The sequence below is a fragment of the Polynucleobacter sp. genome, from assembly GCF_044342855.1.
GTDB lineage: Bacteria > Pseudomonadota > Gammaproteobacteria > Burkholderiales > Burkholderiaceae > Polynucleobacter.
In genome coordinates, this window is the sequence record NZ_JBIIPA010000008.1 from 1 (window position 1) to 57,671 (window position 57,671).

General features: G+C 45.3%; 59 protein-coding genes, 1 tRNA gene and 1 pseudogene (1 of these 61 running past the window's edge). 28 read left to right on the top strand and 33 right to left on the bottom strand.

The annotated features are described in order from the left end of the window. Positions 1 to 542 precede the first annotated feature (542 nt). The 17 genes from ACIQZ3_RS04070 to ACIQZ3_RS04150 all read left to right on the top strand — a co-directional run bounded on the left by ACIQZ3_RS04070 (position 543) and on the right by ACIQZ3_RS04150 (position 14,391). Complete coding sequence (locus ACIQZ3_RS04070) at positions 543 to 1,262, top strand: beta-ketoacyl synthase chain length factor (protein ID WP_397390588.1); 720 nt, start codon at positions 543 to 545, stop codon at positions 1,260 to 1,262. Positions 1,263 to 1,331: 69 nt separating this feature from the next. Then, positions 1,332 to 2,030, top strand: a complete 699-nt coding sequence (locus tag ACIQZ3_RS04075) for a lysophospholipid acyltransferase family protein (RefSeq protein ID WP_397390590.1) — start codon at positions 1,332 to 1,334, stop codon at positions 2,028 to 2,030. Beyond that, positions 2,017 to 2,277, top strand: a complete 261-nt coding sequence (locus ACIQZ3_RS04080; protein ID WP_397390592.1) for a phosphopantetheine-binding protein — start codon at positions 2,017 to 2,019, stop codon at positions 2,275 to 2,277. The genes ACIQZ3_RS04075 and ACIQZ3_RS04080 overlap by 14 nt, the downstream gene beginning before the upstream one ends. A 7-nt stretch (positions 2,278 to 2,284) precedes the next feature. Further along, a complete protein-coding gene (locus ACIQZ3_RS04085) occupies positions 2,285 to 2,527 on the top strand; it encodes an acyl carrier protein (protein ID WP_397390594.1) in 243 nt (80 codons plus the stop codon). A 5-nt stretch (positions 2,528 to 2,532) separates the two neighbouring features. Continuing rightward, complete coding sequence (locus ACIQZ3_RS04090) at positions 2,533 to 3,051, top strand: hypothetical protein (protein ID WP_397390596.1); 519 nt, start codon at positions 2,533 to 2,535, stop codon at positions 3,049 to 3,051. Then, positions 3,041 to 4,711, top strand: coding sequence for an AMP-binding protein (locus tag ACIQZ3_RS04095; RefSeq protein WP_397390598.1), 1,671 nt, complete (start codon positions 3,041 to 3,043; stop codon positions 4,709 to 4,711). The genes ACIQZ3_RS04090 and ACIQZ3_RS04095 overlap by 11 nt, the downstream gene beginning before the upstream one ends. 1 nt (position 4,712) lies before the next feature. Continuing rightward, positions 4,713 to 5,450, top strand: coding sequence for a glycosyltransferase family 2 protein (locus ACIQZ3_RS04100; RefSeq protein WP_397390600.1), 738 nt, complete (start codon positions 4,713 to 4,715; stop codon positions 5,448 to 5,450). Beyond that, positions 5,450 to 6,367, top strand: coding sequence for a hypothetical protein (locus ACIQZ3_RS04105; RefSeq protein ID WP_397390602.1), 918 nt, complete (start codon positions 5,450 to 5,452; stop codon positions 6,365 to 6,367). The genes ACIQZ3_RS04100 and ACIQZ3_RS04105 overlap by 1 nt, the downstream gene beginning before the upstream one ends. A 4-nt stretch (positions 6,368 to 6,371) precedes the next feature. Beyond that, positions 6,372 to 6,794 carry an acyl-CoA thioesterase gene (locus tag ACIQZ3_RS04110; protein ID WP_397390604.1) on the top strand — a complete coding sequence of 141 codons (423 nt, stop codon included), beginning with the start codon at positions 6,372 to 6,374 and terminating at the stop codon, positions 6,792 to 6,794. Beyond that, entirely contained in the window at positions 6,791 to 7,387 is a 597-nt protein-coding gene (locus ACIQZ3_RS04115) for an outer membrane lipoprotein carrier protein LolA (protein ID WP_397390606.1), read from the top strand. Before ACIQZ3_RS04110 ends, ACIQZ3_RS04115 begins: the two co-directional genes overlap by 4 nt. Before the next feature lie 604 nt (positions 7,388 to 7,991). Next, positions 7,992 to 9,650: an MMPL family transporter gene (locus tag ACIQZ3_RS04120; protein ID WP_397390608.1), complete on the top strand. Its 1,659-nt coding sequence runs from the start codon at positions 7,992 to 7,994 to the stop codon at positions 9,648 to 9,650. Positions 9,651 to 9,685: 35 nt separating this feature from the next. After that, positions 9,686 to 10,195 carry a DUF3261 domain-containing protein gene (locus tag ACIQZ3_RS04125; protein WP_397390610.1) on the top strand — a complete coding sequence of 170 codons (510 nt, stop codon included), beginning with the start codon at positions 9,686 to 9,688 and terminating at the stop codon, positions 10,193 to 10,195. Further along, positions 10,192 to 11,349: a beta-ketoacyl-ACP synthase gene (locus ACIQZ3_RS04130; protein ID WP_397390612.1), complete on the top strand. Its 1,158-nt coding sequence runs from the start codon at positions 10,192 to 10,194 to the stop codon at positions 11,347 to 11,349. Before ACIQZ3_RS04125 ends, ACIQZ3_RS04130 begins: the two co-directional genes overlap by 4 nt. Further along, on the top strand, positions 11,346 to 11,792 hold the full coding sequence (locus ACIQZ3_RS04135; protein WP_397390614.1) for a hypothetical protein: 447 nt from the start codon (positions 11,346 to 11,348) through the stop codon (positions 11,790 to 11,792). Before ACIQZ3_RS04130 ends, ACIQZ3_RS04135 begins: the two co-directional genes overlap by 4 nt. Next, entirely contained in the window at positions 11,782 to 12,516 is a 735-nt protein-coding gene (fabG, locus tag ACIQZ3_RS04140; protein ID WP_397390616.1) for a 3-oxoacyl-ACP reductase FabG, read from the top strand. Before ACIQZ3_RS04135 ends, fabG begins: the two co-directional genes overlap by 11 nt. Then, entirely contained in the window at positions 12,513 to 13,757 is a 1,245-nt protein-coding gene (locus ACIQZ3_RS04145) for a beta-ketoacyl-ACP synthase (protein WP_397390618.1), read from the top strand. The genes fabG and ACIQZ3_RS04145 overlap by 4 nt, the downstream gene beginning before the upstream one ends. Positions 13,758 to 13,818: 61 nt before the next feature. Continuing rightward, positions 13,819 to 14,391: a 4'-phosphopantetheinyl transferase family protein gene (locus tag ACIQZ3_RS04150; RefSeq protein ID WP_397390620.1), complete on the top strand. Its 573-nt coding sequence runs from the start codon at positions 13,819 to 13,821 to the stop codon at positions 14,389 to 14,391. Positions 14,392 to 14,394: 3 nt separating this feature from the next. Here ACIQZ3_RS04150 and ACIQZ3_RS04155 read toward each other — a convergent pair whose 3' ends face one another. Continuing rightward, positions 14,395 to 14,715, bottom strand: coding sequence for a hypothetical protein (locus tag ACIQZ3_RS04155; RefSeq protein WP_397390622.1), 321 nt, complete (start codon positions 14,713 to 14,715; stop codon positions 14,395 to 14,397). Between the two features lie 370 nt (positions 14,716 to 15,085). Here ACIQZ3_RS04155 and ACIQZ3_RS04160 point away from each other — a divergent pair, with 370 nt between their 5' ends. Genes ACIQZ3_RS04160 through ACIQZ3_RS04175 form a run of 4 tightly spaced genes read left to right on the top strand, consistent with a single transcriptional unit; the run spans position 15,086 to position 17,682 of the window. Continuing rightward, positions 15,086 to 15,355, top strand: a complete 270-nt coding sequence (locus ACIQZ3_RS04160; protein ID WP_397390624.1) for a hypothetical protein — start codon at positions 15,086 to 15,088, stop codon at positions 15,353 to 15,355. Positions 15,356 to 15,376: 21 nt separating this feature from the next. Continuing rightward, on the top strand, positions 15,377 to 16,060 hold the full coding sequence (locus ACIQZ3_RS04165) for a class I SAM-dependent methyltransferase (protein ID WP_397390626.1): 684 nt from the start codon (positions 15,377 to 15,379) through the stop codon (positions 16,058 to 16,060). After that, on the top strand, positions 16,060 to 17,004 hold the full coding sequence (gene galE / locus ACIQZ3_RS04170; RefSeq protein WP_397390628.1) for a UDP-glucose 4-epimerase GalE: 945 nt from the start codon (positions 16,060 to 16,062) through the stop codon (positions 17,002 to 17,004). The genes ACIQZ3_RS04165 and galE overlap by 1 nt, the downstream gene beginning before the upstream one ends. A gap of 33 nt (positions 17,005 to 17,037) precedes the next feature. Further along, complete coding sequence (locus ACIQZ3_RS04175; RefSeq protein ID WP_397390630.1) at positions 17,038 to 17,682, top strand: flagellar biosynthesis protein; 645 nt, start codon at positions 17,038 to 17,040, stop codon at positions 17,680 to 17,682. A gap of 149 nt (positions 17,683 to 17,831) precedes the next feature. On the opposite strand, the gene ACIQZ3_RS04180 is transcribed toward ACIQZ3_RS04175, so the two are convergent. The 5 genes from ACIQZ3_RS04180 to ACIQZ3_RS04200 all read right to left on the bottom strand — a co-directional run bounded on the left by ACIQZ3_RS04180 (position 17,832) and on the right by ACIQZ3_RS04200 (position 22,711). Then, positions 17,832 to 17,921: transfer RNA gene (locus ACIQZ3_RS04180), tRNA-Ser, on the bottom strand. A 54-nt stretch (positions 17,922 to 17,975) separates the two neighbouring features. After that, on the bottom strand, positions 17,976 to 18,380 hold the full coding sequence (locus ACIQZ3_RS04185) for a hypothetical protein (RefSeq protein WP_397390632.1): 405 nt from the start codon (positions 18,378 to 18,380) through the stop codon (positions 17,976 to 17,978). Positions 18,381 to 18,411: 31 nt separating this feature from the next. Further along, entirely contained in the window at positions 18,412 to 19,722 is a 1,311-nt protein-coding gene (gene serS, locus ACIQZ3_RS04190) for a serine--tRNA ligase (protein ID WP_397390634.1), read from the bottom strand. Between the two features lie 57 nt (positions 19,723 to 19,779). Next, complete coding sequence (locus ACIQZ3_RS04195; protein WP_397390636.1) at positions 19,780 to 20,514, bottom strand: outer membrane lipoprotein carrier protein LolA; 735 nt, start codon at positions 20,512 to 20,514, stop codon at positions 19,780 to 19,782. Next, complete coding sequence (locus tag ACIQZ3_RS04200) at positions 20,474 to 22,711, bottom strand: DNA translocase FtsK (protein WP_397390638.1); 2,238 nt, start codon at positions 22,709 to 22,711, stop codon at positions 20,474 to 20,476. Before ACIQZ3_RS04200 ends, ACIQZ3_RS04195 begins: the two co-directional genes overlap by 41 nt. A 114-nt stretch (positions 22,712 to 22,825) precedes the next feature. On the opposite strand from ACIQZ3_RS04200, the gene trxB reads away from it, so the two are divergent. After that, positions 22,826 to 23,782, top strand: coding sequence for a thioredoxin-disulfide reductase (gene trxB, locus ACIQZ3_RS04205; RefSeq protein ID WP_397390640.1), 957 nt, complete (start codon positions 22,826 to 22,828; stop codon positions 23,780 to 23,782). Between the two features lie 71 nt (positions 23,783 to 23,853). Here trxB and ACIQZ3_RS04210 read toward each other — a convergent pair whose 3' ends face one another. Beyond that, positions 23,854 to 24,195, bottom strand: a complete 342-nt coding sequence (locus ACIQZ3_RS04210) for a helix-turn-helix domain-containing protein (RefSeq protein ID WP_397390642.1) — start codon at positions 24,193 to 24,195, stop codon at positions 23,854 to 23,856. Next, entirely contained in the window at positions 24,173 to 24,451 is a 279-nt protein-coding gene (locus ACIQZ3_RS04215) for a BrnT family toxin (protein ID WP_397390644.1), read from the bottom strand. Before ACIQZ3_RS04215 ends, ACIQZ3_RS04210 begins: the two co-directional genes overlap by 23 nt. 200 nt (positions 24,452 to 24,651) lie before the next feature. Here ACIQZ3_RS04215 and ppa point away from each other — a divergent pair, with 200 nt between their 5' ends. The 3 genes from ppa to glnK are packed head-to-tail and all read left to right on the top strand — an operon-like array spanning position 24,652 to position 27,216. Next, on the top strand, positions 24,652 to 25,188 hold the full coding sequence (ppa, locus tag ACIQZ3_RS04220; RefSeq protein ID WP_397390646.1) for an inorganic diphosphatase: 537 nt from the start codon (positions 24,652 to 24,654) through the stop codon (positions 25,186 to 25,188). A gap of 17 nt (positions 25,189 to 25,205) precedes the next feature. Next, complete coding sequence (locus ACIQZ3_RS04225; RefSeq protein WP_397390648.1) at positions 25,206 to 26,825, top strand: NAD+ synthase; 1,620 nt, start codon at positions 25,206 to 25,208, stop codon at positions 26,823 to 26,825. A 52-nt stretch (positions 26,826 to 26,877) separates the two neighbouring features. Continuing rightward, the gene (glnK, locus tag ACIQZ3_RS04230; protein ID WP_015420723.1) at positions 26,878 to 27,216 is read left to right on the top strand and encodes a P-II family nitrogen regulator; all 339 of its coding nucleotides are present in this window, start codon (positions 26,878 to 26,880) and stop codon (positions 27,214 to 27,216) included. 34 nt (positions 27,217 to 27,250) lie between these two features. Here glnK and ACIQZ3_RS04235 read toward each other — a convergent pair whose 3' ends face one another. Next, positions 27,251 to 28,279 (bottom strand): hypothetical protein, encoded by a 1,029-nt coding sequence (locus ACIQZ3_RS04235; protein ID WP_397390650.1) that lies wholly within the window; start codon positions 28,277 to 28,279, stop codon positions 27,251 to 27,253. Between the two features lie 82 nt (positions 28,280 to 28,361). Further along, positions 28,362 to 28,988, bottom strand: coding sequence for a response regulator transcription factor (locus ACIQZ3_RS04240; RefSeq protein ID WP_397390652.1), 627 nt, complete (start codon positions 28,986 to 28,988; stop codon positions 28,362 to 28,364). A gap of 229 nt (positions 28,989 to 29,217) precedes the next feature. Between ACIQZ3_RS04240 and ilvD the strand changes: the two genes are divergently transcribed. After that, on the top strand, positions 29,218 to 30,906 hold the full coding sequence (ilvD, locus tag ACIQZ3_RS04245) for a dihydroxy-acid dehydratase (protein ID WP_397390654.1): 1,689 nt from the start codon (positions 29,218 to 29,220) through the stop codon (positions 30,904 to 30,906). Positions 30,907 to 30,991: 85 nt separating this feature from the next. On the opposite strand, the gene ACIQZ3_RS04250 is transcribed toward ilvD, so the two are convergent. The 18 genes and pseudogenes from ACIQZ3_RS04250 to ACIQZ3_RS04335 form a co-directional block, all read right to left on the bottom strand. Beyond that, on the bottom strand, positions 30,992 to 31,480 hold the full coding sequence (locus ACIQZ3_RS04250) for a copper chaperone PCu(A)C (protein WP_397390656.1): 489 nt from the start codon (positions 31,478 to 31,480) through the stop codon (positions 30,992 to 30,994). A 107-nt stretch (positions 31,481 to 31,587) separates the two neighbouring features. Beyond that, entirely contained in the window at positions 31,588 to 31,902 is a 315-nt protein-coding gene (locus tag ACIQZ3_RS04255) for a hypothetical protein (RefSeq protein WP_397390658.1), read from the bottom strand. Further along, the gene (locus ACIQZ3_RS04260) at positions 31,899 to 32,552 is read right to left on the bottom strand and encodes a hypothetical protein (protein WP_397390660.1); all 654 of its coding nucleotides are present in this window, start codon (positions 32,550 to 32,552) and stop codon (positions 31,899 to 31,901) included. Before ACIQZ3_RS04260 ends, ACIQZ3_RS04255 begins: the two co-directional genes overlap by 4 nt. Before the next feature lie 14 nt (positions 32,553 to 32,566). After that, on the bottom strand, positions 32,567 to 32,944 hold the full coding sequence (locus ACIQZ3_RS04265; RefSeq protein ID WP_397390662.1) for a DUF2946 family protein: 378 nt from the start codon (positions 32,942 to 32,944) through the stop codon (positions 32,567 to 32,569). 23 nt (positions 32,945 to 32,967) lie between these two features. Further along, on the bottom strand, positions 32,968 to 33,378 hold the full coding sequence (locus ACIQZ3_RS04270) for a DsrE family protein (protein ID WP_397390664.1): 411 nt from the start codon (positions 33,376 to 33,378) through the stop codon (positions 32,968 to 32,970). 106 nt (positions 33,379 to 33,484) lie between these two features. Next, the gene (locus ACIQZ3_RS04275) at positions 33,485 to 35,272 is read right to left on the bottom strand and encodes a TonB-dependent receptor (protein WP_397390666.1); all 1,788 of its coding nucleotides are present in this window, start codon (positions 35,270 to 35,272) and stop codon (positions 33,485 to 33,487) included. After that, positions 35,223 to 35,429, bottom strand: a complete 207-nt coding sequence (locus ACIQZ3_RS04280; RefSeq protein ID WP_397390668.1) for a hypothetical protein — start codon at positions 35,427 to 35,429, stop codon at positions 35,223 to 35,225. The genes ACIQZ3_RS04275 and ACIQZ3_RS04280 overlap by 50 nt, the downstream gene beginning before the upstream one ends. Before the next feature lie 13 nt (positions 35,430 to 35,442). Next, positions 35,443 to 35,925: a copper uptake system-associated protein gene (locus tag ACIQZ3_RS04285; RefSeq protein ID WP_397390670.1), complete on the bottom strand. Its 483-nt coding sequence runs from the start codon at positions 35,923 to 35,925 to the stop codon at positions 35,443 to 35,445. A gap of 69 nt (positions 35,926 to 35,994) precedes the next feature. Next, positions 35,995 to 36,369 carry a DUF2946 family protein gene (locus tag ACIQZ3_RS04290; RefSeq protein ID WP_397390672.1) on the bottom strand — a complete coding sequence of 125 codons (375 nt, stop codon included), beginning with the start codon at positions 36,367 to 36,369 and terminating at the stop codon, positions 35,995 to 35,997. Positions 36,370 to 36,381: 12 nt separating this feature from the next. Next, the gene (locus ACIQZ3_RS04295) at positions 36,382 to 36,759 is read right to left on the bottom strand and encodes a DsrE family protein (protein ID WP_397390674.1); all 378 of its coding nucleotides are present in this window, start codon (positions 36,757 to 36,759) and stop codon (positions 36,382 to 36,384) included. A gap of 36 nt (positions 36,760 to 36,795) precedes the next feature. Next, complete coding sequence (locus ACIQZ3_RS04300) at positions 36,796 to 38,943, bottom strand: TonB-dependent receptor (RefSeq protein ID WP_397390676.1); 2,148 nt, start codon at positions 38,941 to 38,943, stop codon at positions 36,796 to 36,798. 46 nt (positions 38,944 to 38,989) lie between these two features. Then, positions 38,990 to 39,169 carry a hypothetical protein gene (locus tag ACIQZ3_RS04305; protein WP_397390678.1) on the bottom strand — a complete coding sequence of 60 codons (180 nt, stop codon included), beginning with the start codon at positions 39,167 to 39,169 and terminating at the stop codon, positions 38,990 to 38,992. A 69-nt stretch (positions 39,170 to 39,238) separates the two neighbouring features. After that, the gene (locus tag ACIQZ3_RS04310; protein WP_397390680.1) at positions 39,239 to 39,610 is read right to left on the bottom strand and encodes a DUF2946 family protein; all 372 of its coding nucleotides are present in this window, start codon (positions 39,608 to 39,610) and stop codon (positions 39,239 to 39,241) included. Between the two features lie 97 nt (positions 39,611 to 39,707). Continuing rightward, on the bottom strand, positions 39,708 to 41,207 hold the full coding sequence (locus tag ACIQZ3_RS04315) for a tripartite tricarboxylate transporter permease (protein WP_216228635.1): 1,500 nt from the start codon (positions 41,205 to 41,207) through the stop codon (positions 39,708 to 39,710). Between the two features lie 40 nt (positions 41,208 to 41,247). Next, entirely contained in the window at positions 41,248 to 41,775 is a 528-nt protein-coding gene (locus ACIQZ3_RS04320) for a tripartite tricarboxylate transporter TctB family protein (protein ID WP_397390681.1), read from the bottom strand. Positions 41,776 to 41,863: 88 nt separating this feature from the next. Beyond that, positions 41,864 to 42,861 (bottom strand): annotated as a pseudogene (locus tag ACIQZ3_RS04325) (Bug family tripartite tricarboxylate transporter substrate binding protein). A gap of 186 nt (positions 42,862 to 43,047) precedes the next feature. Then, entirely contained in the window at positions 43,048 to 43,524 is a 477-nt protein-coding gene (locus tag ACIQZ3_RS04330) for a DUF1854 domain-containing protein (RefSeq protein ID WP_397390683.1), read from the bottom strand. Continuing rightward, positions 43,521 to 45,869, bottom strand: a complete 2,349-nt coding sequence (locus tag ACIQZ3_RS04335) for an ABC transporter ATP-binding protein (RefSeq protein WP_397390685.1) — start codon at positions 45,867 to 45,869, stop codon at positions 43,521 to 43,523. Before ACIQZ3_RS04335 ends, ACIQZ3_RS04330 begins: the two co-directional genes overlap by 4 nt. 228 nt (positions 45,870 to 46,097) lie before the next feature. Between ACIQZ3_RS04335 and cphA (ACIQZ3_RS04340) the strand changes: the two genes are divergently transcribed. Beyond that, entirely contained in the window at positions 46,098 to 48,290 is a 2,193-nt protein-coding gene (gene cphA, locus ACIQZ3_RS04340; protein WP_397390687.1) for a cyanophycin synthetase, read from the top strand. Continuing rightward, on the top strand, positions 48,291 to 50,861 hold the full coding sequence (cphA, locus tag ACIQZ3_RS04345; RefSeq protein WP_397390689.1) for a cyanophycin synthetase: 2,571 nt from the start codon (positions 48,291 to 48,293) through the stop codon (positions 50,859 to 50,861). It abuts the gene before it with no gap. A 100-nt stretch (positions 50,862 to 50,961) separates the two neighbouring features. Here the strand turns inward: cphA (ACIQZ3_RS04345) and ACIQZ3_RS04350 are convergent, their stop codons facing one another. From ACIQZ3_RS04350 to ACIQZ3_RS04370, 5 genes are all read right to left on the bottom strand, one after another. Continuing rightward, positions 50,962 to 51,972, bottom strand: a complete 1,011-nt coding sequence (locus ACIQZ3_RS04350) for a class 1 fructose-bisphosphatase (protein WP_397390691.1) — start codon at positions 51,970 to 51,972, stop codon at positions 50,962 to 50,964. A 54-nt stretch (positions 51,973 to 52,026) separates the two neighbouring features. Then, positions 52,027 to 54,645: an aminopeptidase N gene (pepN, locus tag ACIQZ3_RS04355; RefSeq protein WP_397390693.1), complete on the bottom strand. Its 2,619-nt coding sequence runs from the start codon at positions 54,643 to 54,645 to the stop codon at positions 52,027 to 52,029. Positions 54,646 to 54,678: 33 nt separating this feature from the next. Beyond that, complete coding sequence (locus tag ACIQZ3_RS04360; RefSeq protein ID WP_397390695.1) at positions 54,679 to 55,254, bottom strand: TMEM165/GDT1 family protein; 576 nt, start codon at positions 55,252 to 55,254, stop codon at positions 54,679 to 54,681. A gap of 74 nt (positions 55,255 to 55,328) precedes the next feature. Beyond that, on the bottom strand, positions 55,329 to 56,447 hold the full coding sequence (ald, locus tag ACIQZ3_RS04365) for an alanine dehydrogenase (protein ID WP_397390697.1): 1,119 nt from the start codon (positions 56,445 to 56,447) through the stop codon (positions 55,329 to 55,331). A gap of 10 nt (positions 56,448 to 56,457) precedes the next feature. Further along, positions 56,458 to 57,671, bottom strand: partial view of an amino acid permease gene (locus ACIQZ3_RS04370; RefSeq protein ID WP_397390721.1) — the 3' portion only. The gene runs 112 nt beyond the window's last position; 1,214 of the gene's 1,326 nt are visible here — the last part of the coding sequence; its start codon lies off the right edge, out of view; it ends in the stop codon at positions 56,458 to 56,460.

Below are 57,671 nucleotides of genomic sequence, written 5' to 3' on the forward strand. Positions count from 1 at the left end.
GATGGTTCAAAAAGGCGAGTTTCCCAAGCCGATCAAGATAGGACGATCCTCGTTTTGGACGATTGAGCAGGTGCAGGCTTATTTAAGAGAAAGGATGGGTCAATCCACCAGTTGATGTATGGCTATCTCCTGAGATTAATCTACTGCCCTAGGCAATCAATTTCAGGAGACCACCATGCAACCCAATCAATATTCAGTTGAAGTATTTAATGACAACCTAGCCCGGAATGAAAGTCCATGGATTAGGTTGGGCATATTTAATAGGCTGGACCAAGCCATTTCAGCATGTAGGAAAGTTATTGATGACTATCTAAACCAACATAGGCATTTGACGCTAACCGCTGATCAGCTGGCCACAAACTATCTAATGTATGGGCCAGCGCCCTGCATCAATGGCACGGAAAATCTCAAATCATTCGATCTATATGAATACCTTAATAGGCGGTGCGCTGAAGTTTCTTAAAGAGCGAAAATGCGCCAAACTGGTGCCTGGAAGTAAGAACTCTGTATATTTAAGCTATTTACAAGACTCTTGAATCCCAATGGAAAATTGGTCGACCCCATTTGAAGTAACGCACTGGCATGCATGGAGTCCGGCCGTCCAAACTAGGGATGCCTGGCTTGAATGGGCGAAAGCGCCCTACTCTACAAATGGCGAAGGCTCGCCTGCGGTCGAGGGAATGCAGCCAATGAATAGGCGCCGCCTAAAGCAGCTTGGCAAAATGGCCCTTGATCCGACCTATCGCCTACCCCCTACAGATAGCCCCATTATCTTTAGCACTCAATACGGCGATCTCACTAGATGCTATGAGCTACTCAAGGAGCTCACTGAAACGGGAGCCATATCACCCCAATCTTTTGGCTTAAGTGTGCATAACGCCATACCCGGGCTTTACACTATCGATAGGAAGTTGCATTCAAATGTAACGGCGCTCGCCTCAACGGATGGAGTTATGTCAGCGCTAATTGAGGCTCTAGGATTTTTTGCCCAGGGTGAGTCAAGCGCTCGAATTATTGTTGTTGAAAATGCAGTTCAGCAAGAATACAAAAATTACTGCGACTTTGTTGACGAATCATACGGCTTCGCAATGGATGTATCTCCGGGCGGAAACCTACAATTCACCTTAAGCAGCGCAACAACCAACAATCAGACAAATCCAGCATTACCAAGCAATCTCAATATATTTAGATTTTTAATTGGGGAAGACAAGGCATTTTCAGAGGTTATTAATAACACCCTCTGGAAAATGAGGAGAGTCTAGTTGAGCAATAGAGCTTGGCGAATCATTGGGACTGGCCTGTCCTTCTCCATCTTTGGAGTCGTTGGCGCAATGCTATCCATCGGCTTGATACCAATTATTCTAATTACGCCTGCAAGCGAGTTAAGACAAAGAATTGGAAAGCGCCTAGTAAAAATCTGTTTTCAGACATTTCTGAAAATCATGCAGCTTCTGGGTGTAATGTCATTAAAAACAGAGCATTTAGAGCGCCTAAAGACTGGCGGCCGCCTGGTATTAGCTAATCATCCGAGCCTAATAGATGTTGTTATTTTGATTGCCCTCGTCAATAACCCTGATGGCGTAATTAAAACACCCCTGCTCTTTAACCCCTTTACCCTCGGTTTGTTGAGATTTGCTGGGTTTATTCGAAATGAGGAGGGCCCAGAACTCATTGTAAAATCTATAAGATCTGTGAAAAGTGGTAACAATTTGATTATTTTTCCAGAGGGCACTAGAACAAGAGATATAAACGCATTAACGTTTAAGCGTGGGGCTTCAAATATTGCCGTCAGAGGAAAGCTAAATATCACGCCAATTTTGATATTTACCTCCGAACCAGTTCTGCAAAAAGGAACTAAATGGTACAAAGTCCCGCAGCAAAAACCTGTGTTTACGATCTCAGTTTGTGAAGAAATTGAAACGGGTAAGGTAGTTAATTGCGATGGGGATTTATCCATCGAATCCAGAGTATTAACCAGGTATTTAGAAGACTATTTCAGACATAAGCTTAGAAGCCATGCAAGAACTTGAATTAGAAATTAAACAGCTCATCATTGAATGCCTCAACCTTGAGGATTACAAGCCTGCAGATATTGAATCCGGAGCGCCCCTTTTTGGCGAAGGCTTGGGATTAGATTCTATTGATGCACTAGAGCTGGGCGTCGCCCTACAAAGAAAATATGGCCTTAGTTTTTCTGGTGGCACCAAAGAGAATAAAGAGCATTTCTTCTCCGTGGAAACATTGGCTAAATTCGTAACAGCAAATAAGATTAAATAGTACGAATATGGAAAAGTCCGCAATCTTTGATGTACTAAAACAAAACTTAGTTGAATTCTTTGAGGTTCCTGCGGATAAAATTGTGCCTACAGCAAAGTTATATGAAGATTTGGACATCGATAGCATCGATGCCGTTGATCTTATTGTTCGCCTAAAAAAATATACAAATAAAACGATGACGCCAGAAATGTTTAAATCTGTACGCACCGTTCAAGATGTTGTAGATGCCATTCATAAATTGAGCAATTAAACCCAATGGGGTATTTGTTTGCTCTACTCATCCCCCTGTCTTTCTGGATTTGCCTTTGGTTTGGTATTCCGCTCTGGTGGATTGGCGCACTATTACTGCCAGCAATCTTTTTAAAAGGTAATCTCTATTGGGGTAAGTTGCTTGCTTGGCCAGGTGCAGCATTAGGACTCATGGCTCTGACACTCCAATCAAGCCAGGCAATCTTCTTTTATCCAGTCGCCATTAATTTAAGCCTATTGATTGCCTTTGCCTTGAGCCTACATAAAGGTCAGCCAGTTATAGAGAAGTTTGCGCGTCTTCAATACCCAAATCTTCCCGACTCCGAAATCCCCTATACAAGGAAATGCACGCAAGCATGGTGCCTATTTTTCGCCATCAATGGAACAATCGCACTGATTACTGCCTTACTTGAAGATAAGGAATACTGGACTATCTACAACGGTGGAATAGCCTATTTACTGATGGGATGTATGTTTGCGGGTGAATGGATGATTCGCCAAAAGAGATTGAAGCATGCTAAGTAATACCTTAGCCAACCTACTGGTATCCGATCGGGCCGACTCAATAGTCGTAACAGATGACGGCCTCACCTTTGGCCAATTCAAGACTGATGTTGGCAATGCAGTCGCAACACTATCAATCCAAGATAAGACTCGGGTGGCATTATTTGAGCCCGATACCTATAGCTTTATGGTTTGGCTTTTTGCAGCATGGCAATTAAAGCGCTCAGTTCTACTTCCACCTGAAATGGAAACTTTTAATCAGGCTAATTTTTCCAACTACATTCTTATTGGCTCATTTGAAGGAGCTGATATGAGCGCATGGGGGGAGCCCAAATCCCCCGCACAATTTGAAGCGCTAGATCTAGATGCGGAAGTTTTAGAAGTCTATACATCTGGCTCAACTGGCGAGCCCACAAAAATTACCAAAAAATTATGGCAGCTTGAAAATGAAATTAAAGCTGCTGAATTTACATTTGGGCCAAGCATTTCTGTAGATCGATTATTTACAGGATCAGCAAGTCATCAACATTTTTTTGGACTGCCTTTTAGAGTATTGTGGCCGCTAGCCCGAGGATCACGTATTGCTCGCTCCCTCATTGCCTACCCACATGAATGGGATACAAGCATCCCGCAGGTATTCGTAACAAGCCCATCCTTCTTGAAGCGAGTTGCACAAACCTCCAATATTCAAAAACAATCCAATCCAGACTTCATCAGTTGCTTTGCTGCTGGCGGCATATTGAGCGCTGAAATTTCAAAAGAAATACGTGACTTAACAGCTAACTATCCATATGAAATTTATGGCAGTTCCGAGACTGGGCATATTTCATATAGACAGCTACCAGGGGATGTTTGGAAAATGCAGCAAGGGGTTGAATTTAAAAAGCCAATAGCTGAAACCCTCGAAATCAAGTCGCAATTTTTGCCCGACGATAGCTGGTTTAAAACTGCTGATACAGCAACGGAGAGCAATGGATCATTTGAAATTCATGGTCGCACCGACACCATACTAAAGATTGAAGATAAAAGAATATCGACCCCCCAAATTAACAAAGCAATCCTCAGCTCTTGCCTTGTTGCCGAATGTCATATCCTAGACCTGGGAAATGGCTCCAGAGATCAATTGAGCGCGATTGTGGTTCTTGATGATGCCGGACTAAACCTAATCAAGAGGCAAGGGAAGTTAGCAGCAATAACTGCCATTAAACAAGCTATGGCATCACAGGTAGACCCTGTGTGCATCCCCAGAAAATGGAGATTTATATCATCCTTACCAAGGAATTCATTTGGAAAGATTACAAAAGCCCAATGCCTGAGGCTGTTCTCAACACCAATTAAATCTCCTGCAATTATTGCTGCCACTACGGCAAGTGGTGTCTCCAGCTTCTGCCTCGACATATCAGACAACCTGGAGTGCCTCAAGGGCCACTTTGATAAATTCCCCCTAGTGCCGGGCGTGGCCCAGCTGCAATGGGCAATTGATATCGGACTTAACCACTTTGGAATTACACAACGAAAATTCTCCTCAATGGAGCAAGTCAAGTTCAGAGATTTTTTAAAGCCCAACCAGATCATTGAACTTGAAATCACCCTAAATTCTGAAAATAACTCTCTTAAATTCAAGTACCTTAAGGGTGACTCAATCTTTTCAACCGGAACTATCAAGTTTCACAAGGATTAATTTGAAGCTTTGCGCAATCATTCCCTTTTATAACCATCCAGAACCAATAGCTGGGGTTGTTGATAGCCTGTTAGAGAAACAGATTCCATGCTTCATTGTTGATGATGGAAGCGATATCTATTCGAAGGGAGAGCTGGCAAAGCTTGCAGGAGATCCCTTGGTTACAGTTGTAACCAGAGTTATTAATGGCGGCAAAGGTGCTGCTGTTATTGATGGGTTACGAGCTGCCTTAGCTGAGGGCTATACACACGCCCTTCAGATAGATGCTGACGGTCAACATGACGCCAATGAAATTCCCGCCTTAATGAAAGAGGCGCAGGATTATCCAGACGCAATCATCTCTGGTATGCCCGTGTATGGCAAAGATGTTCCAAAGTCACGCCTAATTGGTAGGTATGCCACCCATATTTGGGTGTGGATTAACACCCTCTCCCTTGACATCAAAGACTCCATGTGTGGATTTCGCATCTACCCAATAGCCCCAACATTGAATGTAATCAATAAAACACCTGGTCTTGGCCTTCGCATGGATTTTGATATCGAAGTGCTTGTACGGGCCTATTGGAGCGGGTTAAAAGTAAGACAGATTCCTGTTGGCGTTCACTACCCACTCGATGGCATATCGCATTTTGATGTAATAAAAGACAATATCGCGATCTCCAAGATGCACACCAAACTATTCTTTGGCATGATCCCAATTGCTCCGAGGTTGATATTTAGAAAGCTTAGAGGGCGTTAATGCATTGGGCAAAAATTAATGAGGTAACCACCTCCTCTGGAATTAAATTTGCATTTGGTATTTACAAACTATTCGGGCACCTTCCAGTTAGGCTCATTCTGTACCCAACTATTTTTTGGTACTTGCTTACGCACTCAATCGCGAGAGGCGCCTCAAGAGAGTATCTCGGGCATCTTTATAAGTACACCAAAGGTAAATCTCCCAAACCATCCATCATCAATATCTTCAAGCATTTCTTTGCATTTGGGGAGTGCATCCTTGATAAGCTCATTATTTGGAGCGGCAATATTCAAGATATTGCGTACTCGTTCAAGTCTGACGATAGCTTCGTAAGCACAGTTAATAACGGTCAAGGTGCCATCATCGTGGTCTCTCATATTGGGAATCTTGATCTTAGTCGCGCCATTGCCAATGACTTCCCTAACCTAAAGCTAACTGTCCTGGTTCACACTTCTCATGCGGTTAAATTTAACGAATTACTCAGGGAAATAAATCCTGAAAGTGCAATCAACACTCTCCAGGTTTCCGAGTTTGATGTTGAGGATGCAATTTCATTTTCAGAAAAAATTGATAATGGAGAAGTGATTGCAATAGCAGGAGATCGCATTCCGTTATCAGGCCACGGAACAATTAATATTGATTTTTTAGGGGGTCAAGCTCCGCTACCAATTGGCCCCTATGCTTTAGCTCGAGTCCTGAAGTGCCCACTCTACTCACTAACTTCGGTTAAGGTGAATGGTCAATACATTATTCAAATCAATGAAATAGCCTCATCCGATGCCCTCAGTACAAATAGAGCCCATAGCGCCAAAATTGCTGCGCAATCATTTGCAAACGGACTTAGCGATATTTGCGTACAAGCCCCATTTCAGTGGTTTAACTTCTACCCGTTTTGGGCGAAGAATAGTGGAAAATAAAGCCATGGAAGATAAGCTACTAACCGCCGCTGTAGATATAGAAATCCCATTTCACGATGTGGATTCAGTACATATCGTTTGGCACGGTAACTATGCTAAATACTTTGAGATCGCCAGATCTGCCCTACTGCGAAAAATTAACTACGACATTCCGCAAATGTCTGAAAGCGGATATGGCTGGCCAGTTGTAGACCTTCAAGTGAAATATATAAAGCCATTGAAGTACGGCCAAAAAATAAAGGTTGTGGCTAGCCTTATAGAGTATGAGAATCGACTAAAAGTATCCTATGAGGTAATTAGCCAAACAGATGGGTCAGTCACCACCAAAGGTCAGACCACTCAACTAGCAATTGACATGCAAACTGGTGAGACTTTATTTGCCACACCCGAGATCTTTCGAACAAAAATACTGGCCTCAAAAAATTGAAAAGGGCATTTCTTTCTCTTCTCCTGCTATTTTCAACAGCACCATTTGCCCAGAGCCTACTGAGCGATGTTCAGCAATCGGTAGTCAATGCGCCAATTATCAAAGGCGAGTTTCATCAAACTAGAGCTCTGATTGGCGTCAATAAAAAGCTTATTTCTGAGGGTTACTTTTTAGTAGATAAATCCAAGGGAATTCTCTGGGTGACCGAAAAACCATTTCCTCAAACGGTCAAAATTACACAATCAGAGTTACAGATACAAAACAATAGTCAAGTTGTAATGAGACTTAATTCCGAATCCCAACCTGGAATTAAATACATCAACGAATTGCTACTATCTATTTTCTCAGGGAACATACAAATCATTGAGAAGATGTTTGATATTAACGGTCAATCAACAAAAAAGGGCTGGTCGCTTCACCTCACTCCAAAAAAATCAGGCCCCTCAATACTCAGAAATGTGGATCTAGCAGGCAAAACTGTCGTTGACTTCGTGTCATTTGAAACAAATACTGGCGACCTAACTCAGATCAATTTTAGTAAGGTTAAAACTCCGGATTCTTTAAGCCCTGATGAAGCCGCAAAATTTAATTAAATGGCTTGCCTCTGCTTTTGCTCTAACAACATTTGGGTTGTTAATATGGGCCGGCCTTAATTTCACCTATATCAGCCGTCAAATTGACAATGATCTGATGTCCCTGCTACCAAGATCTGAGCGGGATCTTAATTCAGAGAAAATTATCTCGAGAATTGCAAAGAAAGGTGAGAATTCGCTTGTACTTCTTATCGGATCTGAAAATCTTCAGGAATCCCTAAAAGCTGAAAAACTACTTCAAGACCAATTTGCAGCGCTTGACTTAAGGCAGGCCAATTCAAATCTTGATTTAAATGAAATTGCCAAGTTCTACCTCCCTTACAAGGGGCGCCTCCTCTCTGCCGAGGATGTCCATCAGCTAGACAACAATTCAAGCACCTTCTGGTATGACAAATCAATATCCTTAGCCTACTCATTTTCCGGAATGGCAGTTAGCTGGAAAGATGATCCTTTTGGCCTATTAAGTGATTGGCTAAGTTCTCTAGCCAAAACAAAGATCAGACCTTACGGATCTAGCTTAATCATTGAGGATTCAGGCTCCACTTTTGTTGTAATGCCTCTTGAGTTAACAAATACTGATCTCAACATGGGTCAAAGAAATATCTTGGCAACCTCAATCATCCAGGCGATTGAAAAAACACAGCAAGACATCCCCTCAGTAAAAATTCAAAAAGCTGGCGTACTTTTTTATGCTACAGCAACAGCAATAAAAGCAGAGTCTGAAATATCAATCATTGGCATCGTCTCGGCAATTGCGGCACTAGCACTTATCACCTTAGCCTTTAGAAGTTTTATTGCGATTGGGGCAGTCCTTTTAACAGTCTGTATTGCTTTTTTATATGCCCTATTAATTTGCATCTTCATCTACCCAAAGGTTTACTTGCTAACACTGGCATTTGGAACGAGTCTGATCGGCATGTCAGTTGATTACTGCCTATATTGGCTAACAGGCTCTATCGACGACAACAAGAGCCCAGAGGACAGAAGGAGATACCTTTTCCCAGGAATGGCTTTAGCACTCCTAACAACCATACTTGGTTATGCACTTCTTGCGGCGACGCCCTTCCCGGTTCTTTCTCAAATGGCTGTGTTCTCAATTGGCGGCTTAATCGCTGCCTGGCTTTCTGTCGTTCTTTTTTTTCCAATGCTTAATCAAGTGCAGTTTAAAAAGAATAATTTCTATCGCATTTTTAAGGTGATTAAGCCTGGATTCGGAATTTCCAACGTCTTTTCCAAATTAGCACTCACCTCACTAATGTTGAGCCTAGGGGTTTACGGAGCAATAACATTCAAGGGGACAGATAATATCCGCGCCCTTGCCTCTTATGATCCAAACCTGGTCGCCGAGCAAACGGCTATCTCAAAATTAATGGGCTTGCCAAGTCCAGCGCAATTTTTCATCATTTCTGGCGACTCACCCAATGAGGTGCTCTTATCCGCTGAAGGATTGTCTAAAAAATTACAGCCTTTAGTTCGGGGTGGAAAAATTTCAAGCTACCAAGTAATTAGCGACTACATCCCGTCGTTAGAATTCCAAAGGAAAAATGTTGAATCCTATGGGAAATTGGTTGATGAAAAGGTTCTGCAAAAGATAGGCAAAACCATGGACATGCCGGGTTCATGGGTTAGCTCTCAAGAGCCGTCTTCAACAATGCTTACTTTCGAAGAGTTTGAAAAATCCCCACTCTTTAATCAACTGCAAGGTCTTTGGTTTAAGGAGGACGGTAAAAATTTTACCGCTGTACTGCTATCAGGCATCAGCGATCAATCCACCATTGATGAACTGTCAAGGATGGAAGATGTCTCTATTTCTTGGGTCAATAAGCCCAATGAAATTTCAGAAATCTTCAAGCGATATAGAACGCTTTTTTCAATTTTGATCGCCATAGGCTACATCATTGCGTTTATAGGCATTTCAATTCGCTACAAAAAAGAGGCGTGGCGATCGATTGCTCCACCTGTATTGGCTACATTTATTACTATCGCAATATTAAGCACACTGGGTGAACCCATTAGCCTTTTATCCATCTTAGCTTTTGCACTACTACTTGGTGTTGGGACTGACTACGGCATATTCCTATTGCAATATCCAGCCGATGAACGCGTCACATTCTCCATTACTCTAGGCGCCCTTATGAGCTTAGTATCTTTTGGAACTTTGACGATTAGCCATGTACCAGCTCTGCATAGCTTTGGCATCACTTTATTGTTTGGCATCAGCCTTTCGTGGGCGCTGACCATCTTTTTCTCTAAGAAGGCTTAAGGTAAGTGCTCTCATTCCGACACACAATTTTGCTTTTGACGACAACTCTTTTGATTGGATGCCAAGGTCATTCAAATCTCCTTGCATTCAATCTTGCTCCAGAAGAATTGGGCAATTCTCGAGTTCTGCAAATGCAAACTCAAATCTCTTACGGCGATCAGTCTTATGCAATGGAGAATATAGTTGATATCTCAAAAGAAAAAATTCAGATTATTGGAACTGCAGGCGGAATTCGAATTTTTACAATTATCTATAACGGAAACGAAATCATTAACGGCCCAGGAATTGGGATGCCCTTCTATTTCCCGATAAACTCCATTACAGAAGATAACTTATTTGTACTGGCCAGCCCCGCTACCATTCAATCTCATTTAACAACTAACTACACATTAGAGAGCAATACTAACGAAAAGAAGCTTTTACAGTCGGGTAAAGTGGTTATGCGGATGGAGCGCCGCCCAGATGGCAAAGGGAATTCTATAATTACCCTCTACAGGACTTCTCCAGAATACAAACTCAATATTGTGATGAGTGAGGTTAAGTGAGCGTTTTTATTAATGGCATTGGGATCAATAGCGCTCTTGGCTCAGGACTCAAGGAGACTGCTGCCAATCTATTTTCGGGCATAAGTCCGGGGATGCTTAAAACAGATAAGTACAGCTCAAATAAGCCAGTTTTTATTGGAGCCGTAGACAACAATCTTCCGTCGGTGGCTAATTTTGATAAAAAATTGCGGTCCCGCAATAATCAATTACTGCTTTCCGCGTTTCAAGAAATCGAACCCTTAGTAGCAAAAGCACTTGAGGGTATTGATAAGAATCGCGTTGCGATTATCATCGGCACAAGTACCTCAGGAATTTCAGATGAAGAAGAGGCATTCCCTCACTTACTTGCTACCGGCAAATTTCCAGATAACTTTGATTTACACCAACGTGAGTTTGCATCCCCATCTAATTTTCTAGCGGCACTTCTTGGCACTACTGGGCCAACATACTCCATATCTACTGCCTGCACTTCAAGTGCTAAAGCTTTGGCTAGCGGCGCAAGATTATTAAAAACCGGCTTAGTGGATGTCGTAATCGTAGGCGGCGTTGATTCGCTTTGTAAATTTACTATCGCCGGGTTTGATGCGCTTGAATCAATCCCCCCTGAGCGGACCAACCCATTTTCAATCAATCGCAATGGCATCAATATTGGTGAAGCGGCAGCTCTATTTCTTATGAGTATGAAGGAAGGCCCCTATAAGCTCACTGGCTGGGGCGAGAGCTCAGACGGCCACCATATCTCCGCGCCCGATCCAGCTGGCATTGGAGCTGCGTTAGCAATTAATTCAGCCCTGAGCATGTCCAAATTAGGCGCAGATGACATCGATTATGTCAATCTACATGGCACTGGAACACAGCAAAATGATGCTATGGAAGCTGGCGTAATCTCTCGATTATTTGGCGATACCGCTGCTAGCTCTACCAAACCTTTAACTGGTCATACATTAGGTGCAGCAGGTGCAGTAGAGGCAATCATCTCCTGCTTAGCGCTTGAGCATCAGAAGTATCCACCTCACTTGTGGGACAAACAACAAGATCCGGCATTGCCCATCTTAAATTTCAATGGTGATATTGGAAAACCTATCAATACGATCATGACCAATAACTTTGCTTTTGGTGGCAACAACACATCCTTAATAATCGAGCGCTCTTGATCTCCGATTTAGCCAAACTCCTCCCTCACGATGCGCCGATGGTCTTAATTGATCGTCTTATTAGCTATGAGGAGAATAAGATCGTAGTTGAGGTCACAATTAAGGATGAATACCCATTTTGCGGTCCATTTATAGGTCCATGGGTTGCCATTGAATTTATGGCGCAAGCGGCAGGTGTTCATGCGGAACTCACAAAACCAAATCCTGATGAAGAGGTCAAGATAGGATTCCTGCTTGGAACGCGACGCTTCACCTCAAACGTTTCGGAATTCATACCCGGATCAACTGTTACTGTCTCAGTTATCAGGGAATTCACTAGCGATGAGGGTGTTTCCGCCGCTACCGGGACAGTTTTTGACAGTATTGGCAATATTCTGTGCGAAGCCTCTCTCAGTTTGTTCCAGGCCAAGGACAATACTTTATATTTGAGGGATGAACCTTAATAAAACCGTTTTAATTACAGGTGCCAATAAAGGCATTGGATGCGCCATTGCTCAGCGCTTGGCAAAAGACGGCTACACCCTAGTTCTGCACTGCAGATCAAATATCGACCAATTAAAGCAAGTAGCAAAAGATATTGAGGCTACTACCCCAGTAAAGATTCAACTATTACAGTTTGATATCTCCAACAGAGCCCAAGCGAAAGAAATACTAGATGCCTACATTGAAGCGAATGGCGCTCCATATGGCGTTGTTTGCAATGCCGGAATAGCGGCTGACAATGCCTTTCCTGCAATGCTAGGCAATGAGTGGGATGAGGTTGTCGATACCAATCTTGGATCCTTCTATAACGTACTCCATCCATTGGTAATGCCAATGGTATCGGCGAGAAAGCCCGGCCGAATTATCACTATGTCCTCAGTCTCTGGTATTGCAGGCAATCGAGGTCAAGTTAATTACAGCGCATCAAAAGCTGGAATCATTGGCGCAACTAAAGCGCTTGCGGTTGAGTTAGCCAAACGCAACATTACCGTTAACTGTGTGGCTCCTGGGCTAATCGATACAGAAATGGTTTCGGAAGAAGTTTTAGATGCCGCTCTAAAAATGATCCCAGCCCAGCGAGCAGGAAAGCCAGAGGAAGTTGCTGCAGCAGTTTCATTTCTCTTAAGCGATGATGCTGCATACATTACAAGACAAGTCATCTCGGTAAACGGGGGAATGATTTGAGCAAGAATAGACGCGTAGTAATTACCGGCTTTGGTGGAATCTCCCCGCTAGGCTGCGACTGGGAAACCATTTTCTCGAACCTGAAATCTTGCAAAAATAAAATTCAAAAGATTGCCGAATGGGAAGAGTACAAAGGATTAAATACCCATCTTGCAGCACCAGCAGCTGATTTTGAGCTCCCTGCAGATAGATATAACCGCAAATCAATGAGAAGTATGGGGCGTGTTGCCCTAATGTCTTGCCGGGCAACGGATATGGCTCTAGAGGATGCTGGACTAACGAATACGGATACAGTGACCTCCGGTCGTACCGGCATCGCCTACGGCTCGTCTACAGGCTCTCCAGAGGCTCAATGTGACTTCTTCCAGCTGTTGGTAGATAAATCCACAAATGGCATCAATGCCTCCAGCTACATCAAAATGATGTCTCATACTGCGGCGGTCAATATTGCTGTTTTCTTTGGCGTCACTGGTCGTGTCATTCCGACCTCTAGCGCTTGCACTTCCGGCAGCCAAGCAATTGGTTACGCCTATGAAGCAATTAAGTATGGGCATGCGGATGTCATGATTGCCGGCGGCGCTGAAGAGTTATCTCCAAGCGAGGTTGTTGTCTTTGATACCCTATTTGCCACAAGCACCATGAACTCCACTCCTGAGCTTACTCCAAGCCCCTTTGGCAAGGATAGAGACGGGCTAGTTATCGGGGAAGGTGCTTGCACTGCCATTATTGAGGAATACGAACATGCCGTTAACCGAGGCGCCAAGATATATGCCGAGCTAGTTGGCTTTGGCACCAACTGTGATGGCACACATGTGACTCAACCTCAATCGGAGACCATGGCAAAGGCTATGGAATTAGCTCTTGCGGATGCTGACCTTGAGCCATCTAAAGTGGGCTATGTAAATGCACATGGCACAGCTACCAAGGAAGGTGACACTGCTGAAACAAAGGCTACAGAAAAGGTCTTTGGAAGTCGCATGCCGATTTCATCACTCAAAAGCTACATGGGTCACACCCTTGGCGCTTGCGGCGCTCTAGAGGCTTGGATGACCATTGGAATGATGAATGATGGCTGGTTCGCACCAACCCTCAATCTCCACGAGGTTGATCCAGCCTGCGGCAACTTGCAATACATTAAAGGCAACGGCACACAGCTTGATTGCGACTACACCATGAGCAATAACTTCGCTTTCGGTGGAATTAATACCTCCTTAATCTTCAAGCGAATCCAAACAAATTAGAGCAGTGACTAGCCCGATCAAGATTTACCTACTCTGCACGAATTCGAATACATACGAGTCTTTGAGTGGTGGTTATCAGTTAAGCCCATCAAGCAGGCTGAAACTTCAAGAGCGAAAAACAGAATTAGCGAAGAAACAGTTCATTGCTTCGCGAGCGCTGATTCATCACATTTATATCAATGACTTCAATACCAAGACGGATAATACCGTGCAAATTATTGAGGGGGTTACCCCTAAGATGGAAGACTCTCCTGAGCTGCACATAGCAATTTCACATAGCCAAGAATATGTAGCCGTCGCAATCTCTGAACAACTCATCGGACTAGATATCGAGCGCCCTCACAGAGACAGAAATTATCAGGAGATAGCCAACAAAGCGTTTCACATCAATGAATCAACGTGGATCAAAAACTCTACAAATCAAGAAGAGCTTGAATCTCGATTCTTTCAGGTATGGACAGCCAGAGAAAGCCTTTACAAACTTGGCAATCTAGAAAATTTATTAGATCAAAATGTTGATGTACTTCAAGAAATAAAAAAGGAGGATTTTTCCTCCTTTTTCCATAAAGAAACAAATTTATATCTTTTCGCGGTTACAGCAATACCCGCGACCTTCGAAATAAATTTGATCTAGCCATTACTTCTTAGCTGGCTCTCTTGAAGCTGGCCCTACGATACATTTGAAGTCCAAATCAAATCTTGACATACCGCCTTCATTCATTGGATCTTGAGACATTTTTTCACCAACCACTAGAATAGATTTTCCACCCTGTTCTTCAGCACAGTATTTCTCAGCGTGCTGATATGCACGTAATTTAACCTTGCCAGCATCTCCACGGTAAACCTCGATGGTATAAACGCCATTGCCCTTTGGCAAAACACCTGTTGTAGCAGCACAAGCAGCCAAAAACAAAACTAATAACAGTGAAAAAACGGATTTAATTTTCAAATTAGACATAATCGCCCCTTTTAATTTAATGTGAAATATTGTCTTGGAATAAATATTCAAGCCATGAAGATTAGAACTTTGCCGACTGAGCTCTTATATCCATCATTAGATTAGAGACCCATTCGTTGTATTTTGGATGAATCATAGCCTTTCCAGACTCATTGACCCTTGCATTCCTTGCGCCATTGGAATTACTCCAGACGTTGATACGCAAGCAGCCAAACCTATCGCGACAATAGCTGAGAAAAGTAAGCTTATTTTCATTATTTATTACGCGCTAAATGCGGGCCTTATTTGGAATTCATACATTTCATTATATTTATTAAAGCTATCGAAAGCCACCTAGTAAACTAGCGATATATCGATTTTGGAGCCTCAATTGAAATATCTTCTATTTGCAATTCCTCTATTTCTATTGGCCTGCTCAAGTACTGGGGTAGTGCCAATGGATGGCGGCACTTTTATGATTGCCCAACGAAGCGCTCAAGTTGGTTTTGGCCCTCCAGATGGAGTTAAAGCGGATGTTTACAAAGAGGCTAACGAGTTCTGCTCCAAACAGCAGAAGACTGTTGAGACTATTAAGCTCGATGTTACGAATTCAGGGTTTGGTAGACCAGGAAATGTCTCCCTGCAATTTAAGTGCAAGTAACAAGCTTTATTCAGGAATTAAATGAATCTCCAGACTGACTTCTATCCAGATAGCAAATTCGGCGACTGGTTTATCAGATCTAATATCTGGTCTAAATATGTACTCAGGGAGACTATCTCCTCCCTGCGGGGTCTATACAAATCAATTCCAGCAAAAAGTAAGCCCGTCATCCTTGATGCGGGTTGCGGTTACGGGCATTCATTTAAGTACCTCATTCGCTTCTTTAATCCAGGAGAAATTCTTGCCATTGATATCGACCCAAAAGTAATTCGGGTCGCCCAAATAGAGGCCAGAAAGTTTATAACCCCCGTGAAAGTTGAGACTGGCGATTGCTCCAGATTGCCATACGAAACAGCTTCCGTAGACATCATCTTTTGCCATCAAACACTACATCACCTACTGGATCAAGAATCGGCCTTAAAAGAATATGCACGCGTTCTTAAGGCGGATGGAATCCTTGTGATGGCTGAGTCTACCAAGCTCTTTATTCAATCATTCATTATTGATTTATTGTTTAGACATCCGAACGCCTCTCAGAGGACAAAAGATGAGTACTTAGAGTTAATAAAGAATGCGGGCTTCGATACCAACCTTGCTGCAATTGAAACCCCATTCCCCTGGTGGACGAAAAATCCTGTAGCCAAAAGAAATAGAGAGCCCCTGCTTTACATGGTTGCCCCTAAATCCCAGGCGGGAAATCAGTAATGATCTTATTAACAGGTGCCACTGGATATATTGGCTCACACCTCTGGGCTGAGCTATTAAAATCAAATTATCCAGTCATTGGCATAGATAATTTATCCAACTCAAATCGAGAAACCCTTGAGGTAATTAAGGAAGCATCGGGATCGTCGCCTATATTTTTGGAGGGTGATGTAAGAGATACTCAATTTCTTGATCATGTTTTTACAAAATATCCAATTGATCTAGTTATTCATTTAGCAGCACTTAAAGACATTCAAGACTCCATGTTACATAGGCAGGAGTATGAAGATTGCAATGTTGGCGGGATGAGATCTTTGCTACAAATCATGAATGAATATCGCTGCAAGAAGCTTGTATTTAGCTCTTCGGCAGCTATTTATGGCGATCAGGCCATTTCACCAATCAGCGAAACATCGATACCAGCGCCCTCTAATGTTTATGGCGAAACAAAGCTCGAATGCGAGCGACTCATTTCATTAGAGCCCAGCATAAAAAGTATCGTCTTAAGGTTTTTTAACGTCTCAGGAAGCTATCTTCCAATAGCCCGCATTAATTCACACTCGTTATTTGATGCGATTGAAAAGGTCACCTCACACAGCACTGATAAATTAAATATTTTTGGCGGGGATTGGCCGACGAAAGATGGAACCTGCATAAGAGACTATCTTCACATTAGCGATTTAATTGATGGGCATATCTCAGCAATATCACTTTTAAACTCAAATGGAAAATCCGCCACAATCAATCTTGGCTCTGGCAAAGGCTTTAGCGTGCTAGATGTCATTAAGACCTTTGAGGAAATTTCTGGCGCTGAGGTGCCCAAGACAATTGCTTCAAGACGACCCGGAGATATTGCAATCAGCCTTGCTGATGTAAATTTAGCCAAAAATCTTATTAAATGGAGCCCCAAAAGAAATTTAATGGATATCTGCCAAAGCATATAATATTTAGAATTATTAATGTTAAGGTTGAATTCAATGAATTTCTCACTAAAGCTAGTTTCCAGTCTTTTTATTACCATTGCTGTTACAGGGTGCGCCACTAGCCGCAGCAGTTTAGATATTCAAATACCAAAAGCTCAAAATGCCCAATCCAATGGGAAGCAGGTATACATTAATTCAGTCTCCGACAAAAGAGTCTTTCAGGTAAGCCCTCCCAATCCAGATATCCCATCTCTAGATCCATCAGAGGATCAGAATGAGCAAATCAAACTCAGGGCAATTGGTCGTAAGCGTAATGGCTTTGGAAAGGCCTTAGGCGACATGCTCCTCAAGGAAGGGGAAACTGTCCAATCCCTAACCAACCAGTCAATTCAGCAAGCCTTTGCTGAAAAGGGTTACACGGTTCTTAGCTCGAAAGACCAAGTGACTAAAGACACTTATATTGTTGATGCAAATATTCAAAAATTCTGGGCATGGATGAATCCTGGCTTTTGGCAACTCACTTTGAGCGGCGAAATTTCCACAGATTTAGCTATCAAGGCGCCAAAAGGCACTACATCCCAGCAGATCTCAGTTAAGGCAGCCGACGGCTACCAGGTTGCAACTGAGGCCAATTGGGCGGAAATTATTCAAAAGTCTATTCAACTTTATATCAACGATCTAAAGTCAAAACTAAATTAGTACAATTGATTTTGAGCTGGAAGGCGGCTTTTAGCTCGATCTCCCGTCGACTCAATATTTTTGAGCAATGTTTTGCTGGTGGGTAGACTGGTGGGTAGGCAAGACTCTAAAGAATGAAGCCTTATGTATAAAGGCTCTCATGTCGATACTGGCGGAGAGGGAGGGATTCGAACCCTCGGTACCTTTGACAGTACGCCTGATTTCGAGTCAGGTACATTCGACCACTCTGCCACCTCTCCGTTAACTACAGGATATAACTTAAACACCATCCCCACTTAAAGTCCGGGGTTTTATTACTCGCAAACACCTGTCATCAGAAGCGCACCAGAAAAGAATCCAAAAGGCTTCTTGCTGCCTTTTACAAACTCTTCGATGCTGAGATATTCCACAAAAAAGCCATTCTTACCTTCAGCTTTTTGGGTCCAAATGACTTTATAGGCATTGCCCTTGCTTCCAGATGCGATGACCTTAGGCTTCCCCAAAGAATCCATCACATCTCCAACAACTTCCCCAGTTTTCTTAATCACCACAAATTCCAGACCAACTCTAGGGCTGTCTTGAACTACCGCTAACCCCCCATTAGTTTTAATGTATGCATCACTTAATACTTCGCAGCGATAGAATTTTTCAGCAGCGAAAATACCTGGAGATATCAATGCTGCGCCAATGAAGCTTAAAACTATTGAGCACTTATTCATTTGACTGAGCCCACTTTTCACTTGCTCTAAGTTAAATTGGTTTGAGCACTTCTAAGCCGCCCAAGTAAGGCTGTAGTGCTTTAGGAATAGCAATGCTGCCATCTACTTGCTGTTTATTTTCCAGCAATGCAACCAATGCTCTTCCTACTGCAAGACCAGAGCCATTTAATGTGTGAACTAATTCTGGCTTTCCTTGCCCCGCTTTAAATCTTGCCTGCATGCGTCTTGCCTGGAAGTCACCCATGCTAGAGCAAGAGCTGATTTCTCGATAGGCTTTTTGTGATGGCACCCAGACCTCTAAGTCATAAGTCTTGGCGCTTCCAAAACCCATATCGCCAGTGCAAAGCAATACTTTTCTGTAAGGCAACTCCAATAACTCCAAAATCTTTTCTGCATGACCAGTTAAATCCTCTAAGGCCTGCATTGAATCTTCTGGCTTCGTGATTTGCACCAACTCCACTTTGTCAAACTGATGCTGACGAATCATGCCGCGCACATCGCGCCCATAACTTCCAGCCTCAGAACGGAAGCATGGAGTGTGCGCAACGTATTTCATAGGCAGATTATCTGCATTGACAATCTCATCACGCACTAAATTCGTTACTGGTACTTCTGCTGTCGGAATCAAATAGAAGTTTTCGATTTTTGCTTCGCCTGATCCATCTTCGCCGCCCATCTGACGAGGAACCTTAAATAAGTCCTCTTCAAACTTTGGCAACTGACCAGTGCCGCGCATTGAAGCAGCGTTTACCATGTAGGGCGCATAGACCTCTTGGTAGTTATGTTGTGTTGTGTGGGTATCAAGCATGAACTGCGCTAAAGCACGGTGCAATCGGGCGATAGGCCCCTTCAGAACTACAAAGCGTGAGCCGCTAATCTTAGCTGCTACCTCAAAGTCCAGACCCAGTGGTCCACCAAGGTCAACGTGATCTTTAATCTCAAAATCAAATATAGGCTCTTGACCCCAGCGCTTTACCTCCTTGTTCTCAGTCTCGTCTTTACCTACTGGAACCGCTTCATCTGGCAGGTTTGGAATACCCATTAAGAAATCTGCAATCTCTGCCTGCAAAATTGCTAGGCGCGCAGCACCGGATTCCATATCGACGTTAATTTGGGTTGCTTCTGCCATTTCAGCAGCAGCATCTTCGCCCTTACCCTTTTTCATACCAATAGCTTTAGCCAATTGATTACGTTTAGCCTGCAGCTCTTCAGTACGAGTTTGCAAAGATTTACGTTCGGACTCCAAGGTGTTGAACTTCTCAACATCCAATTGAAATTTACGAGTAGCTAAACGGGCAGCAATAGCTGCGATATCTTTGCGGAGTAATTGCGGATCAATCATGTAATGCTCTACTGGTTAGGGTATGGTGGGTGCGAATTTTTTATTGCTAATGTAGCTCTAGTTTAAGCGTAAGACTTCCGCTCCAGCGGGCGGTACAAAAGTAAAGCGATTGGCAGGCAGGTTCACATTGAGCTGGATCTTATCCAAGGTGACCAACACCACACTACCTAAGCCATCAATGAGTTCTAGCGCTTTAGGTAGGCCATTGACCATTCCTACGGAGATCTTGGTGTACGGCAAGTCGTTGCCATTTTTGGCATTAGGATTCTTCTTGGGTACGAGAGCAACCCATTTCATACCCAGGCGATCCTCGCCTTCAACTAAATCAAAATGCTGATCTAGAGAGGTCTCACCAAATAGGATTGCAGCAGGGGTAGCAGCCAAAGCCTGACCAGCAGGTCTGAAAGTTGCTTGATTTAAATCCTTATCCCACAAAATAAGTTGCTTGCCATCGGCAATCAGTTTTTGCTCATATGGCTTTTGGGTATCCCAGATAAATCGGCCTGGGCGCTGAAACACAAAACGCCCTTGTGTTTGACGAACCACTTTTAAACCTTTGTCTTGTGGTTCATTTGCTTTGGGTGCGCGCAACTGCTGCTGCACAAAGTCACCCTCAGCTGTTTTGGAGTTACGCACAAACTGACGTAACTGCTCCGCACCACTCTCACCATCCGCAAATACTATGCTTGGAGATAAAAGAACTGTGAGCCCTAAAGCTGCTGCTGAAAAAAATCTACGCAAGGGGATCGCCTTATTCAGAAGGACGATGAAGGATTTCGCGATTGCCGCCATTACCCATCTTGGAAACTAAGCCAGCTTTTTCCATATCCTCAAGCAGGCGAGCTGCACGGTTATAGCCAATGCGTAAATGACGCTGCACCAAGGAAATAGATGGGCGCTTGTTTTCGAGAACGATGGCTACTGCTTGGTCATACAAAGGATCAGCTTCACCGCCACCTTCACCAGTCAGTGCATCAATATTAGATTCATCGGCACCTTCCAGAACACCGTCAATGTAATTGGCTTCGCCCTTCTCTTTGAGCCATTCCACTACACGGTGGACTTCATCATCAGAAACAAAGGCACCATGAACACGAACCGGCAAACCAGTACCTGGTGCCATGTAAAGCATGTCACCCATACCGAGAAGCGCTTCAGCACCCTGTTGATCTAGGATGGTGCGGCTATCAATTTTTGAACTTACTTGGAATGAAATACGGGTTGGCACGTTGGCTTTAATCAAGCCGGTAATCACATCCACGCTTGGACGTTGAGTTGCCAATACCAAATGAATACCGGCAGCACGCGCTTTTTGTGCAATACGTGCGATTAACTCCTCAATCTTCTTACCAGAAACCATCATCAAGTCAGCCAACTCATCGATCACGATAACGATGACGGGTGCTTTGTAGATTGGCTCTGGATCATCTGGAGTCAAGCTAAATGGATTGGTGAGTTTCTCACCTTTTTCTTCCGCTTCTAAAATCTTTTTATTAAAGCCAGCTAGGTTACGCACACCAAACTTACTCATCAGTTTGTAGCGACGCTCCATCTCGTTTACAGCCCAATTGAGCGCGTTATACGCCTGCTTCATATCGGTTACAACTGGACACAAGAGATGCGAAATCTTGTCGTACATGGCCATCTCGAGCATCTTCGGATCAATCATGATCAGACGCACTTCATCAGGCTTGGCCTTGAAGAGGATGGACAAAATCATCGCATTGATACCAACAGACTTACCAGCACCAGTCGTACCCGCAACTAAGCAGTGCGGCATCTTCGCTAAGTCAGCAACGATCGGGCTACCTGAAATATCTTTACCCAAAGAGAGAGTTAAGTTGGAGTGACTGTCGTTGTAAACCTGTGAACTCAAAATCTCTGAGAGGTAAACCGATTGACGCGTTGGGTTTGGTAACTCCAAAGCCATGCAAGTTTTACCGGGAATGGTTTCCACTACACGCATGCTCACTACGCCCAGCGAACGCGCTAAGTCACGTGAGAGGTTCACGATCTGACTGCCCTTCACGCCAACAGCGGGATCGATTTCATAACGGGTGACTACTGGGCCTGGATAGGCGGCAATGACTTTCACTTCCACATTGAACTCGGCTAACTTGCGTTCAATCAAACGGGAAGTAAATTCCAATACATCAGCTGAAATCGTTTCTTTCGCCTCAGGTACAGGATCAAGCAATGCCAACGGAGGCAACTCTGAATCCGGAATATCTACAAATAGTGGCTGTTGTTTCTCTCGCTCAACACGAGCACTTTTCACAACTTCTACTGGGGCACGAACAATTTGCACCGGCTTAGCAATTTCGACGCGCCCACGAAACTCTTCAACAAACTCTTCGCGTTCTTCAGCAGCAGCTTCGCCTAACTTGCGATCTTCTTCACTATCGCGGCGTTCACGCAAGCGGTTGTAGGTGAGCTCAAGCGAGCGCCCTACTTTTTCAGCAACATCTAGCCAAGAAAAATGGAGGAATAAAGATAGTCCGGCACACAAGGTAAACAGCAAAACCAGGGTAGAGCCAGTAAAACCCAAGGTCATCTGTAAGGGATCGCCAATAAGTTCGCCCAAAATGCCTCCAGGAGGTCTTGGAAGCTCCCAGGCAAGCGAATGCATCCGAATGGACTCAAGACCCATACTGCTAAGCAAAGTCAGCCCAAAGCCCAGCCAACGCATTAATAAGGAGTCAGGTTTAGCATCTGGATCTGGCGGCAAAGGAATACTCCAAAGCTCACGCCAACCACTCAGAACGCGGCGACCAAAGAGCACCACCCACCAAAACGCTGAAATACCGAAGATATAGAGCAATAAATCCGCTAAATAGGCTCCAAAACGGCCGCCCAGGTTCTTGGGAACCTCAAAACTGGCATGCGACCAGGCTGGATCAGCCTTGGAATAGGTCAGCAAAATGGCAAATAAGCCCAAACATAGGCCGCAGGAGATAAACCATCGGACCTCTAAAAGGAGGCGGGGCATCCTACCCTGCCCTTGATTCTCAGGGGGCTGGGGGCTTAAAGGGGTTTTGGACTTCGGGTATGCGGTTCTTGCCATGTTCTACCGATTGTAATCAAGCAATCCTATAATTTGGAGATGACTACAAATACCCCAAAACACTCCAAAGTCCTTATTCTGGGTTCAGGCCCTGCCGGCTACACAGCAGCTGTGTACGCGGCCCGCGCTAATTTGAGCCCAACCCTCATTACCGGCATCGCTCAAGGCGGTCAATTAATGACCACTACTGATGTAGAAAACTGGCCAGCAGACCCAGATGGCGTCCAAGGGCCAGAGCTGATGGATCGCTTTTTAAAGCATGCGGAACGCTTTAATACCAACATCATCTTTGATCACATTCATACTGCTGCTCTAACTGAAAAACCGATTCGCTTGGTTGGCGATTCCGGCACTTATACCTGTGATGCCCTCATTATTTCTACAGGCGCGTCTGCTCAATACATTGGCCTTCCTAGTGAAGAAGCATTTATGGGTCGCGGCGTATCTGGTTGTGCAACCTGTGACGGCTTCTTCTATCGCAATCAAGATGTTTGCGTAGTCGGTGGCGGTAACACTGCTGTTGAAGAAGCGCTCTACCTTACTGGCATTGCTAAAAAAGTGACCGTGATTCATCGTCGCGATAAATTCCGCGCAGAGCCAATTCTGAATGACCGCCTCATGGCAAAAGTTGCTGAAGGCAAGGTTGAACTCAAACTGAATTCAACTCTGGATGAAGTACTTGGCGATGAAAAAGGCGTTACTGGTGTTCGCATTAAGAAAGCGGATGGCAGCACAGAAGATATTGCTGTCACTGGCGCCTTCATTGCAATTGGTCACAAGCCTAATACCGAGTTGTTTGTTGGTCAGCTCGATATGAATAACGGCTACCTAAAGACTCACTCTGGCTTGGAAGGTAATGCCACTGCTACTAATATTCCCGGCGTATTTGCAGCAGGCGATGTGCAGGATCATATTTATCGTCAAGCCATCACCAGTGCCGGCACAGGCTGTATGGCCGCATTAGATGCTCAGCGTTACTTAGAGACCTTGGATTAATTCAAGCTAAGTAAGGGAAATCAAATAAAAATGCCTAGCAATGCTAGGCATTTTTATTTCTAAGCTAGCTATCAAACACTGAGGGCTAATAATGCAATCTCAGGCGCCCTATCCAAAATCTTCAATAAAGCTTTAGCCGCACCAGTAGGTCTACGCTTTCCTTGCTCCCAGTTTCGAATGGTTTCTAAAGATACTTCGATCCGTTTGGAAAACTCCTGCTGAGATAAACCAATTCTTTCTCGTACGCCTTTTGCATACTTAGCAGCATCCAACATTGCCTCTGCATCATCTTGCCGTTGATGCAACTTAATCAAACGCTCTGATGTCGCATCCAGTAATTTTTTATCGACGAATCCTTTAGGGAAGCTACTAGGATCATTGAGATCCACGCTAACTCGAACGGTTTTCTTCATAACGCCTCACCTCCCTACGATTTGCCCGTCTAGCTGAAATAATCCTAATGGCTGCAGGCCTCTTTGTATAAATCACTACAAATACTTTTTCGTCTAACAAGCCCAATGCCCGAAATCGCTCCTCCCCATAATCCCAGCGCTGATCTCTTTCTATGAGCAAATTCGGATCTATAAAAATTGATATCACATATGTGAAATCAAAATTTCGAGAGATCTGGCATAAATCACTTTTAGCCATATCCCATTCAAAATCCATTAGTTCTATTGTAGGCCATTGGCCTACTATTAGTCAAGCAACCTAGGGCACCTATCTATAGGCATTGCTGCAGAAAGCCTTAAACTAGAGGCCATAAAGCATTCATGGCTTTAATAGCAGGAAATAGATTCAATCTTCAGCAGCATGGCTCCGCCTCTTTGCTAAGATCGAACGCACATTAATCACTAACCGGAGTATTTATGAGTTACGACAAGGTCAGCCCAGGTAAGAAAATCCCAGAATCATTCAACGTCATTATTGAGATCCCAATGAATGCGGATCCAGTGAAGTATGAAGTGGACAAAGAAACTGGTTGCCTCTTCGTAGATCGCTTCATGGGCACAGCAATGCACTACCCATGCAACTACGGTTACATCCCTAAAACAGTTGCTGGTGACGGCGATCCTGTGGACGTTCTCGTTATCACTCCATTTGCATTGGTTCCAGGCTCAGTAGTGAGCTGCCGCGCTATCGGCATGCTAGAGATGGAAGATGAAGGCGGACAAGATGCGAAGTTGTTGGCTGTTCCAGAAGACAAGATTTTGCCAATCTACAAGCATTTGCAAAAGCCTGAAGATGTAAACGAATTACTCCTCGCCCAAATTCAACACTTCTTCGAGCACTACAAAGATCTCGAAAAAGGTAAGTGGGTAAAAGTTAAAGGCTGGACTGGTGTTGCTGCTGCCCATAAAGAAATCTTGGACGGCATCGAAGGTTACGCTAAGTCACAGAAGTAATTTAGTAGCAATTGGGAGTGAGCTCGCAAAAAATCGCCTTAGCGCAAATCAACCCTCTTTTGGGTGATTTGCCTGGCAATGCGCAGCTCATCTCGCAAGCCGCCGCAGAGGCTTACGCACAAGGCGCCACAGTAGTTCTCACGCCAGAGCTATCGCTCACTGGCTACCCTCCAGAAGATTTGCTATTGCGCCCTGCTTTTATTGAGGCCGCCGATCGTGAGCTCAGTTGTTTAATGCTAGAGCTACAGAAATTTCCGGGGCTGACCGTGATTATTGGTCACCCAAAAAAGACTACCGCTGGTTTACAAAACTATGCCTCCGTTATTTGTGATGGCAAAGTGATTGCTGGCTATGCCAAACAAGAATTGCCCAATCATGAAGTGTTTGATGAGGTACGTTATTTCACGCCAGGCAATGAAGCCTGTGTTTTTGAAAATGCCGGCATTCAGTACGGACTCATTCTTTGTGAAGATGCTTGGCATGCAGGCCCCGCTAAACAAGCCCATGCAGCTGGCGCCCAAGTTCTATTGGTTCTCAATGCCTCCCCCTATCACCTCCAAAAAGAATCTTTACGTATTGAGGTACTACGCAAACACATTGCTGTAAGTAAGATGCCTTTGGTCTATGTCAACACAGTAGGCGGACAAGATGAACTTGTTTTTGATGGCGGGTCATTTGCCTTAAACAGTGCAGGCAAGGTAGTGATGACTATGCCGCAGTTTGAAACTGCCCTCGGCTTTGTGACTGTCAATGCATCAGCTGACTTAGAACCAGGAATTCTGGTTAAGTCATCTAGCGTAGAAGCTCAGGCTTACCAAGCACTTGTTTTGGGCGTGCGTGACTATGTTCAGAAGAATCGTTTTCCAGGCGTCATCATTGGCCTCTCGGGTGGCGTGGATTCCGCATTGGTGCTAGCGATTGCGGTGGATGCCTTAGGCGCAGACAAAGTACGCACCGTCATGATGGCTTCGCGTTACACCGCTGACATATCCTGGATTGATGCCGGAGAAATGGCTCAGAATCTGGGCGTTCAATACGATGAGATCCCCATTAGCGAACCAGTTGATGCTCTAGAGCAGGCCTTGGCTGAACAATTCAAAGGCTTGAAGCTCGACGCTACTGAAGAGAATATTCAGGCACGAGTGCGCGGCACCCTCCTCATGGCACTCTCCAATAAAACTGGCCGACTAGTTTTAACAACCGGCAATAAGAGTGAAATGGCTGTCGGCTATTGCACTCTCTACGGAGATATGGCCGGGGGCTTTGCCGTCATTAAAGATATCGCCAAGACCTTGGTCTATCGCTTGTGCGCCTATCGCAATAGCATTACCCCAATTATTCCGGAGCGGATTTTGACGCGCGCGCCTTCCGCAGAATTACGCCCTGATCAGACCGATCAAGATAGCTTGCCATCCTACGAAGTATTGGATGGGATCGTAGAGCGCTATATGGAGCAAAACCAATCTATTGCCCAAATTATTGCCGCTGGCTTTGATCCCGATAGCGTAGAAAAAGTAACTCGCCTAATTAAGCTCAACGAGTACAAGCGTCGCCAAGCACCTCCAGGCGTTCGTGTGACTACCCGAGCTTTCGGGCGTGACTGGCGCTACCCCATTACATCCCAATTTAGGGCGTAACTGGGGCATTCGTTTTCAGTTCTAGGTATGATTACCGTATTAAGGGGAATATATGAAGCTAATCACATCCATTATTAAACCGTTCAAACTTGACGAAGTTCGTGAAGCCTTAGCTGAAGTAGGCGTTACCGGACTGACTGTTACTGAAGTTAAAGGCTTTGGTCGCCAAAAAGGACATACTGAACTCTATCGTGGTGCCGAGTATGTAGTCGATTTTTTGCCTAAAGTAAAAGTTGAAGTAGTTGTTGCTGATGACCGCGTAGATTCAGCAATCGAAGCAATTACTAAAGCTGCACGCACTGGCAAGATTGGTGACGGTAAGATTTTTGTTAGCCCGATCGAACAGGCTATTCGTATTCGCACTGGCGAAACGAACGACTCAGCAGTTTAAGCATCAGCATTCAATGCGCTAATCCCCTCAAGGGTTAGCGCTGCTGAGAATCTGTCCGGTCTGCGGATGGAACCACCACTTCAGCAACCTCCAATACCAAAGTTTTGTAATTCAAATTTGGCAGGCGAACTTTTGCGCCCTGAAAAAATACGTCTGCTTGAGCAAGCCCACCAGTCAGCACTTTAAATGGCGGCTTGCCATAAAAGGATGCGCCTACACCAGGCTCAACCATCTTGTTCTGCATCTTTCCAGAAGCATCACTCACGCAAACAACCTGCTTTGATTTCACCTGCACATACACCATATCCGCCGCTTTACGAGGCGCATCTGGCTTATAACTAATAATGCCTTCCTCAGCAGGGCAGGCTGTTGAAGCCTCAGTGCTGACTGCGGGAACTGCAACTACAGGCGCAACAACTGCTGAAGTGACGGGCGCAGGCACTACTGGGGGTGCCGGCTCAATAATTTCTTCTTTTACAACAACGATTTCTTCTGGCTGATCAGCAAAGAAGAGTGGGCGTAAATTAATTATCGCGAAAACCAATGCAGCCAATACGCTAATCCAAAGAAGCAACTTCTTTGATGAGGCAGGCTTTGATCTTGCTGAAGTCGCAGATAAGGGAATTTCTTTTGAGGTAACTTTTGTAGACTCTACTTTTTTGACTGAATCTTTTTTTTCTTCCTCAATCACCAATGCTGGAGTTTGAGTTTCCTCCGCTACTTCTTTGAGTTCTACAGCTTCTTTTTTTGACTGCGCTTTTTTTTCTGGAGCTTTATTAGACTCTTCAACTTTTGGCGGTTCAATATTTTTTACTGGGGTTTGAAGGCCATAGTCGAATACTTCCTCGTCACTTAATTTGAGAAGATTTGCCACTTTTCTAGCGGCAGTAAATTTATTCTGAGCTCCGTAGAAATAGCTGGATTCGCCATTTTCAATTTGAGATATTTGATGGTGTGAAAGACAGGCCATCCTACCGAGATCTTTTGTGCTCAGACCGTGCGCTTCCCTAGCCTTAGAAAATGCCTCTTTACGGATCTCAGGAAGTTTGGGTTTGATGTTCACAAAAGTATTTAAAGTGATTTATCTATCGAAATAATGCCCATTAACAGTGGCTATATAAAGCCAGGGGGAACTAGCCCTAGAGCTAGCTATTCTGGATGTTTTCTAAATCGGATTCAAGATACTTCGCTACTAATGTTTGAACTGACTCCACATGCATCTTGTTCATTACTCTAGCCTTGTGGACTTTAATCGTGGCATCTGTCGTCCCTAGTTTGACGGCAATATCCTTATTCAGCAATCCCTTGACCAACCAAAAGCAGACTTCTTTTTCTCTAGGAGTGAGGGTCGCATGATCTTTCTTGGTTTCGACCTCTTTGGAAACGCGTTTGAGCTGGCGTCTATCAAATTCAAGGGCATCAGCAACAGCCTTCAGTAAATCCTCCAAATTGAAGGGTTTAAAGAGAAAATCAACCGCTCCTCGCTTCAGGCTTTTCACGATTTGATGGGGGTGGCTTTTACCGCTTACAAATACAATCGGGGTTTTACGACCCAGTTCGACCAATTTTTCCTGCAAATCTAGGCCAGTCATATCGGGCATTTGCATATCCAGCAAGATGACGGCTGGCGCTACTGGCACTGAATGCTCTAAAAATGTCACCGCAGAGGAGAAATCCTCCACGACATAACCCACGTCCTTGAGCATTCTACTTAAGGAGGTACGCAACAACTCATCGTCGTCGATTAGGTAAATATGGCCAACTTTAGTCATTGAATTTAAAGGGAAAAGTAGTAGACAAGGCAATGTACCGCAGCTTTTTTGCGAAGGATATTAGCCCTCAAGCTAATGATGAGCTCAAATCACCAAATACAATAGAGAAATCTGCTTGTTGCGGCGTATGACAAGAACACAGGAAAAGCTACATAAACCCCTGCGTTCCGCCTAGTCTCACGGCACAATAGAGCTTTTCGACAAATTCTTTTCTGGAGTCCATATCAGCATGAAACGCCTCAATGAACGCTCGCGCAATGTCACCGAAGGGGTTGCTCGCGCACCCAATCGCTCAATGTATTACGCGATGGGCTATGAAGAGAGGGATTTTGTCAAGCCGATGGTTGGTGTAGCAAATGGTCATTCCACCATTACCCCCTGCAATAGCGGTTTGCAAAAACTGGCAGACGCGGCAGTATCGGCGCTTGAAGAGGCCGGTGCAAAAGCACAAATGTTTGGCACCCCTACCGTCTCCGATGGTATCGGCATGGGCACTGAGGGCATGAAGTACTCCCTCGTCTCACGTGAAGTGATTGCGGATAGTATTGAGACTTGCGTCAACGGCTTATGGCAAGACGGCGTTCTAGTCATTGGCGGTTGCGACAAGAACATGCCAGGCGGGATGATGGCAATGGCCCGCACCAATGTACCAAGCATCTATGTTTATGGCGGAACGATTAAGCCCGGCCACTTTAAAGGCAAGGATCTCAATATTGTTTCTGCATTTGAAGCTGTTGGTGAATTCACCTCAGGTCGCATGAGTGAAGGCGACCTTAAAGGCGTAGAGCAGCATGCTTGCCCAGGTAGCGGCTCTTGCGGTGGCATGTACACCGCCAACACAATGAGCTCCTCCTTTGAAGCTTTAGGCATGAGCCTGCCCTACTCTTCCACTATGTCCAACGTAGATGCTGAGAAGGTTGCCAGCGCGCATGACTCAGCCTTAGTGCTAGTTGAGGCAATTAAGAATAATTTACGTCCACGCGACATCATCACCAAGAAATCGATTGAAAACGCAGTCAGCGTGATCATGGCTGTTGGTGGATCTACCAACGCTGTTCTCCATTACCTAGCAATCACTAGCGCTGCTGAAATCGACTGGACTATTGATGACTTTGAACGCATTCGTAAACGTGTGCCTGTCATCGTGGACATGAAGCCTTCTGGCCAATACTTGGCAACTGATCTTCACCAAGCTGGTGGCATTCCGCAAGTCATGAAGATTTTGCTGGATGGCGGACTCTTGCATGGTGACTGCATGACCATCACTGGCAAGACTATTGCTGAAACATTGAAAGATATTCCATCCGTACCGCGCGCTGATCAAAAAGTGATTCGAACTTTAGATAATCCTTTGTACAAGCAAGGTCACTTAGCTATTCTGAAAGGCAACATCTCTCCCGAGGGTTGCGTTGCCAAGATTACTGGTCTAAAGAACCCATCTATTACCGGCCCTGCACGTGTATTTGATTCTGAAGATGATGCAATGGCGGCCATCATGGCGCAAAAGATCAAGGACGGCGATGTCATGGTGATTCGTTATGAAGGCCCTAAAGGCGGTCCTGGTATGCGTGAGATGCTTGCCCCTACCTCTGCCCTAGTTGGTCAAGGTTTAGGCGAGACAGTAGGTCTGATCACTGACGGACGCTTCTCTGGCGGCACTTGGGGAATGGTTGTGGGTCACGTTGCTCCTGAGGCATTTGTAGGCGGTGTAATTGCCCTTATTCACGAAGGTGACTCGGTGACGATCGATGCCCATAAGTTACTCATTCAACTCAATGTAAGTGATGAAGAGATTGCGAAGCGTCGCGCTGCTTGGGTACAACCTAAGCCACGTTATACCCGTGGATTACTTGCCAAGTACGCTCACCTTGCAAGCACTGCAAGTAAGGGTGCGGTAACTGATCTGAATTTGGATTAAGTATTAGCAATAAATCCAAAGCATCAAAATAAAAAGCCCCTAAGTAAAACTAGGGGCTTTTTTAATACCTCAGAACAATAGAAGCTTAGTGTTTCATCGCTCCACCGTGACCGGCACCAGGATTACCCATCGCATTAACCGGCATCTTTACCTCTACTTCGCCTGCCTTGGCAAACTTGAGCTTAACTGGAACGGTCTCGCCGGCAGCCAATGGCGCCTTGATGTTCATGAACATCAAATGCATACCGCCTGGCTTCAATTCCACCGCACCACCTGCTGGTACAGGGATATCTTTCACTTGGCGCATTTTCATAACATTGCCTTCCATCGCCATTTCATGCAACTGCACTTCACCAGATACTGGTGAGCTTGCAGAAATGAGTTGGTCGGCAGCACCTTTGTTCTCAATCTTCATAAAACCGCCGGCTGCCATTTGACCAGGAACAGTCGCGCGCGTATAAGCGTTTTCAATTTGCACGCTACCCACTTTAGCGTTTTGAGCTTGTGCAGTAGCAGCTAAACCAAAACCCACAGCAGCAACCAATAAAGCATTTAATAATTTATTGCGTTTCATTTGTACACCCTCCTAGTTATTCTTAAATCCCGAGATATTCCTCGAGCTCTCTTTCAAATTTAATTCTTATCCGTTAACTTTATCGCAACTCATCGCCCAAGGACATACTATTTTTTAGGCCTGTCAGAATCTATTAATGGATATGCATCTGCTACATAAGCTGGCCCTTTTGAAAGCATCACAATCAAGGCGGCTATAGCCAAGGTCAAAACCATACCCAAAAAGAATATTTCTGTACTGATCACCAGTATGTCAATGATCCTCTCTGCTTTGGGCGACATCAGCAATCTCGCCAGCAAACTAGGCAGCGCTATTGCCAGGCTACCCATTACGGTAAATTGGGGCAGCTGATGCAATACCTTGCGCTCCAAACCTGGTTCATAGGTTTGATACCCAGGCAGTTTCCTTAGCCACTTACTCATGCTGCAAGTCTATCGTAATAGCTATTGGCACTGCCACGCACGAAGATATCTCTTTTTCCAGCCAGCTCAGATCTCAAGGTGTCGAGCCTCTCATCAATCATGGCATAGACAGGTCGCAAGGATTTGGCCTGTTCAGACAAGAGGCTACTGAGTTCTCTCTTAGAAAAAACACTCATACCAGCAGTGCCCATTAAGGCAAAAATACCGGTACCCAGCTGACGCTTGTACTTTTCGATGTCATTAATCTTTTTATACAAAATCGCGAGATCTTTTAAGTAACTCCTGCCGATCTTTTTAGGAACATGGCCCAAGTAGTGATCATCAAACCCCTGAATCAAAGCATCATCTGAAGATAAGTCCTTAGGCAACTTAACCAGAAATGCCCTTCTAGAGGAGTGATTGATCCAAATATATCGAATAAGCTCTACACAGGAATAGCGATCAATCGGCTTACGCGATGGGAAGTGATTATCGCAATAATGCCCTTCGAGCAGATTGCTCGGCAGCAAGATCTCTTGCGATACTTTAGAAATAATCTGTTTTGCTGTAGCCCCATTTTCAGGGCGCTCAATAATGGCGTACATCAAAACCTCCAAATGCATTCTTAAATCAAAGGCAAAAATTCTTGCCAAACGACATGACAAAGCCATGCCAACAAAGTGATTTAAGACTGGGTAGGAGGCGCTCTAGAGGGAAGCCTGACCCATGCAGACAGAATCTGAGGGGCTTGATAGGAACTTAATGATCGAGCTACATAGCTCTGTGGAGCGGCGAACTCAAATGCACAAATACTTGGTAACAAATAGATTGGCTGCACCACACAGTATGGGCAGTGGCTACCCATGGCGGGTGATGAAGAGGTCTCATCATCACCGATGACCTGGGTCATCTTGCTACCATTGCTAGAGCAAATCTCAACCACAAATCCTTGACCATTGTTGGCTAAAGACAAGGCTTGTGAAACAGCAGGCGCAAGCGCACCCAGCAAGATAGCTAAAGCGGCTATCCAGTGAACGAGCTTGCGGTACTTAATAAAGTACATCTTTAACAATTAAATACATCCAATTACCAGCTCATTGTCTTTGTGCCGTCTTTGAACAAGGCATCACCAGTAACTTTTGGGCTACCAAGTTGAACTCCGGAAATTAAATCTGCTTCAGAGTAGCCGGCTTGCTTTAAGCACATTGGGCACATAATGACTAAGCCACCTTTAGCAGCAATATCTGACAGCTCTTTTTGTTGAGCGGCATACTTCTCTGACCCAGCTTTAACACCCAAGATAACGGATTTGTCATTCAAGAAAATGCTCAATGGGTGGCCGTTGGCTGAGTGATGCTTACCAAAGTTAATCGCCATGGTTGAGCGATGCATTTCATCGGTTGAAAGGTTGATAAAGAGTGGGTCATTAGCGCCAGCAAAAGCCGATAAAGACAAAGTTGCCAATACAGCAATGACTACAGATTTAAGTGATTTCAAAAATATAGTGGTATTCCCTTTTTAATAAAACAGTTTATTTTCTTAGTAAATCCAATAAGTGGTTTGATTTAAATCAACCCCACCTAAAACCTCGCGACCAAAATAATCAGTTAAAGCTTGCAGATAAACCAATTGACCCCCAAGTCCCTGGCATTGGGTAACCCTGGCGATAGCTGTATTGTTGGTTAAAGATGTTCTCAATCATTACAAAAACCTCACCCTTCTTACCTAACTCTGGAACTGGATAGGACGCGCGAGCATTAGCCACTGCAAAGCCATCAACTTTCGTTGTGTTGGTAAATCCACTATTTCGGGCTAAGTTTTGTGTATATATCGATGTTTGAAACTGAGCGTCTACAGATACCCTAAACTTATATACATAACCCGTGAGTGCAGCGTTAAACGCATTCTGGGGCATATAAGGGAGGTTGACTGTGCTGTTGTTATTTAGATAAGTCCAGCCCAAAAATCCAGTTAACTCAGGAATGATTTCGCGTTGACCTGAGAGCTCGACACCCTTTGTGGTGTACTGGCCAATTGACACCCAATTAACAACTGGTCCAGCCTCTGTAAATGTTGCACGATTGCTAATAGCATCCTGAAAGAGACTCAAATCAATTCGGCTCTTCTTGTCCGGATAGAACTTTCCACCAACCTCAATATGATTCATTTCTTCTGGCGAAAGATTTGCCCATGAGTTGTTAGCTGTTGCACCAAATGCCTGCGTCCAAACTGCGTTAGCTGCATTCATCGCCGGACCCTCTAGGCCGGGATAGTTAATACCTTTAGACGCATTGGCAAACAAAGTTGCTCTATCAGAGATCAGGGATAAACCACCGTAAGGCGCGGCCTTGGAGGCGTAGTAATTATTCTGATATGTACGAACACCAGCGGAAGGTTGTAGAGACCAAGCATCACTTACCTTCATGTTGTGGCTTAAACCAACATACGGAGAAGTCAGTTTAAAAGTAGGTAGATTTGTTTTAACTGTTCCAGTAACTGGCGGCCCAACCCTGCTTTGAGTAACGCTTCCATATGAAGTGTCGTAATCCAACCCAAGAACTAAGCTACCCCCAGTCCACGGGGTAATGTTTTCCTTCCAACGGAAACCCTGCATAGTAAATGGATTATTTTCGGTACCCCACCCACCAGCACCATTGTCATTATTAAAGTTGCCCTTGCCAGTATTGCTATAGAAACGGAACTCACCTTCGACCGCATCATATTGATGCTTTACAAAGGCTGTAACCATTTGAGCAGCAGAATCATAAGTTGGCGCAATCGCAGGCGCCGGCAAGGTGTTATTTCCCGGGTCGGTTGCTGTATTGTTAATAGCCATTCCACTCACGCCAACCGACCAATTGCGATCTAGCTTTAATCCTAAGCCACCCATAATGTTGCTCAACTGGCCGCTAGCATTAGCTCTTTGGCCATTGGATTTAGAAAATCCCTGAGCAAGATTAAAGTCAACATCATCATGACGTCCAGCCATATCCACCTGCTCAATCACCGTATTGAATGAGCCATATGAAACTCTTGCATTCCCTGACAGACCATTTCCAGGGCCCGCTGACTTGGTATTCATATTGATCGAGGCAAAGTTATTACCGTTTACCTGAGGCTGTGCGCTCTTGTAGATGGTAATGTCCTTCATACCGTTGACTGGTAGCAGGTCCAATAAGGCATGATTCCAGATCGGCATATACATCGGTACGTTATCAATGTAGGTTTTAATTTCACTACCAGGCCTACTTAAACCCATACCGCGAATAAAGATTGATCCACCCTCAGCCCCACCATATGAGCCCACCGGGTTGTATCGAGAGATCTGAGTTTCTGGCGTGTTACGCAAGGCAGATGCTATCGGCTGCATGTAAGTCGCGAATTGTTTCATCAGTGATTACGGCGGAGGTGCTGGAGAACTTGTCAATTTCAACCTCAGCAATATCCGGCTTTGCCGTCACAATGACGTGAGGAACGCTTTGTGCATACACATTGCCAGCCACGATGAGTGATGCAGCAAGCGCTAATTTGGTTTTATATAAATTCATTTTTAGCCTCGAATTAATGTTTTGAATCAGATTCATGCTGCATGCCGTGACCCATAGTCACGACACCATCAAATGAATCCAGTTGTTTAATTTTTTGCGGGGAAAGCGTTGCTTCTGCAGTCTTAAGTTTTGCCGTGATGTTGTTAGCAATCTCTTTAGAAATACCTGCCGATGCAATAGTACTAGGATCTTTAAATCCAGCACCTCCACAAGCAATGATTTCCCAATCAGCATGTTTTCTTCTGAGAAGCGCCCGGCCACCCTTTTGACCTTGAGTCCAATCTGCAATGGCAACTTTCCCCTCAATGACGATCGGGTTGGTTTGCACCTTCAAATTGGGCTGATCAAACGTCTTTGAAATCAACGCCTTGATCTTCTCCTGAGACTCTGCCTCAGCCTGTGGATGAGCAATAGCATTAGAAGCTATGCAAATAGCTGTAAATATGAATAATGAAATCTGCCTTAAAGAAGGCCAACTCACTTGAATTGAAAACATGTAATTCTCCACACAACATCACGGCAACTTGGTTGCCAACTACATAGCTAGGCTATGCCCTAAAAAGACTTAGGCTTGTGAAGGAGGTGCTGCTGAAGGGGGTGTTACCCAAACAGCGAGAGGCTTGGGTGATTGATAGAAAAGCTGTGGCAGTAAAGCCAGTGTTTGCGGCACCTGAAAGGTGAGGTTGGTATTAAATGCTGGCGTGATGGCTGCATGAGCGATGCAATAGGGGCATGGCTGATCTGATTCAGCCAGTTCTGTACTCTCAAGGCTTTGAATACTAATTTGTGACCTTGCTCCATCTGCCGCACAAATTTCCATGGCAAAACCTTGGCCATGTTTCGCTAGCGATACCGCTTGAGAAACTGCTGGCGCAAGCGCACTCATTGCGATTGCTAGAGCAGCAATCCAGTGAATGAGGCGGTTTTTGCGGAAATTCATGATGGGGAGATTTTATCGATTATTTGAATGTTCTGCTCCAAGCACTACACCCTGTACTAAATTGATGAGGGTAAACCCGTAATCCTCCAAGCAAGTTGGGCAAACAATGATGGTTGCACCATTTGCAATAGCCTGCCTTATCGCCTCTTGTTCTTTGGAAACGTTTCCTGATTTAACCTCTACCCCAAGATTAACTGCCTTGTCATTGAGGTAGATAACAATCGGATACCCTTTTTCTGCGTATTGCCGACCCGCATCCAAAGCCATTGAAACCTTGGCTGGATCATTGGTGGCAAGATTAATGTAGATTGGCTCTTTCGCAGCTAGAGCGGATAAGGGTAAAGCAATGACTGCTAGCACAGACAATATTCTGAGTATTCTAGAAATCATCGCTTCCCTCGTCTTTTATCTTAGATAATTAACTGCTTAAAACTTCATGTTGGCTGAGACATAGAAAGTTCTACCCATCCCGGCCACTCCCGTACCCCAAGCTACGCCATTCATGGACATGGTCTTGCCTTGACCTACATACGCCCCACCCTGCGGTAGTGCATAGAGTTTATTTAGCAAGTTCTCAATGCCAAAGTTCACGCGATATTTTTTATCATCATATGAAGCACGCAAGTTATATAAAGAATATCCACCAGTAGCAATCTCATTTCTAACAGCATTAAGATTGGTCTTAGCTGCCACGAACTGCCCTTCAACAGTGTTAGTCCAATTCGCACCCAAGTACTGCACTAAGCCAATTTTTCCGTTAAGCGGCATGATGTTGTAGAGATTCCCACCGGTTGTCACGTTTTGACCCCGCGTATATGAAGCTATACCAGTCATCTGGAAGCTGCCTAATTGAGGCAGTTTGCCCAACATCACATTGCCCGATAAATCTAAGCCGTAGAGTTGCGCGTCTTGGTTAACATATTTCAGCACATTGAATTTATTCACGGTACAAGTTGTGTTGCATGCTGCATCAATGTAGTTACTCACATAGGTGTAGTAAGGATTAGTCTTGAATCCCCATGACTCTTTATTAGCATCATGCCAATCACTCGCGAAACTCACTGTGTTTGCAACCTCGGGGGCTAGCGTAATTTGACCTACATAACCATTGCCATCACCTACAAAGTTATTCATTACGGCTGCCATAGGGACGGAAGACCATGAGTAACGCTCATAGAGATTTGGTGACCTAGTTTTACGAGAATAGCCAGCCTCGTAATTTTGACTGTTATCCGGCTTATATCTAGATAACGCAGTTAAATCCCAGTTGTAATCTGTTTGCTGACGTTGCTGAGCATTAAATCGATTGGCATCAGCGTTGTACGCAGTAGCGCCATAACCCGCTACATTTCCTGCATTAGAAGCCACTTGCTCGACACGAACCCCAGCTAGACCCATCCACTCCTTAGTCCACTGTTGCTCAAACTCACTAAACAATGCCAGTCGATCTCTAGTGCCATTATTAATATTATGAAATGTGTTTGGCCCCATCATCCCCGTGGTGGAGTATGCAGCAGGCCACCAATCATTTAATTTATAACCCCGCCATTCCGTACCCAATCTCACTAACTGAGTATCGGAGAGTGACATAGTGCCCTTAATAATGGCACCATTGGTTGAGCTTGCAGTCAGCATAGGCATGGCTGGAGAAGTTCTTGCTCCAGTGTTGTCATCCATCTGGTGATTCACCATCTGGTTGTAGGCTTGGGCTTCTAATTTTCCCCAGTCATGCTGACCGGTATATTTCAGATTAAATTGTGAGCCAATGTTTTTAGTCATGTCCATACGTTGGTTTGAATAACCTTCGAATGGTATGAATTGATATCCCGCCTTAAACTCCACTAAGTGGTTGTCTTTTTGCCAAGCTAAAGAGAGCTGTTGATTGGTTGCAATATATTTAGAGGCGCCGACTGTGCTCGGAGATATCCCATTTCCAGCAGGCTTGAAGTTGCCACCAGCGGTGTAATTTCCTGCCTTTGCAGAATCTACCGTGTAGTTGGCGCTGAATTCATCGCCAGCAGCGGTCACATTTAAGTTACCAGCAATTGCGCTGGCATTACTACTGTACGATGCGCCAACCTCACCTTGGGTAAGCGTCTCACCCTTTTTGGCAAAGACTGGTGGTAAAGACTGAACTGAGACTACACCACCTAAACTGTCACCACCCGCACTCACTGGTGAAAGGCCAGTGATCACTTTGATGCTACCAACATTGGATGGGCTGATATACGAAAGTGGTGAGTTCATATGGTTTGGGCAAGATGAGATTAAATCTAAGCCGTCAACTTTGACTGCCACGCGATCATCTGCTAAACCGTGTATTGATGGCAATCCAGAAACACCTCCCCCGGTATACATGCTTACACCGGGGATATTCAGGAGCATGGCTGCAGTATTTGGCGTGTTTACACGTGACTGATTGAGCTCTTTGCCTGAGATCGTTGTTTGCGTAAGAGGCGCCTCCTGAATCCCAGTCACAGTGAGGGTATCCAAATTAGGGGCGGCTTGACCGTATGCATTAGTAAGCATCAAAGATGCAACTAAGGCTATCGGCGTTATTTTTAATGCGTTCATTTCTACTCCGAGATATTTAAAGTCTATGAATTAATCTGAATTGGATTTATTTCTGAATAGATGAAATTGGCGTGAGCACAATCTCTGCGCTACCCAAGGCGGTATGGGTATTGGTTGCATTTGAAAGAATGAGATAGCTGGCATAGAGGAGCCAAATGGCCACACCCATAGCAATACCAACATAGACGCGCTTTAGGCGTAATGAAATTTTTTCAGATAAAAACATGTAATTCTCCACACAACATCACGGCAACTTGGTTGCCAACTACATAGCTAAGCTATGCCCTAAAAAGATTTAGGCTTGTGTAGGAGGTGCTGCTGAAGGGGGCGTTACCCAAACAGCAAGAGGCTTGGGTGATTGATAGAAAAGCTGTGGCAGCAAAGCAAGTGTTTGCGGCGCTTGGAATGTGAGGTTGGTATTGAATGCTGGCGTAATGGCTGTTTGAGCAATGCAATATGGGCATGGCTGTGCCTCTGCGCGGTCTGCCTGGTCTTCGCTTTGAATATTAATTTGCAATTTATTGCCATCAGGAGAGCAAACCTCCATTGCAAAACCTTGGCCATGCTTCGCTAGCGATACCGCTTGAGAAACTGCTGGCGCAAGCGCACTCATTGCGATTGCTAGAGCAGCAATCCAGTGAATGAGGCGGTTTTTGCGGAAATTCATGATGGTGAGATTTTATCGGAATTTTGCTTTTTGCATGAAAAAAGGGGCTTGCGCCCCTTTTCCCTTATGAAATCGCTATTTCTAGCTTATTTCACTCTTATGCTGCAGCAGCTTTTTTCTTGCCTACAAACTTGCCAATCAATGGCCAGAATAGTAATAGCAATGCGAGACCTGTAATACCGCCTACCAATGGGTTGGAGAAGAAAATATCTAAGCTACCTTGTGAGAACAACATGGACTGGCGGAATGAGTCTTCTGCACGGTCGCCCAACACCAAGGCCAAGACCATAGGTGCCATTGGGTAATCGAGCTTCTTAAAGACATAACCCAGCACACCGAAGCCCAACATCAACCAAACGTCAAACATCGCGTTGTGGACGGTGTATGCACCAACCGCACAAATCACAATAATGACTGGAGCAATGATGGAGAACGGAATTCTCAAGATTGAGGCAAACAATGGAACGCAAGTTAATACGACAAACAAGCCTGCCAAGTTACCTAAGTACATACTAGCAATCAAGCCCCAAACAAAGTCTGGTTTCTCAACGAAGAGCAATGGACCTGGCTGCAAGCCCCAGATCAACAAACCGCCAAGCAACACAGCAGCTGTTGGTGATCCTGGGATACCTAATGACAACATTGGCAACAAGGCAGCTGTACCAGCAGCATGAGCTGCTGTTTCTGGAGCAACAATACCTTCCATTTTTCCAGTACCAAACTTGTCACCTTCTTTAGATACGCGTTTTGCAACACCGTAAGCCATGAAAGATGCAGGAGTAGCACCACCTGGAGTGATACCCATCCAGCAACCAATCAAGCAGCTGCGCAATGAAGTTGCCCAATATTTTGGTAACTGCTTCCAAGTTTCCCAAACAACCTTACCGCGAATCTTCGCTGCAGCACCTTGGAATGCCAAGCCCTCTTCCATTGAAAGAAGAATCTCGCCAATACCAAACAAGCCGATAACCGCGATCAAGAAGTCAAAACCACGCATCAACTCTGGGTTACCAAAAGTTAAACGCAACTGACCTGTAACCGTATCCATACCAACGGTAGCCAACGCAAAGCCCAACATCATTGCTGAAATTGTCTTGAAAGGCGAACCTTTATTCATGCCCACAAAACTACAGAAGGTAAGTAGGTAGACCGAGAAGAATTCCGGCGGACCGAATTGGAGAGCAAACTTCGCAACCAATGGTGCCAAGAAGGTAATCATCACAATCGCAAAGAACGCTCCTACAAATGATGATGTGAACGCTGCAGTCAATGCTTCACCAGCTTTACCGTTACGAGCCATTGGATAACCATCAAAGGTTGTCGCAACTGACCAAGGTTCACCAGGAATATTAAATAGTACGGATGTAATCGCGCCACCAAACAATGCACCCCAGTAAATACAGGACAACATGATGATTGCGGATGTTGGCGGCATTGTGAAGGTCAATGGCAACAGAATCGCGATGCCGTTTGCGCCACCCAAACCTGGCAAAACACCGATGATCACACCGAGCGTTACACCAACTAACATTAGCAATAAGTTAAAGGGTGTCATTGCAACGGCAAAGCCGTTGAATAGAGCGTTAATTTCTTCCAACTTGGACTCTTTTTTAATCTTTTTTAATAGTTATACTTTTTTATTCCACGCCCAAGAACTCGAGTGGATTAATCCATGAGCCATGTGGCAATGGAACCTGGAACCAGTATTCGAACATCAGGTACAGGGCCGCACTCACACCAACTGACACGGCAACTGCCTTCCAAATTGGGTATTTACCTAACCACACCATGAAGATCGCGATATAGAAGGCCGAAGAAACATAGATACCAATCAATTGCACACCTAGAACAAACACAATCGCCGGCAACAAGACTGCCATTACCTGCTTAGAGGGCTCTTTTTCAACAAACGATTCTGTTTTCTTTTTCTTATTAACGATTGCAGCTTGATACAGAGTCACCGCACTGGACAACATGATGATCAAGCTAATGTAAAAGGGAAAGTAACCAGCCTCTGGACCATCAGCACCCCAGCTAGCACCCAACTTCAGACTACCAACCATTACCGTCAGACCTACAGCCAGGAATGCAATAGAGGTGATGATATCCATCGCTCTAACGCTAATCACTGAGTCTTGATTTGTATTATTTGTATGTTCAGACATTTTTATACTTTTTTAATAAAGTTAATAAACACAATTACTCAAAAAATAGGACCCCTTACTAGTGGGGTCCTATTTAGTTTCTTGAAAATTACTTAGCTAAGAAGCCAGCTTCAGTCATTAACTGCTTATGCAAAGCTTCATTTAATGTAAGCCAATTTCTGAACTCTTTACCAGTCATAAATGTCTGATTGAACGCACCATCAGCCATGAACTTCTTCCACTCTGGTGTAGCGCGTACTTTTTTGAACACATCGATATAGTAATCAACCTGCTCTTGAGTTACGCCAGGAGCCATGAAAATACCGCGCAACATGACATAGTCAGTAGGAACGCCGGCTTCTTTACAAGTTGGCACGTCATACCATGATTGGGTATCGGTAACCTTCTCTTTGTATGGCATGCGAGTGTCATCAAATACGCACAATGCGCGTAATTTGTTTGCACGCCATTGAGCAACCGCTTCAATTGGATTGTTCACAGAAGAATCAATGGATTACCAACGAGTTGCACAGCCACGTCGCCACCCCCTTTGAATGGGATGTATGTGAACTTAGCGCCAGTTGCCTTTTCAATCGCTACAGTAATGATCTGGTCTTCCGATTTAGATCCAGTACCACCCATTTTGAACTTGCCAGGACCAGCCGCCTTAGCTGCGTCGATATATTCCTTGGCAGTTTTGTAAGGCTTATCAGCGTTATCCCATAAAACAAATTGATCGAGAGCCAACATCGCTACTGGAGTCATGTCCTGCCAGTTAAATGGAACACCCGTTGCCAATGGAGTTGTGAACAAGTTTGAGAGGGTAATTACGATCTTATTTGGATCGCCCTTAGCTTCTTTCATTGCTAAGAAGCCTTCAGCTCCTGCGCCAGCACCCTTGTTCACAGAAATCACTGCCTGTTTCATCAAGTTATTTTTTGTAATGATTCCTTGGATCATGCGAGCCATCTGGTCAGCACCACCGCCAGGACCTGCAGGAATGATGAACTCAACTGGCTTGGTTGGTTCCCAAGCAGCGAAAGCGGGTGAAACACTAGCAACACCGAGGGCTAATGCGGTGGAAATCAATGCCCCCTTTAACTTCATCTTCATGAACGCTCCTCCAAAAAATTTTGTATGCCAATAGTACTTTGGCTTCTCTTTGTTATGCATGGATTTTTATCCATAACAGGGCATGAATACTTGATTGCCATCAATAATTGCCAAATGGGCAGTTAGGGGTAACACTAGCTTATTGGTAGTAACCCTATAAGGATTTTGTAGAAAAAATTCTTAGCGGAATCGATCTAAAAGCTTCTTACTCACTTTATCTAGCTGAGTGGAATCCTTGATCAAAAATTGGAGGCCATTGGAGTCAGCAATCAGAAGCGTATTGCCAGCAATTCGACGAATGTCTTCTTCACCCTTAAGGCGAATTCTGGTGGGGCCACGGTCAGTCTCGATATCCCAAATACTCGGGGTAGCAAAAGTAGATACCTTGGTGATTTTTTCGATTACAGGCATGAACTCACGAGCAGCCAACTCTTCCTCAATTAGAGCTAATTCGCCCTCCGGAATGGCAGTGACACCATCAAACCAGCACAATTCTTTACCAGACTGATCCATGATGGAGATTCCAGCGCCTGGGGCGGTAATGGGGAAGGCTCTGACTGGATAGACGCCCGTATGCCGAGTGCCAGAAGCGTCAATGAATACGAGTCGACCTAGCGCATCACGCTCTAAGGCGTGCGACTGTTGATGATGACTCATACGCCACCTCCAGTTTCTTTGGCAATCAGTTGCAGGCGCTCTTCTTCGCGTTCATTTTTGTTTTCTTCAATGCTTTCACCAATAGCGCCACCTTCAACCAACTCGGCAGCATGGCGTAACTGCGCTTGATACAAGGCGTAGTACGCGCCCTGCGCATCCATGAGCTCATCATGCGAGCCAATCTCCACAATCTCACCCTTATCAAGCACAACCAAGCGGTCTGCTTTTCTTAGGGTGGAAAGTCGATGGGCGATCGCAATCGTAGTGCGGCCCTTAACCAGATTATCTAAAGCACGCTGAATTTCTTTTTCAGTGGTGGTGTCTACCGACGAGGTGGCCTCATCCAAAATCAGAATGCTTGGATTAATTAAGAGCGCACGTGCAATTGAAATACGTTGACGCTCACCGCCCGAGAGTGATTGACCACGCTCACCCACTAATGAGTCATAACCCAGTGGTAGGCGAAGAATAAATTCATGGGCATGTGCGGCACGTGCGGCTTCAATAATTTCTTCACGAGTTGCATCCGGTTTTCCGTAAGCAATATTTTCTGCAATCGTTCCAAAGAATAAAAATGGCTCTTGTAAAACTAATCCAATACGCTTGCGATAGTCAGCAATGCCGATGCTACGAATGTCGCGCCCATCCAATGCAATAGAGCCAGCACTCACATCATAGAAGCGGCAAATTAAGTTCACTAGAGTGCTCTTACCAGAGCCGCTATGACCAACTAAACCAATCATTTCTCCAGGGGCAATATCTAGATCAATGCCTTTAGAAACCGCGCGGTTACCATACCGGAAACCCACGCCCCGCAAGGAGATGCGGCCTTTGACTTCGCCCAAGGGCGCTGGATTAATTGGCTCGGGAACGCTCGAGACATGATCCAAGATATCAAAAATGCGCTTTGCACCTGCAGCTGCTTTTTGCGTATGAGAAACGATGCGACTCATCGAATCGAGTCGAATATAGAAGCGTCCAATATAGGCAAGGAATGCAATCAATACACCAACCGTGACCTTTTGATGTGCCACCTGCCAAATACCGAAACCCCACACCACCAAGAGGCCAGCTTCAGTTAGAAGCGTGACTGTTGGAGAAAATAATCCCCATACGCGATTAACGCGATCATTGATTTGTAAATTGTGTCTATTGGAATCGACAAAACGTTTGAGCTCGCGGTCCTCTTGAGCAAAGGCTTTCACTACTCGAATACCTGGAATCGTATCAGCCAAGATATTGGTTACTTCAGACCAAACACGATCAATCTTTTCAAACCCAAAACGGAGTTTGTCTCGCACTACATGAATCATCCACACGATAAATGGCAATGGAGCCAAAGTGACCAATGCGAGCAAAGGATCAATCGACACCAAAATTGCGGCCGTCATCGTGATCATGATGACGTCGGTCGCAAAGTCCAATGCGTAAAGTGACAGAAATACGCAAATGCGGTCAGTCTCTGCGCCAATCCGCGCAATTAAGTCGCCCGTTCTTTTGCCACCGAAATACTCTAAGGATAATTTAAGTAAATGCTCAAAAGTCGTATTACGTAGATCTGCGCCGATACGCTCACTCACTAATGCGAGTAGGTAAGTCTTCCACCAACCCAAACCCCAAGCTACAATTGCCGCAGCAAACAAGGCGAACAGATACTTGCTAGCCAAATAAAAATCGATGGGATTGCCTTTTTCATATGGGATCAACACATGATCCATTAAAGGCATCGTCAGATAAGGTGGAATTAGCGTGGCGCTGGTTGACAGTAAGGTCAGGAAAAAGCCCAGTAAAAGCTCTTTTTTGTAGGGGCGAGCAAAGCGCCACAATTTAAATAAGGTCCAAGTAGATGGAGGGGCATCATCCTCTGGATCGCAAGTCGGGCAAGCATCTGAATTAGCAGGCTTAGGGCTCAAGCAAACTGGACAAACCTGTTTATCGTATTCAGAGGCCTCAGGCTCTTTAGCGGTCTGGTCACCCTGGATTAAACGCTTAAAGCTACTCTGTAGGCGCAATACCTGAGGATTAACAGCCAAGGTGAAATACCAAAGCCGCAGCAGACTGGTCTCGGACTCTAGCTTGAGGTGCCCTACTCCAGCATGATCGCCATGTAAAAGGTGCGCTCCAGAGCTAATAGACCAGAATTCTGACTCTGTGCCGTCACTCCAAAATAGACCCGATCGAATTAAGCAAAGCAGGCTTTTTTCAAAACGCATTTCCCCATCGAGATCGAGCTCAACCCATGCCAGTATTGAGTTGGTGTTTTTTACTGGGGATTGAGGTGCTTCTAAAGCGCTAGCCCAATGAGTTGGCAAGGGGGGAGCGGATAGGGAAATTTCTGGCTTCATTAGTATTTCTGGCTTCATTAGTTCTAAAAGTATAGTGGAGCTAGATTTTTTAGATTTAGTAACTCTGTCAACTTTACAGGGCAGAAAGCCGTTAGCTTAAGCAAGTAGGCTTTTTTGTGTATTTTTGCTAATTTTGTGGATTTTGAATAATTACTAGAACCAGAGAGATAGTCTGAGTCATCCCCGCCCTTACCTTCAGAAGCAGCACTGAGACCCCCCATTCCACATATGCCCCAATTACTAGATAAAACCATTGAGATCTTGAGCGTCAAGCATCTCCGCGGCCCCAATATGTGGACCTACCATCCCGTTATTGAAGTTTGGCTCGATATTGGCGAATTAGAGGATTTCCCCTCCAACCTCATTCCTGGGTTTTATGGCCGTCTTGTCAAAGCCCTCCCTAGCCTTCAAGAACATCGCTGCAGCTATGGTGAAGCTGGTGGATTCCTCAAGAGAGTTGAAGAAGGCACTTGGCCTGCTCACATCCTTGAACACCTTACACTCGAATTACAAAATTTAGCCGGCATCCCTGGCGGCTTTGGTAAAGCACGTGATGGCGATCGCCGCGGTGTTTACAAAGTCATGGTGAGCGCTATTAATGAAGAAGTGACTCTCACCGCACTCAAATATGCTCGCGATCTGTATCTTGCGCTAGCGCAAGATACTAAGGATCCTGTTACTCTTGTTAGCACCATTATTGAAGAGCTGCGCGAGCTTGGCGATGATTTATTGCTTGGACCAAGTACTGCCTGCATCGTGAATGCAGCCGAAGAACGTGGCATCCCCTCTATTCGCCTGTCTGAAGGCAACCTAGTACAACTTGGCTATGGGGCTAAACAGCGTCGCATCTGGACTGCTGAGACAGATCAAACTAGCGCAATCGCTGAAACGATTTCTCGCGATAAGGATCTCACTAAGAGTCTTTTATCTAGCGCAGGAGTCCCTACGCCTGAAGGCCGCACCGTTACTAGTGCTGATGATGCATGGGAAGCAGCACAAGATATCGGCCTACCAGTAGTGGTCAAGCCGATTGATGGCAACCATGGTCGCGGTGTATTTATTAACCTGTATACCCAGCAAGAAATTGAAGCAGCCTACGCCGTTGCAATTGATGAAGGTAGTGAAGTGTTGGTGGAGCGTCACATTATTGGCGATGAACATCGCTTGTTGGTTGTTGGCAATAAAGTGGTTGCGGCAGCTAAAGGCGAAACTATTTGGGTTACTGGTGATGGCAAACATACCGTACTTGAACTCATTCAAATTCAGATTAACTCTGATCCGCGCCGAGGAACTTCTGAGGAGCATCCACTCAACCCAGTGCGCATTGATTCCGCCGTGGAGTTAGAGCTTGCACGTCAGAAACTCACTGGCGAAAGTATTCCAGCCTTGGATCAGAAAGTACTCATTCAAAGTAATGGCAATGTTGCATTTGATGTCACCGACTTAGTTCATCCAGAAGTAGCCAGCCAAGTTGCTCTAGCCGCTCGCGTAGTGGGGCTGGAGATTGCAGGCGTTGATCTAGTTGCGCAAGACATTAGCAAACCATTAGAAGAGCAAAATGCTGCCATCGTTGAAGTGAATGCTGGCCCAGGTTTATTGATGCACTTGAAACCTGCCAGCGGCAAACCCCAACCGGTTGGCAAAGAGATTGCAAATCATCTTTTCCCGCCAGGCGCCAATTTTCGCATTCCAGTAGTTGGCATCTGCGGTGCTCGCGGTAAAACGCCTGTTGCTGAAATGATTGCCCACTTCTTGCGACTCACCAATTTGTACGTTGGATTATCTTGCAGCAAGGGCTTGTTTTTTGGTCATCGCTCAATCCAAAAGAGCAATGCTGCCAACTGGGAAAATGCCCGTCGTACTTTATTAAATCGTGCAGTTGAAGCGGCTGTTATCGAGAACAATAATCTATCTATGTTGATAGAGGGCCTAGCTTATGACCGCTGCCAAGTGGGCATTGTTTTGAACGTAGATCCAAAAGCCAACTTCCCTCAGTACGCCATCTACGACGAAGACCAAGTATTTAGCATCGTTAGGACCCAAGTGGATGTGGTCTTGCCAACTGGTGTTGCCGTTCTGAATGCGGATGACCCTATGGTGGCGAGCATGGCAGAGCTATGCGATGGTGAAGTAATCTTCTTTACTCAAGACTCTGCCTCACCCATTGCGCAAGAGCACCTTAAGAATGGTGGTCGCGCCGTATTGATTGGTAATCAACAAATTATCCTGAAGTCCGCTAAGCATGATCAAAAGAGCATTCCGGTGCCGCGCAATTCTGAGCTTAGTATTAGCGAACCATGGAAACCGATAAATCTTGGTGCTGCGATTGCTGCAGCTTGGGCTTTAGATATTCCGTTCAACGTAATTGAAGCTGGTGCTGAAACCTTTGTTTCTGACGCCAGCATTCCAGCAGGGGCTTAATTGGAAATCACCCGTATTCGCATGTTGCGCGGCCCAAATTTATGGAGCCGCCATACCGCCTTAGAGGCAATTGTTTCCTGCGACGAAACAGAACGCTCCATCGATTCAATTCCGCAGTTTGAAATCAAGATTCGTGAGCGCTTTCCTCAATTAGGCAGCATGCGTCGTGGTGGACATAATGAAATCCTCTCTCTCGCACATGCTCTAGAACATGCTGCTTTAGGTCTTCAGTCTCAAGCAGGCTGCCCAGTTACCTTTAGTCGCACTGTGCAAACTACTGAAGTCGGCATATTTCAAGTGGTGGCGGAGTACACCGAAGAAGTTGTTGGGCGCATGGCCTTTGACTTCGCCTTTGCGCTAATCCAGGCAACACTCAATGATGTGCCGTTTGATTTAACAGCCGCCCTCTCAGAATTAGAAGCTTTGTATGAAGATGTTCGTCTGGGGCCAAGCACTGGATCCATCGTGGATGCTGCCGTTCAAAGAAATATTCCCTATCGCCGCATGACTGAGGGCAGTATGGTGCAGTTTGGTTGGGGTAGCAAGCAAAAACGCATTCAAGCTGCTGAGACCAGCGATACCAGCGCAATAGCAGAAGCCATTGCACAAGATAAAGAGCTCACTAAAAATCTATTGGCAGCTGCGGGCGTATCTGTTCCGATTGGCGAAGTGGTTACGACCGCTGATGATGCGTGGCGCGCTGCCCAAAAGATTGGCGGCCCGATTGTTCTTAAGCCTAAAGACGGCAATCAAGGCAAAGGCGTTGTCGCCAACATTCAAACTGAAGCAGAGGTACGTGCAGGCTTTGTAGTTACGCAAGCCTTCGGACGTGAAACGATTGTTGAACGTTACTTACCTGGCGCTGACTATCGCTTGCTAGTGGTTGGCAATCGCCTTTCCGCTGCAGCTCGCCGCGAACCCGCTCAAGTGGTTGGTGATGGCAAGCATAGTGTTGCTGAACTAGTTGAACTAGAAAACAAAAATCCATTGCGCGGCGATGGCCATGCAACTGCATTAACCAAAATTCGTTTTGATGACATCGCTCTTGCACATTTAGCCGGCAATGGTTTAAGCCCCCAATATGTTCCCAAGACTGGTGAGCGTATCTTGCTTCGTAATAATGCCAATCTCAGCACTGGCGGCACCGCCACCGACGTGACTGATGATGTTCACCCCGATGTGGCTGCTAGTGCAATTGCAGCTGCCCAAATGATTGGGTTAGATATTGCTGGCGTCGACATTCTGTGTGAGGCGATTTACAAGCCTTTAGAGGCTCAAGGTGGCGGCATTGTTGAAGTCAATGCTGCACCAGGCTTACGCATGCATCTCAAGCCCTCGTATGGCAAGAGCCGCCCTGTTGGTGAAGATATCGTCAATATGATGTATTCATTAGGTGAGGATGGTCGCATTCCAGTGGTAGCCGTCACCGGTACCAATGGCAAGACCACTACTGTTCGCCTGATTTCTCATTTATTGAATGAGACTGGTTTACGCGTCGGCATGACAACCACCGATGGCGTATACATCAATCATCGCCTCATCGATTCTGGTGATTGCAGCGGTCCTAAGAGTGCTCGTAATGTCCTCATGCATCCCGATGTCGATGCAGCCGTATTAGAAACAGCCCGCGGCGGAATGTTACGTGAAGGCCTTGGCTTCGACCGTTGCGAAGTTGCGGTTGTGACCAATATTGGTGACGGCGACCATCTAGGCCTAAACTACGTCACTAGCGTAGAAGACCTAGCGATTCTGAAGCGGGTCATTGTGATGAACGTTGCGCCAACAGGCGCTGCAGTTCTAAACGCCGCTGATCCGATAGTTGTGAAGATGGGTGATGTTTGCACGGGTCGTGTCATTTTCTTTGCACAAAATCAACACCATCCTGTAATTGCGGCCCATCGCGCTAAGAATAAAAAAGTGATCTACTTTGATGGCGCTTATATCGTCTGCTCAAAGGGAGCGCGCGTACTCTTCCGCTTCCCTGTGAGCGAGATTCCATTGACTCAAAATGGTGTCTTAGGCTTCCAGATTGAAAATGCAATGGCCTCTATCGGGGCTGCCTGGGCTTTAGGTCTGGACGCAGAAAAGATTGCACGCGGACTTCACTCTTTTGAGAGCTCATCCAATGCGGTGCCAGGACGCTTTAATCAATTCCAACACAAAGGCGCCACTGTAATTGCTGACTATGGTCACAACCCAGATGCCATGCGTGCTTTAGCAAGCGCTATCGAGGCCATGAAGCCTAAGAAGAGTCACGTAGTTATTAGTGGTGCCGGCGATCGTCGCGATGAAGATATTCGTGATCTGACCCGCATTCTTGGCAATAGCTTTGACAATGTCATCCTCTACCAAGATCAGTGTCAACGTGGCCGTGAAGATGGAGAAGTTCTTAAGCTTCTGCAAGAAGGCTTAGTAGGTACCAAGAAAGCTAAACAGGTTAAAGAAATTACCGGTGAATTTCTCGCTATCGATACCGTCCTCAACGATTTATCTGCTGGTGATATCTGTTTGATTTTGATTGACCAAGTGGAACAATCTCTGGCCCACCTTAAGGAAAAGGTGCAACCTTAATTCTTTGATTGATTGTCAGATGACCCTTTGAAACAAAAAAGCCCGATCACTGATTGGGCTTTTTTGTTGGATCTTGCTAGCTCCGAATGCTGCAAATGCATTACACCTGAGAATGATAATGTTGCAAACGCTCAATCTCTTCCTTGGAACCCAACATGACGGAGACGCGCTCATGGAGTTCGGTAGGAACCATATCCATAATCAATTGATCACCATTGGTCGACGCTCCACCAGCCTGCTCTACCAAGAAGCTCATTGGGTTTGCCTCATACATCAGACGTAGCTTTCCTGGCTTATGCGGCTCACGTTGATCCCATGGATACATAAAGATACCGCCACGCGATAAGACGCGGTGCACATCAGCAACCATGGATGCAATCCAGCGCATATTGAAATCTTTGTCACGCTCTCCACTGACGCCAGCCAAGCACTCATCGACGTAGCGACGGACAGGCTCAGCCCAGTGGCGCATATTCGACATGTTGATAGCGAATTCTTTAGTTGAGTGAGAAATCTCTACCGCATGCTTAATTAAGACAAACTCGCCAGTTACTTTATTCAGGGTGAACATCACTACGCCATCACCTAGAGTTAGCGCCATGGTTGTTTGTGGGCCATAGACAACGTAACCGGCGGCTACCTGGTGACGGCCTGACAATAAGAAATCTGCAGTTTGCAAGGGTGCTGCAGGATCTTGTTTCTTCAGCACAGAAAAAATTGTGCCGATGGATACATTCACATCGATATTTGAAGAGCCATCTAATGGGTCAAATAGCAATAAGTAGTCGCCAGTACCTTGAACTGGGAGTGGTAACTCCATCTCTTCAGAGGCTAGACCAGCCAATGATTTACATCCCTGCACACCATCAATTAATAAGTCATTAGCAATCACATCCAGCTTTTGCTGAACTTCTCCCTGGACATTACCGGTACCAGCAGAGCCCAATAAGCCAATCAAGGCGCCTTGAGCAACTTCATGACTCAAGGTTGAGCATGTATCAGCAACTGCTAATAGCAACTCCTGTAGGCCCGCAGGAATGTCTACACCCTTCACCTTGGTAGAAGTCAGGTATTGCTTGAAATTGGTATTAAAAGTACTTGAAGTGCTCAAAAGGAGTTTCTCCGTGATGGGTTTATTTCTGTATGGACTCTATTTTGCCTTGTTCTAGCTGATTGAATTGCCTAAAGCCTTAGAAACCACTTCTTTCACATCCGCAGAGAGGGTTTCACATGCTGCAACCTGCCTTAGGGCTGACAGCATCTGCTCCTGATAAACTGGTGCAAACTGACGCCAGCGATCTAAGCCCCTGGCCAAACGAGCAGCCACTTGTGGATTGATTGGATCTAAGGCAAGAACGGATTCAGCCCAAAATGCATAACCACTACCATCCACTTGATGAAAGCTAGCGGGATTATTCATACAGAAAGCATGAATCACGCTCCGAACCCGGTTGGGGTTATTCATTTTGAAAGCTTCGTGCTCACGTAAATGCTTTACTTCACTCAAAGTGGATTCGGTATTAGCAACTGGTGGTCTACCCGATTGCAAAGCAAACCACTTATCAATCACTAAAGCATCATCAGCAAATCGGGTATAGAAATCTTCCAGACAAGCTGCAGCTGATTTGCATCCATGAATCACCAATCCAGCCAAAGCGGCGTATCGGTCAGTCATATTGTCAACATTTTGATATTGATTGACCGCCATGGGCGCCCAGATCAACGGATCGGCTTCGAGCAGCATGCTCAATGCAAGATTCTTTAAAGCACGCTTGCCAGCACTTGCTGCATCAGGATTAAATGGTCCTGGCGTTTGCATCTGCCGGTATAGGGCAGCCCACTCGATGCGCAACTCGCTGGCAATAGCGTGACGGAAGGCGCGACGTGCAGCATAAATCCGCTGAGGATCAACGCTTGCGCACTGTTCATACAGATAAGTCTCAGCAGGCAAAGTCAGCGACAACTCTTTGAACGCGGGATCCAACTCCGGATCGGTCAAGAGAGCGCGATAAGCCTCAATCAGCGCTTTATCAGGCAAGCGATTGCCCAAAATCATTTGCATTGCCAACTTCTGACCAGCCTCCCAACGATTAAACGCATCATCATCACTCGAGAACATCGTGAGTAGATCAGATTCACTTTGATCAAAACCCAAATTAATCGGGGCTGAGAAATTGCGATTGATTGATAGCACTGGGCGACTTGCCATTTGATCAAAAGTCCAAGTTTGCTGATCTTGGTTTAACTCTAATAAAGTCTCGACTTGATCATCCGCAGGAGTTAATAAACGCATCTTCAATGGAATATGAAACGGTTTGCTGTCTTTGTGTTCGGCATTTGCTGAAGGGCTTTGCGTCAAAGTAATTTGATATTGCTTTTTGTCCGCATCGTAGGACTCTTGCACCTCAACCTTAGGGGTGCCTGCTTGGCTATACCAATTCTTAAACTGGGAAAGATCACGGTCATTGGCATCCGCCATCGCCGCCAAGAAATCATCACAAGTCACCGCTTGACCATCATGACGCTTGAAGTACAAATCCATGCCTTTGCGGAAACCCTCAACACCTAATAGGGTTTGATACATGCGCACGACTTCAGCGCCCTTCTCATAGACCGTCACGGTATAAAAATTATTAATCTCTTGATACTCGTCTGGACGAATTGGATGCGCCATCGGGCCCGCATCTTCAGGGAACTGTAGTTGACGCAATAAACGCACATCCTCAATACGTTTTACCGCCCTGCCAGACTCACTACCCATTTGATCGGCAGAGAACTCTTGATCACGGAATACAGTTAAACCCTCTTTTAGAGAAAGCTGAAACCAATCTCGGCAGGTAACTCGATTGCCCGTCCAATTGTGGAAGTACTCATGGGCTACCACGCTTTCGATATTGGCGAAATCAGCATCGGTTGCAGTTTCTGCTTGAGCAAGGACATACTTGGTATTGAAAATATTGAGGCCCTTGTTCTCCATCGCGCCCATATTGAAATCACCTACCGCCACAATCATGAAGCGCTCGAGATCTAACTCGAGGCCGTAGCGTTTTTCATCCCAATGAATCGAGGCAATCAAAGAATCCATTGCATGACGGGTCTTTTTCAAGTCATGTGGCTCAACCCAAATCTGCAATAGCTTTTTTGCGCCACTACTAGCGGTGATGGTTTCTTCAATGCATTCGAGCTTTCCAGCGACTAAGGCAAATAAGTAAGACGGCTTTGGAAACGGGTCTTCCCAAACAGCGCTATGCCAACCATTCGGTAATTTTTCAGTGGCAATGAGGTTACCGTTGGAAAGCAGTACTGGATACTCTGCCTCACGAGCGCGGAGAGTTACCCGATAGCGCGCCATTACATCTGGTCTATCGAGGAAGTAAGCAATCTTTCTAAATCCCTCAGCCTCACACTGGGTGAAGAAATTTCCATTCGAGACATACAGGCCCATGAGAGAAGTATTTTTCTCAGGCACACAAACGCAGATGATCTCAACAATGAAAGCTTGCTTACCTTCATTGGGCAGCGCATGAATCGTTAACGTTTCTGGAGTCAACTCAAACTGACGGTGTGCTTCACCATTAATACACAAACTCACAAACTCCAGTTCATGACCTTGCAATACCAAAGGCGTGCCAGCTTCATGCCCAGCACCAGGAAGAACCTCTAGGCGACTCTTCACAATCGTCCTAGCAGGATCTAAAGCAATGTCTAACTCAACCTGTGAAAAGGTGTAATTGGGAGCGCGGTATTCGAGCCTGCGAAAGCTCTGTGGCAGATCAGTTTTCATAGGGCAATTTTAAGCCCCTTGGAAAATTTCGACCTAAGCCCAGATGAGGGTAGCAATACCGATGGCAATGAAGGTCACGGCAGCTATAGCATGCACCCACTTAATGGGCATACGCTTGGTAAATTTCTGCCCAATCCAGACTGCTGGAGCATTAGCCAACATCATCCCCAAAGTGGTGCCAACCGTTACTGAAAAGACATCAGAGTATTTAGCACCCAGAGCGATCGTAGCAATTTGGGTCTTATCCCCCATCTCCGCCAAGAAAAAGAGTCCAACCGTCAACATGAATACTTGAAAGGCTTTATCAACCACCTTTGACCCACCAGCATCATCAATGTGATCGGGTACTAATAGCCAAAGACCAATTCCTAAAAAGCTCAAGCCCAAGACCCACTTCAAAAGATCTGGGCTCATAAAAGTGGTTAACCAATGCCCCAGGAAGGCTGCGCAAGCATGATTGGCAATCGTCGCAATGAATATCCCACCAATAATGGCAAGCGCCTGTTTTGGATAACGCGCAGCCAGCATTAAAGAGAGTAATTGGGTTTTATCTCCCATCTCAGCGAGAGCGACCACACCAGTAGAAAGTGCTAAAGCAGATAAGTCCATACTCTGAATGATAGAGGAAAGCTTGGGAGTCTAGACTCCCAAGACATTCAATCTCCAGGACTGTATTGAAACTACTAGGCTACTAACATCTCTTCTGCCGGAACAAAGTCGACTTTCTGCGCTTTCGCTACTGGCTCAGAAGTGAGGTTACCTCGATGCACACTCAATCCATTTCGCAGATGCTGGTTATGTGAGAGGGCTTTCACCATTCCGCTGTTTGCCAAGGCCTCAATGAATGGATAAGTTGCATTCGTCAGAGCAAAAGTGGAGGTTCTAGCAACAGCTCCCGGCATATTTGCAACGCAGTAGTGCAGTACACCATCTACGATAAAGGTAGGATCTGCGTGGGTAGTGGCTTTAGATGTTTCAAAGCAGCCGCCTTGATCAATTGCCACATCCACTACTACTGCACCCGTTTTCATTTTGCGCACCATCTCTCTGGTCACTAACTTTGGAGCTGCAGCGCCAGGCAACAATACGGCACCAATCACAACATCTGCCTCACAGACTTCTAACTCCACTAAAAGTGGGTCGGCGTAAAAGGTTCTCACACGATTGCCATAGAGCATATCAATCTGTCTTAAGCAATCAATGTTGCGATCGAAAATGCAAACATCTGCACCCATACCAACCGCCATCTGTAAGGCATTGCGCCCCACTACACCTGCACCCAATATAACCACCTTTGCAGGTGCCACTCCAGGCACACCCGCCATTAAGATGCCTAAACCTCCATTTGTTTTTTCCAAATGCGAAGCCGCTGCTTGAATGGACATCCTGCCAGCAACCTCACTCATTGGAGCTAGCAACGGTAATGATCCACTACAGGAGGTAACAGTCTCATAAGCGATGCAACTCGCGCCTGAGGCAAGCAACGCCTTGGTTTGCTGTGGATCTGGCGCTAGATGTAAGTAGGTAAAGAGAATTTGCTCTTCACGTAACATCGCACACTCTTGTGGCTGAGGCTCCTTCACCTTCACCACCATCTCTGCTTTTGCAAACACCTCGGCAGCGCTATTAATCAAGGTAGCGCCAGCTAAGCGATACGATTCATCACTCAAACCAATTTGCTCACCTGCACCACGCTGGATTAAAACGGAGTGACCGTGTTTGCACAAGCCCCTCACATTACCCGGAGTTAAGCCAACACGAAATTCATTATTTTTTACTTCTTGAGGTACGCCAACAATCATTTATGTCTCCTTATTTGAATTCACAACTCAGTTTTGTTTTGCGATGTAAGCCAACGATGTAGAACATAGCCAGATACACGCCTAATAAACACGGACCTAAAACCAATGCAATCCGAGCATCCTCATGAAAGCCCATTAACACCACCACCAAGGCAATAAATGCCAATGCGAACCACGAGGAATAGGGCCACCATGGCGTGCGATATGCCAACTCAGCAGCCTGGGCTTTTGTAAGGGAGCGGCGAAATTGAATTTGGGTGAGCAAGATCGCAATCCACACCATCAATCCAACAAAGGTAACCGCAGCCATGACATACTGAAATGCTTTATCTGGTACGAAGTAATTGAGCACCACTCCAGTCATACAAACTGCTACCGTCGCCATCACCGCACGATGTGGCACACCGTACTTGGATAGCTTGGCAAATGGCGAAGGTGCATAGCCATTAACTGAGAGTGCATATAAGAGACGTCCACCGCTAAAGATACCTGCGTTGCAAGATGACAAGGCGGCAGTAATCACTACAAAGTTAATAATTCCAGCAGCTTCACGCAAACCAATTCGCTCAAACATCACAACGAATGGACTACCTTGTTGACCAACTTCATTCCAAGGGAAGATCGCCAAAATGACAAGGATTGCACCCATGTAGAAAATCAAGATGCGCCACGCCAGAGAATCAATCGCCATCGGAATAGTTTTGCGTGGGTTCTCTGCCTCACCGGCTGATAAACCAATCATCTCAATGCCAACGAAAGCAAATAAGACCATCTGCAAAGAAAGTAGCATTCCACTAATACCATTCGGGAAGAAACCTCCGTGCTGCCATAAGTTACCAAAGCCAATGGGATTCCAGTCGTTGGTGAAGCCAAAGAAAATGACTGAACCACCCAATGCAATCATGGCAACAATAGCGACTACTTTAATGAGAGCAAACCAAAACTCAAACTCGCCAAATACTTTTACGGCAATGAGATTGATTAGGCCCATCATCACAATGGAAGACAAAGCCCAGATCCACTGAGGCGCTTCAGGAAACCAAATAGTCATGTAGATGCCAACAGCAGTCACTTCAGCTATTCCAACAACAATCCAATAGGTCCAGTAACCCCATCCGACCATATAACCTGCAAGTGGCCCCACGTAAGTATTGGCATAAGCTGCAAATGAACCTGCGACCGGTTCATGCACTGCCATCTCACCCAAAGCGCGAAGGACGATGA

Coding starts and splice junctions, on each gene's coding strand:
- ACIQZ3_RS04070 (WP_397390588.1), top strand. CDS start 543: ATGGAAAATTGGTCGACCCCATTTGAAGTAACGCACTGGCATGCATGG.
- ACIQZ3_RS04075 (WP_397390590.1), top strand. CDS start 1,332: ATGCTATCCATCGGCTTGATACCAATTATTCTAATTACGCCTGCAAGC.
- ACIQZ3_RS04080 (WP_397390592.1), top strand. CDS start 2,017: ATGCAAGAACTTGAATTAGAAATTAAACAGCTCATCATTGAATGCCTC.
- ACIQZ3_RS04085 (WP_397390594.1), top strand. CDS start 2,285: ATGGAAAAGTCCGCAATCTTTGATGTACTAAAACAAAACTTAGTTGAA.
- ACIQZ3_RS04090 (WP_397390596.1), top strand. CDS start 2,533: ATGGGGTATTTGTTTGCTCTACTCATCCCCCTGTCTTTCTGGATTTGC.
- ACIQZ3_RS04095 (WP_397390598.1), top strand. CDS start 3,041: ATGCTAAGTAATACCTTAGCCAACCTACTGGTATCCGATCGGGCCGAC.
- ACIQZ3_RS04105 (WP_397390602.1), top strand. CDS start 5,450: ATGCATTGGGCAAAAATTAATGAGGTAACCACCTCCTCTGGAATTAAA.
- ACIQZ3_RS04110 (WP_397390604.1), top strand. CDS start 6,372: ATGGAAGATAAGCTACTAACCGCCGCTGTAGATATAGAAATCCCATTT.
- fabG (WP_397390616.1), top strand. CDS start 11,782: ATGAACCTTAATAAAACCGTTTTAATTACAGGTGCCAATAAAGGCATT.
- ACIQZ3_RS04155 (WP_397390622.1), bottom strand. CDS start 14,715: ATGTCTAATTTGAAAATTAAATCCGTTTTTTCACTGTTATTAGTTTTG.
- ACIQZ3_RS04165 (WP_397390626.1), top strand. CDS start 15,377: ATGAATCTCCAGACTGACTTCTATCCAGATAGCAAATTCGGCGACTGG.
- galE (WP_397390628.1), top strand. CDS start 16,060: ATGATCTTATTAACAGGTGCCACTGGATATATTGGCTCACACCTCTGG.
- ACIQZ3_RS04175 (WP_397390630.1), top strand. CDS start 17,038: ATGAATTTCTCACTAAAGCTAGTTTCCAGTCTTTTTATTACCATTGCT.
- ACIQZ3_RS04185 (WP_397390632.1), bottom strand. CDS start 18,380: ATGAATAAGTGCTCAATAGTTTTAAGCTTCATTGGCGCAGCATTGATA.
- serS (WP_397390634.1), bottom strand. CDS start 19,722: ATGATTGATCCGCAATTACTCCGCAAAGATATCGCAGCTATTGCTGCC.
- ACIQZ3_RS04195 (WP_397390636.1), bottom strand. CDS start 20,514: ATGGCGGCAATCGCGAAATCCTTCATCGTCCTTCTGAATAAGGCGATC.
- ACIQZ3_RS04200 (WP_397390638.1), bottom strand. CDS start 22,711: ATGCCCCGCCTCCTTTTAGAGGTCCGATGGTTTATCTCCTGCGGCCTA.
- trxB (WP_397390640.1), top strand. CDS start 22,826: ATGACTACAAATACCCCAAAACACTCCAAAGTCCTTATTCTGGGTTCA.
- ACIQZ3_RS04210 (WP_397390642.1), bottom strand. CDS start 24,195: ATGAAGAAAACCGTTCGAGTTAGCGTGGATCTCAATGATCCTAGTAGC.
- ACIQZ3_RS04215 (WP_397390644.1), bottom strand. CDS start 24,451: ATGGATTTTGAATGGGATATGGCTAAAAGTGATTTATGCCAGATCTCT.
- ppa (WP_397390646.1), top strand. CDS start 24,652: ATGAGTTACGACAAGGTCAGCCCAGGTAAGAAAATCCCAGAATCATTC.
- glnK (WP_015420723.1), top strand. CDS start 26,878: ATGAAGCTAATCACATCCATTATTAAACCGTTCAAACTTGACGAAGTT.
- ACIQZ3_RS04240 (WP_397390652.1), bottom strand. CDS start 28,988: ATGACTAAAGTTGGCCATATTTACCTAATCGACGACGATGAGTTGTTG.
- ilvD (WP_397390654.1), top strand. CDS start 29,218: ATGAAACGCCTCAATGAACGCTCGCGCAATGTCACCGAAGGGGTTGCT.
- ACIQZ3_RS04250 (WP_397390656.1), bottom strand. CDS start 31,480: ATGAAACGCAATAAATTATTAAATGCTTTATTGGTTGCTGCTGTGGGT.
- ACIQZ3_RS04255 (WP_397390658.1), bottom strand. CDS start 31,902: ATGAGTAAGTGGCTAAGGAAACTGCCTGGGTATCAAACCTATGAACCA.
- ACIQZ3_RS04260 (WP_397390660.1), bottom strand. CDS start 32,552: ATGGCTTTGTCATGTCGTTTGGCAAGAATTTTTGCCTTTGATTTAAGA.
- ACIQZ3_RS04265 (WP_397390662.1), bottom strand. CDS start 32,944: ATGTACTTTATTAAGTACCGCAAGCTCGTTCACTGGATAGCCGCTTTA.
- ACIQZ3_RS04275 (WP_397390666.1), bottom strand. CDS start 35,272: ATGAAACAATTCGCGACTTACATGCAGCCGATAGCATCTGCCTTGCGT.
- ACIQZ3_RS04280 (WP_397390668.1), bottom strand. CDS start 35,429: ATGAATTTATATAAAACCAAATTAGCGCTTGCTGCATCACTCATCGTG.
- ACIQZ3_RS04285 (WP_397390670.1), bottom strand. CDS start 35,925: ATGTTTTCAATTCAAGTGAGTTGGCCTTCTTTAAGGCAGATTTCATTA.
- ACIQZ3_RS04290 (WP_397390672.1), bottom strand. CDS start 36,369: ATGAATTTCCGCAAAAACCGCCTCATTCACTGGATTGCTGCTCTAGCA.
- ACIQZ3_RS04295 (WP_397390674.1), bottom strand. CDS start 36,759: ATGATTTCTAGAATACTCAGAATATTGTCTGTGCTAGCAGTCATTGCT.
- ACIQZ3_RS04300 (WP_397390676.1), bottom strand. CDS start 38,943: ATGAACGCATTAAAAATAACGCCGATAGCCTTAGTTGCATCTTTGATG.
- ACIQZ3_RS04305 (WP_397390678.1), bottom strand. CDS start 39,169: ATGTTTTTATCTGAAAAAATTTCATTACGCCTAAAGCGCGTCTATGTT.
- ACIQZ3_RS04310 (WP_397390680.1), bottom strand. CDS start 39,610: ATGAATTTCCGCAAAAACCGCCTCATTCACTGGATTGCTGCTCTAGCA.
- ACIQZ3_RS04320 (WP_397390681.1), bottom strand. CDS start 41,775: ATGTCTGAACATACAAATAATACAAATCAAGACTCAGTGATTAGCGTT.
- ACIQZ3_RS04330 (WP_397390683.1), bottom strand. CDS start 43,524: ATGAGTCATCATCAACAGTCGCACGCCTTAGAGCGTGATGCGCTAGGT.
- ACIQZ3_RS04335 (WP_397390685.1), bottom strand. CDS start 45,869: ATGAAGCCAGAAATTTCCCTATCCGCTCCCCCCTTGCCAACTCATTGG.
- cphA (WP_397390687.1), top strand. CDS start 46,098: ATGCCCCAATTACTAGATAAAACCATTGAGATCTTGAGCGTCAAGCAT.
- pepN (WP_397390693.1), bottom strand. CDS start 54,645: ATGAAAACTGATCTGCCACAGAGCTTTCGCAGGCTCGAATACCGCGCT.
- ACIQZ3_RS04360 (WP_397390695.1), bottom strand. CDS start 55,254: ATGGACTTATCTGCTTTAGCACTTTCTACTGGTGTGGTCGCTCTCGCT.
- ald (WP_397390697.1), bottom strand. CDS start 56,447: ATGATTGTTGGCGTACCTCAAGAAGTAAAAAATAATGAATTTCGTGTT.